The organism is Streptomyces sp. WM4235 (genome assembly GCF_001279725.1).
Classification (GTDB): domain Bacteria; phylum Actinomycetota; class Actinomycetes; order Streptomycetales; family Streptomycetaceae; genus Streptomyces.
Genome location: NZ_LGDE01000024.1, coordinates 1 through 56,802, shown reverse-complemented (window position 1 = coordinate 56,802; position 56,802 = coordinate 1). Strand labels below are relative to the sequence as shown.

The window sequence follows — 56,802 nt, the reverse complement described above, 5'->3', positions numbered from 1 at the left end:
CGGCGCCGGCCAGGGCCACGACGACGTCATCTGCATCACGCTCGGCACGGGCCTCGGCGGCGGCATCATCATCGGCAACAAGCTGCGGCGCGGACGCTTCGGCGTCGCCGCCGAGTTCGGCCACATCCGGGTCGTCCCGGACGGCCTGCTGTGCGGATGCGGCAGCCAGGGCTGCTGGGAGCAGTACGCCTCCGGGCGCGCGCTCGTCCGGTACGCCAAGCAGCGCGCCAACGCCACCCCCGAGAACGCCACGACCCTGCTCGCGCTCGGCGACGGCACCCCCGAGGGCATCGAGGGCAAGCACATCAGCGAGGCGGCCCGGGCCGGCGACCTGGTCGCCATCGACTCCTTCCGCGAGCTGGCCCGCTGGGCCGGCGCGGGGCTGGCCGACCTGGCGTCCCTGTTCGACCCGTCCGCGTTCATCGTCGGCGGCGGTGTCTCCGACGAGGGCGACCTCGTCCTGGACCCGATCCGCAAGTCCTTCAAGCGCTGGCTGATCGGCGGCGCCTGGCGCCCGCACGCGCAGGTCCTCGCCGCGCAGCTCGGCGGCAAGGCCGGCATGGTCGGCGCGGCCGACCTCGCCCGCCAGGGCTGACGCACCCGGTTCCCTCCGCTGCCCGCCGCGCCCCCTGTGGGAGCGGCGGGCAGCTGCGTATCTTGCGGGGCATGGACCTGCCGAAGTCGCATACGGAGCCCGACGGTTCAGCCGTGATCCGGGTACTCAGCTACAACATTCGCTCGCTGCGCGACGACGAGGACGCGCTCGCCCGCGTGATCCGGGCGTGCGAGCCCGACCTGGTGTGCGTCCAGGAGGCGCCGCGCTTCTTCCGGTGGCGCAAACACGCGGCGCGACTGGCGTCGAAGTGCGACCTGGTGGTGCTCGGCGGCGGTGCGACGGCGGCCGGTCCGCTGCTGCTGTGCTCGCTGCGGGCGCACGTGGAGCACACCCGGGACGTCCTGCTGCCGTTGCGGCCGGGACTGCACCGCAGGGGCTTCGCGACGGCCGTCGTCCGCTTCGGGCCCGCACCCGGGACCAGGGTCGGCGTGCTCAGCGCCCACCTGCCGCTGGACGCGGGGGAACGGGAGGAACACGCGGGGCTGCTGCTGGAGCGGCTGGCGGGCATGGACGTCCCGTACGCAATCGCCGCGGGCGACGTCAACGAGGGCCCGGAGGGCCGGGCCTTCGGCCTGCTGGCCGCGGAACTCCAGGACTGCCGGGCCGTGGCGCCGTGGGGCGGGGAACACACCTGGCTCCGGTCCGGGGAGCCGAGGCGGATCGACGCCGTCTTCGCGTCGAAGGGGGTCGAGGTGCTGGGCTGCGGGGTCCCGACGGGCCTTCCCGGGGTCACGGACGCGGACCTGCGGGCCGCCACCGACCACCTCCCGGTGCTGGCGGCGCTGCGCCTCGGCGCCGGCCCGGCACCGGGCTGAGCCGCCCGGTGCGACGCCGGCGGGTGCCTCGCACCGGGGCGGCGTCGCACCGGGGCCCGGCCGGGCCCCGAACGGATCCGGAAGGGACGCCCGGGATCCGGGAGGGAACGCCCTAGACGACCGCTCCGCGCCCCGGGTCGTCCTCGTCGTCGTCGTCGTGCGACATGCGGGCCACCAGGGTGGCGAAGCCGCCCAGGAAGCCGCCGATGCCCAGGGTGGTCAGCCACCAGGTCATCTCCCACTGGAGCAGCACCGCCACGAGCAGCAGCACCGGCCCGCCCACGACCGCCAGCCAGGCGAACTTGGAGGTGGTGTCCGCCGCCGGGAGCTCGGGCTCCGGAGGAACGAAATGGCCCTCGTCCGCCCGGTCCTCGGGCGTCACGTCCTCGTCCTTCGGCTCGACCGGCGAGTGGTCCCGGGGGCCCGCCCCGCCCACGCCCGGCGCGAAGGTCACCGAGCTGCCCAGCGGCCCGGCGGGGGCCGGCGGGTCACCGGGACCGGCGTCCTTCTCCGGGGGCTTCGCGACCGAGGGGGGCGTCGGTTGGACGTCCTCCTCGGGCAGCATCAGGTTCTCGATCGGTCGGAACGGTCTGGATCCCGGCGGGTCCGGCGGTTCCTGCCCGTACCCGGCGACGATCGCCGCCCACGCGGCCTCCTCGTCCAACGGGGGAACACCCCCGGACGACTCCTCGTGCTCAGCCACCGCTGGCCGCCCCCTCCCTGCCGACGCTCTTCGAGAGCCGTCCGACGAACGCAAAACTGTCCGCGAAGATCCGCTCCGCGTCATGGTCCAACGTCGCGACGTGGTAGCTCTGTTCCAGCAGGGTCTCGGTCACGTCCGTGGACGAGATCCGGGACAGCACCCGCGCCGAGTCCACGGGCGGGACGACGTGGTCCTGCGGGCTGTGCAGCAGCAGCACCGGCTGGGTGACCTGGGGCAGCTCGGCGTCCACCAGGCGCAGGAACGCGCGCAGCGAGTGCGCGGCCCGCGTCGGGACCCGGTCGTAGCCGACCTCCACCGATCCCGGCTTCGCGATGTCGTTGGCGACGCCCGGCGTGGAGCGGATGACGTGCTTGGCCACCGGAAGGGCGAAGGCCAGCGGGTCGTGCACCTTGTTGGCCGGGTTGACCAGGACGATGCCGCTGACCGAGTCCCCGTGCTTGGCGGCCAGGCGCAGGGTCAGCGCGCCGCCCATCGACAGTCCGAAGACGAACACCTGCTCGCACCGGTCGAGCAGCTCGCGCAGCGCGCGGTCGACCTCGGCGTACCAGTCCTGCCAGCCCGTGAGTTGCATGTCCTGCCAACGCGTCCCGTGCCCGGGCAGCAACGGCAGCGACACCGTCAGCCCCCGCTCGGCCAGGTACTCGGCCCAGGGGCGCAGCGACTGCGGGGAACCGGTGAAGCCGTGGCAGAGCAGTACGCCGACCTCTCCGCCCTCGTGGCGGAACGGCTCTGCTCCAGGGAGGACGGGCACCAGGGTCTCCTTGTTGATCGGAAGGCGAGGGGGATGAGGGGGCGATGAGGGGGTACGGGTGCGTAGCGCTGTGTGACTTCACCGTACGCGACCGGGGTGGTACCGACCAGGGTCGTAGGACCGCTCCCGGGGGAGCCAGGGGATAAGGTCTGTTCGACAGACACAGGAAGGCTTTCGAGTTGATCTACGGCGCAATGAAGTTCTCGATCGGCGGTTCCCTGAAGCTCGCCTTCAGGCCGTGGGTGGAGGGCCTCGAAAACATTCCCGCTGAGGGGCCGGCGATCCTCGCGAGCAACCACCTGTCCTTCTCGGACTCCTTCTTCCTTCCGGCCGTGCTCGACCGGAAGGTGACCTTCATCGCGAAGGCGGAGTACTTCACCTCCCCGGGCGTCAAGGGCAAGCTGACGGCCGCCTTCTTCAAGGGCGTCGGCCAGCTCCCGGTGGACCGCTCCGGAGCGCGCGGTGCCGGCGAGGCCGCCATCAAGAGCGGCATCGACGTCATCGAACGCGGAGAGCTGTTCGGTATCTACCCCGAGGGGACGCGTTCACCCGACGGTCGCCTCTACCGCGGCAAGCCCGGCGGTCTGGCCCGGGTGGCACTCGCCACCGGAGCCCCGGTCATCCCGGTCGCGATGATCGACACCGAGAAGATCCAGCCGCCCGGCAAGGTGGTGCCGAAGCTGATGCGACCCGGCATCCGGATCGGCAAGCCGCTGGACTTCAGCCGCTACCACGGCATGGACGGGGACCGGTTCATCCTGCGCTCGGTGACCGACGAGGTCATGTACGAGATCATGAAGCTCTCGGGCCAGGAGTACGTCGACATCTACGCGACGGCCGCCAAGCGGCAGATCGCGGACGCCGAGAAGGCCGCCAAGGCCGAGAAGGCGGACAAGGGCGAGCAGGGCGCGGAGTAGCGGGGCGGGCGACACCGCCCGTACGGGGTGGGGGAGATGGCGAAGCGCGAGCGCGTCGTGCGCATGTCGGTCGAGCAGCCGCTGTGGCGGGCCCTGACGGGCTACCGGCTGCTGACCATGATCTACGCGGTGCTGCTGTTCGCCTCCGCGTACAAGGAGTACGACCACCCCGGCGTCGCGGTCGGCTACCTCGCGGTCCTCGCCGTCTGGACGTTGGCCACCCACCGCCGGGTGGCCAACGCGGCGAGCTGCACCAAGCCCTTCCTCGGTGCCGACCTCGGTGTCGCCGTCGCCGGGATCCTGCTCACCCCGCTCGCCGACAACGCGGAGCGGATCGCGGGCGGCGGCCCCACGCTCCCCAGCATCTGGACGGCCGGCTCGGTCCTCGCCTTCGCCCTCAAGGGCGGCTGGCGGTGGGCCGGCTTCGCCTCCACCTTCGTGGCCGCCGCCAACATCGTGGTCCACGGCGGCGATCCCACCCGCGACACCCTCCACAACGTCCTGCTGGTCTGGGTCGCCTCCATCGCCATCGGCTACGTGGTCGAGGTCGCCCGGGCCAGTGAGGCCACGCTGGCCCGCGCCCTGGAGATCGAGGCCGCCACCCGCGAACGCGAGCGGCTGGCCCGAGACATCCACGACGGGGTCCTCCAGGTCCTCGCGATGGTCCAGCGGCGCGGCACCGAACTGGGCGGCGAGGCGGCCGACCTGGGCCGGATGGCGGGGGAGCAGGAGGTGGCGCTGCGCACCCTGGTCTCCAGCGGACTCGTGCCCACCTCCCGGATCTCCCGCGACGAGTCGCTCGGCGCGCTCGTGGACTCCTACGACGACGAGGAGCCGGCCGCCGGGAACGGCGAGCTGGACCTGCGCGGCCTCCTCGCCCCCCACGCCGGCTCGAAGGTGAGCTTCGCCGAGCCCGGCACCCCGGTGCCGCTCCCGGCGCCCGCGGCGCGGGAGCTGGCGGCGGCGGTCGGTGCCGCCCTCGACAACGTGCGCAAGCACGCGGGGGCGGGCGCCCGGGCCTGGATCCTGGTCGAGGACTGGGGCGACGAGGTCATCGTCACCGTTCGCGACGACGGCCCCGGCATCCCGGCCGGTCGGCTGGACCAGGCGGAGGGCGAGGGCAGGATGGGCGTCGCCCTGTCGATCCGGGGCCGACTGCGCGATCTCGGCGGCACCGCCGAGCTGGTGTCCGTCCCCGGACAGGGCACCGAAGTGGAACTGAAAGTACCGAGGGGGAGAACCCAGTGACCGAGCCCACCGAGTCCCATGAGCTCAGCGGCATCAAGGTGATGGTCGTCGACGACCACCCGATGTGGCGGGACGCGGTCGCCCGCGACCTGGCCGCCGCCGGCTTCGACGTCGTGGCCACCGCCGGCGACGGCCCGGAGGCGGTCCGCCGCGCCCATGCCGCCGCCCCGCACGTCCTGGTCCTCGACCTCAACCTGCCCGGCATGCCCGGCGTGCGGGTCTGCAAGGAACTGGTCGGCGCCGACCCGGCCCTGCGCGTGCTCGTGCTCTCCGCGAGCGGCGAGCACGCCGACGTCCTGGAAGCGGTGAAGTCGGGTGCGACCGGCTACCTGCTGAAGTCCGCAGGGGCCGCGGAGCTCATCGACGCCGTCCGCCGTACGGCCGCCGGCGACCCGGTGTTCACCCCCGGCCTCGCCGGTCTCGTCCTCGGCGAGTACCGCCGGCTGGCCACCGACCCGGCGCCGGCCGCCGCCAACGAGCCCAAGGCCCCGCAGCTGACCGACCGGGAGACCGAGGTGCTGCGGCTGGTGGCCAAGGGGCTCTCGTACAAGCAGATCGCGGAGCGGCTGGTCATCTCCCACCGCACGGTGCAGAACCACGTCCAGAACACCCTGGGCAAACTCCAGCTGCACAACCGGGTGGAGCTCGTCCGGTACGCCATAGAGCGCGGCCTGGACGACGCGTAGTCCCGTACACGCGGCTCCGTACACGGGGTCCCCTCGCGGGTAGTCCCCGTTCGAGTGAACGGGTGTGCGGTAACGCCCCCTGAATCCACCGGAATTGCCTCTTCCCGGCATCTTGCTGTGACCTGAGTCACCATTAGCGTGACGGTCGTGCGGGCTCATTGGGCTCAGTGGGCCCTGTTGCCGAAGGGAGATGCCATGAAGGTCGGAGTGCTGACGGGCGGCGGAGACTGCCCCGGGCTCAACGCGGTCATCCGGGCCGTCGTCCGCAAGGGCGTGCAGGAGTACCAGTACGAGTTCCTCGGCTTCAAGGACGGCTGGCGCGGCGCGGTCACCGGGGACACGGTCCCGCTCGACATCCCGGCCGTGCGCGGGATCCTGCCGCGCGGCGGGACCGTCCTCGGCTCCTCGCGCACCAACCCGTTCAAGCTGGAGAACGGGGTCCGCCGGATCAAGGAGAACCTCGCGAAGTTCGAGGTCGACGCCCTCGTCACGATCGGCGGCGAGGACACCCTCGGGGTGGCCGCCAAGCTGTACGAGGAGTACGGCATCCCCTGCGTGGGCGTGCCGAAGACCATCGACAACGACCTCTCGGCCACCGACTACACCTTCGGCTTCGACACGGCCGTCGGCATCGCCACCGAGGCCATCGACCGGCTCCACACCACGGCCGAGTCGCACATGCGGGTGCTGGTCGTCGAGGTCATGGGGCGCCACGCCGGCTGGATCGCGCTCCATTCCGGCCTGGCCGGCGGGGCCAACGTCATCCTCATTCCCGAGCAGCGCTTCGACGTGGACCAGGTCTGCGCCTGGGTCACCTCCCGCTTCAAGGCGAGCTACGCGCCGATCGTGGTCGTCGCCGAGGGCGCGATGCCCACGGACGGCGAACTGGTGCTCAAGGACGCGGCGACGGACTCCTTCGGGCACGTGCGGCTGTCGGGCGTCGGCGAGTGGCTCGCCAAGGAGATCGAGGCGCGGACCGGCAAGGAGGCCCGTACGACGGTCCTCGGGCACGTCCAGCGCGGCGGCACCCCCAGCGCCTTCGACCGCTGGCTGGCCACCCGCTTCGGGCTGCACGCCGTCGACGCGGTGCGCGACGGCGACTTCGGCAAGATGGTCGCCCTGAAGGGGACGGACATCGTCCGGGTGCCGATCCTGGAGGCCACGTCGAAGCTCAAGACGGTGGACCCGGCGCTCTACGCGGAGGTCGGCGTCTTCTTCGGCTGAGCCGGAGCGCGTGTGCGGATCATGGGTCGTATCGTGACAAAGGGCCCATGATCCGATGCGGGCGACGGCGCGGTACGGGAGCGAACGTGGAGATCCTCGCATTCGGGGTGCAGGCGGACGAGAAGCCGCTCATGGAGAAGGCGTTCGCGGGCCGGCACGAGGTGCGCTGCCTGGACGTGTTCCTGAGCGAGGACACCGCCCCCATCGCGGCCGGGTACGAGATCGTCTCGTCGAGCGTCAACGCCGACCTCGGCGGCCGGGTGCTGCGGATCCTGGCCGACGGCGGGACCCGGATGATCGCCCAACGCTCCACCGGCTTCAACAACATCGACCTCGACGCGGCCCGGGAACTCGGCCTGACCGTCAGCCGGGTCTCGTCCTACTCGCCGTTCTCGGTGGCCGAATTCGCCTGGACCCTCGCGATGGCCGTCAACCGCAGCATCGTGCGGGCCTCGAACCGCACCCGGGACTTCGACTTCCGCCTCACCGGACTGATGGGCCGTGACATGCGGGGCCGCACGGTCGGCGTCCTCGGCACCGGGAAGATCGGCGAGGCCTTCACCCGGATCGCGCGCGGCTTCGGCATGAACCTGCTGGGCTGGGACGTGACGCGGAACCCGGCCTGCGTGGAACTCGGCATGAAGTACGTGGACAAGGACACGCTGTTCGTCGAGTCGGACCTGATCAGCCTGCACCTCCCGCTGCTGGACGCCACGCGGCACATCGTCGACGGTGCGGCGCTGCGGCTGATGAAGGACGACGCGATCCTGGTCAACTCCAGCCGGGGCGCACTCGTGGACACGGACGCGCTGGTGGACGAGCTCCGGGCGGGGCGGTTCGCGGGCGTCGGCCTGGACGTGTACGAGGCGGAGGCCGGACTGTTCTTCACGGACCGCTCCCTGGAAGCCGTGGAGGACGACACCCTCGCCCGACTGATCACCTTCCCGAACGTGGTGGTGACCTCGCACCAGGCGTACTACACCCACGACGCGGTGGGCCAGATCGTCGACGCCACCCTCGCGAACGTGCGGGACTACCTGGCCGGCCGCCGCTCCGGGAACACCCTGTCGCCGTGAGCACCCCGCCACCGTCGCCGTCGCCCCGAGCCGCGCGCGACGCCGGCGGGAGCCGGGCGGGGCCCCCCGCCGACACCCGGGCCTCAGGCCGGGGCGGCCGCCCGTACGCCCGTCAGCAGGTCGCGCAGCAGTTCCGCCCCGCGCAGGGTGAGCACCGACTCCGGGTGGAACTGCACCCCCGCGAAGCCCGCCGCCGACCGCAGCGCGTGCACCTCGCCCGTCGCCGGATCCCGCGCGACCTCGACCCCGCTCAGCGCCTGCCGCTCCGCGAGCTCCGCCGTGCAGTGCGCGGTGTACGTGTTGTAGAACCCGACCACCTCGGACGCCCCGAACAGGTCGATCCGGGTCTGCGCCCCCTGCGCCGGCTCCGCCTTGCGGCCCAGCGGGAAACCAAGCTCGGCGGCCAACAGCTCGTGCCCCAGGCACACGCCCAGCAGCCCGTGCCGGTGACCCGCCAGCAGCTCCGCCGTCAGCGCGCGCAACGTCCGCATCCTCGGGTCGGACGTGTCCGCCGGGTTCCCCGGCCCCGGTCCCAGGACGACCGGCCCCACCCAGGCCAGGGCCGCCGCCCGCAGCCCGGGGTCGTCGTGGCGGCGCACGGTCACCTCCAGGCCGGTCACCCGCAGCACGTGGGCCAGCATCGCCGTGAAGGTGTCCTCGCCGTCCACCACCAGCGCGTGGCCCGGCGCCGCGGCCGGCCGCTCCTGCATCCGCAGCCAGAAGGGGGCCAGGTCCGCACGGCGCGCGGCCAGGGCCGCCTGCACCCGGGGGTCGCCCGCGAGCGGCCCCCCGGTCGACGCGGGACGGGGCGCGGGGGCCCGCACCCCCAGCGCGGCCAACACCCCGGCCGCCTTCGCGTGCGTCTCGGCCACCTCGCCCGCCGGGTCGGAGTGCCGCACCAGCGTCGCCCCGACCGGTACGCGCAGGGTCCCGTCGGGCGCGATGTCGGCCGTGCGGATCAGGATCGGCGAGTCCAGGGTCTGCGCCCCGGCCGCGTCCGTCCCCAGCAGGGCCAGCGCGCCCGCGTAGTAGCCGCGGCCGCCGCTCTCGTACCGTTCGATCACCCGGCAGGCGTTCTGCACCGGCGAGCCCGTCACCGTCGCCGCGAACATGGTCTCCCGGAGCACCTCGCGCACGTCCAGCGAGGAACGGCCGCGCAGCTCGTACTCGGTGTGCGCGAGGTGGGCCATCTCCTTCAGCCGGGGCCCGACGACCACCCCGCCCATGTCGCCGACCGTGCACATCATCTTGAGTTCCTCGTCGACGACCATCGACAGTTCCTCGGTCTCCTTGCGGTCGCCGAGGAAGGCCAGCAGCGAATCGGCCGTCGGCCCGGTGGCGGGATAGCGGTAGGTGCCGCTGATCGGGTTCATCACGACCGTCCCGCCGGACATGCGCACGTGCACCTCCGGACTGGCCCCGACCAGCGTGCGCTCCCCGGTGTGCACGACGTACGTCCAGTACGCGCCCCGCTCGCCGAGCAGCAGCCGCCGGAACAGGGCCAGGGCGTCCGCCCGCCCGAAGCCCTCGATCCGCCCCTCGTAGGTGCGCCGGATGACGAAGTTCGCGCCCTCGCCGCGCCCGATCTCGTCCTCGATGACGCGCTCCACGGTGGCCGCGTACCGCGCGTCGGGGACGTCGAAGCCGCCGTCCTCGACCCGCACCTCGTGGTCCGGCAGCGCCGCGAGCACCTCGGCCAACGGCAGCTCGTACGCCTCCTCGGCCGCCAGCACGCTCAGCGGCGTGCCGTCGTCGCGCACGTCGAATCCCCGCTCCCGGATCTGTCGGAACGGCACCAGGGCCAGCGTGGGCAGCTCCCCGACGGGCAGGTCGGCGAGGTGCTCGGCGGTGTGGACCGGGCCGATCAGCAGCTCGACGGTGTCGTGGTCGCGGCCGGGGGTGCGGCGGCGCAGCAGGGCGAACGGCGGGCAGGAGTCGTCGAGCAGTCTGCTGATGTCCATGGGCGGGCGTCCTTCTCGGAGATCTCGGAGGAGATGGGGTGAGAGGGGCCGGCCCGGGCCCGGAAACGCCGAAGGCCGCCCCTCGGGCGGCCTTCGCGTCGTTCGAGTCGTCTACGTACGCGCGAGGAGTGGGCCGCCGGAAGCGGGCCACCACCAGTTCTGGTTCGAGTGCGCGTACATGCCGCCGACGATAGCCCACGCCGGGGAGGCAGACGAAGCGTCCGCGGGGGCGGGTCGCATTCCGAGAGACATCCGTCTCAGGAAGTGGGCACCGGGCTGGACGCGACGTGCGACGCCGTAATGTGTACGAGGTGACCGTGAACGCTGAAACCCAAGCCCCCGCCACCAAGGCGACCTGGCGAGACCTTCCCGCGGCGCAGCAGCCTTCGTACCCCGATGCCGAGGCCCTGCGCGCTGTCGTCGCGGACCTCGAGTCGTATCCTCCCCTCGTGTTCGCGGGTGAGTGCGACCAGCTGCGCGCCCGTCTGGGAGCCGTCGCCAAGGGCGAGGCGTTCCTGCTGCAGGGCGGCGACTGTGCCGAGGCCTTCGACGCCGTGTCCGCCGAGCACATCCGTGCCAAGCTGAAGACGCTGCTCCAGATGAGCGCCGTCCTGACGTACGCCGCCTCCGTGCCGGTCGTCAAGGTCGGCCGCATCGCCGGCCAGTACTCCAAGCCGCGCTCCAAGGACACCGAGACCCGCGACGGCATCACCCTGCCGACCTACCGCGGCGACTCCGTCAACGGCTTCGCCTTCACCGAAGAGGACCGGATCCCGGACCCCGAGCGGCTGAAGCGCATGTACCACGCGTCGGCCTCCACGCTGAACCTGGTCCGCGCCTTCACCACCGGCGGCTACGCCGACCTGCGCCAGGTGCACGCCTGGAACCAGGACTTCGTGAAGTCCTCCCCGTCCGGGCAGCGCTACGAGCAGCTCGCGCGGGAGATCGACAACGCGCTGAACTTCATGAAGGCCTGCGGCACCGACCCGGCCGAGTTCAAGGCGGTCGAGTTCTACGCCTCCCACGAGGCGCTGCTCCTGGACTACGAGGGCGCGCTGACCCGCACCGACTCGCGGACCGGCAAGCTGTACGACACCTCGGGCCACATGGTCTGGATCGGTGAGCGCACCCGTCAGCTGGACCACGCGCACATCGAGTTCTGCTCGCGGATCGCCAACCCGATCGGCATCAAGCTCGGCCCCACGACCACCGTGGACGAGGCGCTGACCTACATCGACCGCCTGGACCCCGAGCGCGAGCCCGGCCGGCTCACCTTCGTCGTCCGCATGGGCGCCGACAAGGTCCGCGACAAGCTCCCCGAGCTGGTCGAGAAGGTCACCGCGTCCGGTGCGACCGTCGCCTGGGTCACCGACCCGATGCACGGCAACACCTTCGAGGCGGCGTCCGGCCACAAGACGCGTCGCTTCGACGACGTGCTCGACGAGGTCAAGGGCTTCTTCGAGGTCCACAAGGCGCTGGGCACCCACCCGGGCGGCATCCACGTCGAGCTCACCGGTGACGACGTCACCGAGTGCGTGGGCGGCGGCGACGAGATCTTCGTCGACGACCTGCACCAGCGCTACGAGACGGCCTGTGACCCGCGGCTCAACCGCAGCCAGTCCCTGGACCTCGCGTTCCTGGTGGCCGAGATGTACCGCGACCAGTAGGACGCGGCGCGCGATCAGTACGTGGCTTCGTACGACGGTGGGGCACGGATCGATGTGATCCGTGCCCCACCGTCGTATCCAGGTCTTTTAGGGGACCCTAAGTTTGGGTATGGTTAGGTAAGCCTCACCGAATAGGGGATGGCTCGTCGAACCATTCCTGCCAGGGAGGTGAACCGCGTGTACGTCTGCTCTTGTTTCGGGATCACCGACAAGCAGGTCAAGGACCACGCGGCTGCCGGGGCGTGCACCCCCCGCCAGATCGCCTCGGAGACCAAGGCCGGAACGGACTGCGGTTCGTGCGTGCGGACCATCCAGGGAATCCTCGGCCGCGGGGCGTGCCCCCGCCGCGAACTGCTGGAGACGGGCAACGCGGCGGCCGTGCTCGCCGCCGACCCGCAGCTCGCCGAAGCGGCCTAGCGGACCGAAGTGGCCCGGCTCGCCGAAGCGGCCCGGCGCACCGGCGCGGCTCAGCTCTCCGGCTGCTCGATCAGCTGCGCGATGTAGAGCGGCTCCCCGATGCTCTCGATCAGTTCCAGCTGGGTGTCGAGGTAGTCGATGTGGTGCTCCTCGTCCTCCAGGATCTCCTCGAAGAGGCGCGCGGAGGTGATGTCACCCTTGCCGCGCATGACCTCGATGCCGCGCTTGAGGCGGTCGATGGCCTCGACCTCGACCTGGCGGTCCGCCTGGAACATCTCCGTCAGCGTCTGGCCCACGCGGACGTGGAAGAGGCGCTGATAGTTGGGCAGACCGTCGAGCATGAGGATGCGCTCGGTGATCTTGTCCGCGTGCTTCATCTCGTCGATGGACTCGGCACGGGTGTAGTTGGCGAGCTTCGTCCAACCCTTGTTGTCCTGGATGCGGTAGTGCAGCCAGTACTGGTTGATCGCCGTGAGCTCGCCGGTCAGCTGCTCGTTGAGAAACTCAAGGACCTCGGGGTCGCCCTGCATCGCAGAGGCTCCTTCCAAGCAATGTCAGCTAAGTGACTGGGCAGGTGCGCGCATCCTTGCACCGCCACCCGGGGGCGTCCAGTAAGTGCCTCCTTAGTGGGAGTTGCCGTGACTTGCCCGAATCGGTCCAGACCTGGTCATGACCACCCCGACGAGTCTGTCACCATGGAGTCATGGGTCAGCCGGAAAGCCGGGAATCTCCGGAAGCAGAGCAGTTCGAGCTTCCTCCGGGCCAACGGTTGCAGCGCGGCTGGCCGGTCACCCACTACGGCCCGGTCCCCAAGTTCAAGCCGGACCGCTGGGAGTTCCGCGTCTTCGGCGCGACGGCCGACGGTGACAAGCACTGCTGGAACCACGAGGAGTTCGCGGCCCTGCCGTTCGAGTCGGTCGTGGCCGACCTGCACTGCGTGACGAAGTTCAGCATGCTCGGGGCCGAATGGGGCGGGGTCCGCGCCCGTACCGTCCTCGCCCTCGCCCCGCCGGCCCCCCAGGTCACGCACGTGATGGTGTGGGCCGAGTACGGCTTCAGTTCGAACATGCGATTGGCGGATTTCGCCGCGGACCGGACGGTCTTCGCCACCCATCAGGGTGGCGAACTGCTGACCGCCGAGCATGGTTTCCCCCTGCGTCTCGTGGTCCCGCACCTCTACGCCTGGAAGGGCCCCAAGTGGGTCCGCGGCATCGAGTACATGACCGCCGACCGGCGGGGTTTCTGGGAGGAGCGGGGCTACCACAACGTCGGTGACCCCTGGCGCGAGCAGCGCTACTCGTACCAGGAGGAGCCGGGGGACGGTCCGGAGCTCTGACCGCCGCGTTTCAGTGGTGGTACCGGTGGACGACCGCGTGTCCCTTGCCGCGGCCGATCATCCACTTGTTGACCGGTGTGGTGATCACGAAGGCGGCCGCGAGCGCGATGGCCAGCACGATCCAGAACAGCGGGTCCGAGAGGTGGGCGTCCATGGCGCCCGGCCACAGGGCGATCACCCCGTTGTCGATCAGCTCCATCACGGCGATCGAGAGGGTGTCGGCCGCCAGCGCCACCCGGACGGCCGTGCGGAGGTCCACGCCGGCGCCGAGGACGCCGCGCAGGGTGAGCGCGTAGCCGAAGAGGAACGCGAGGACGATCGCCAGGATCATCGTGGCCAGGTTGCCCCAGCCCAGCGCGGTACCGATGATCATGCCCAGCACCTCGCCGATGGCGCATCCGGTGAGGCAGTGCAGGGTGGCCTTCGCGGCCATGGCCCAACTGACCCGGCCGTGGGCGTCGTGGCCGTGGCCGCCGTCGGGGGTGCTGCCGTGGTGGTCGGCGCGTTGGTGTTCGGGTTGTTCGTGGTGTGCGTGCGCGTGATCCATCGAATGCCCCCTGGGAACGGCTGAGGAACGGGTCTGCGACAAGCGGAACCGTATACCCCCCAGGGGTATTCCCGGGCGTTCGCCGCCCGGTGTGTCACCTCGGGCCGCGCAGCTCCTTCAGCAGCGCCACATCCGCCGCGTGACCCTCTTTGCCGCCCGGCGTCTCGATGATCAGCGGTACCCCGTCCATCGCCGCGTGGGTGAACAGCTCGGCGAACGCCTCCCGGCCGATGTGCCCCTGGCCGATGTTCTCGTGCCGGTCCTTGTGGGCGCCGACACCCTCCTTGGAGTCGTTGGCGTGGACGAGTTTCAGCCGGCCCTCGCCCACCGTCTCCACCAGGAGATCCAGCGTCCGCTTGGTGCCGCCCGTCTCCGCCAGATCGTGCCCGGCCGCGAAGACGTGGCAGGTGTCCAGGCAGATCCCGAGCTTCGGATGGTGGTCCAGGGCGTCGAAGTACGGCCCGAAGTCCCAGGTGCGCGAGCACAGGGAGAACCCCTGACCGGCCGTGGACTCCAACAGCAGGAACGGGTCGTCGTCGTGCGTCAGTTCCTCCAGGAGCGGCAGCATGTGCTCCCTGACCTGCGCGTACGCCTCCTCGCGCGGTCGGCCCCCGGTGGCGGAGCCGGTGTGGACGACCACGCCGCGCGCACCGATCTCACGGCCCCGGCGCAGCGAGTGCCGCAGGGAGTCCACCGACTTCTCGACGGTCGCCCCGGTGTGCGAGCCGAAGTTGATCAGGTACGGCGCGTGCACGTACGCGGGGATCGACTCCCGCGCGCACTCCTCACGGAACAACTCGTCCTGCGCCGGGTTCCCGACGGGGGTCGCCCACCCGCGAGGATTGGCCACGAAGACCTGGACGGCCTCGGCACCCATCTCGTGGGCGTACGAGAGCCCGACCGAGGCGAGGCCGCCCGCGACGGGGACGTGCCCGCCCACCGGATTGCGTGTCACGCCTACAGCCCCTTGGTCTTGATCGTGATCGTGCTGCCCTCGGCGGCGTTCTGGCCGCCCGGCACGGACTGGCTCTCCACGGTGTTGCTGAACGACAGGAACGGCCGGTCCACCTTCACCTTGAAGCCCGATCCCTCCAGCGCCTTCCGGGCGGCGTCCACGTCCTGGCCGGTGACATTCGGCACCTGGACCTGGCGGGGCCCCTTGGAGAGGGTCAAGGTGACCGTGTCGCCCGCGGCGGCCTGGGTGCCGGCCCCGATCGACTGGTTGGCGACCGTACCGGCGGGCGAGGCGGAGTTGACCTGCTCGGCCGCCGTACCCACCTTCAGGCCGAGGGCCTCCAGGGCCGAACGGGCCTCGTCCGCGGACCGGCCGGTGACGCTCGGCACCCGGACCGGGCTGCCCTTGCTGACGACGAGCGCCACCGCCGTGTCGGGGGCCCGCTTCTCCCCGCCCGCCGGATCGCTGCTGATGACGGAGCCCTGGGCGACGTCCTCGCTGAACGACTGGGTGACGATCCCGGGCGCCAGCCCGACCGCCGTCAGCTCCGCCTTCGCCGCCTCCAGAGGCTTGCCCTTCAGGGCCGGCACGCTCACGACCTCGGGGCCGCGGGAGAGGGTGATCGTCACGGCGTCGTTGCCGCGGATGCGCTTGCCGCTCGGCGGGTCGGTGTTCATGACGGTGCCGCGGTCGAAGGCGTCGCTGAACTTCCGGTTCACGCCCTTCACGCCGAGCCCGGCCGCCGACAGCTGCGACCTGGCCTCCTGCTCCGACTTGCCGAGCAGGTTGGGGACCTTCGTGAACTGCCCGGAGTTGATGTACCAGACGCCGGCCCCCAGACCGAGGGCCAACAGTATTCCCGCGACGATCAGCAGCGGGCCGCGGCGCGGCGCGCGCAGGCCCCCCGCCGGCCGACGCCGGGGCGGGATCGGCGCGGGCGACTCCAGGCGAGAGGTGTGGTGCACGGACTGCTGCGCCGTGACGGGCCGCGCGATCACGCTGGTGCGGTCCTCGGAGGCGGGCCGGACCTCGGCGCGGGCCTGCGGCGGCTCGGCGTCGAGTTCCGCGTCGGTCAACCGGGCGCGGGCTTCGAGCGTCAGTCCGAGCAGGGCGGCGGCGTCGGAGGGGCGCTGTTCCGGGCTGCGGGCCGCCGCCAGCGCGACGAGCTCGTCCAGGCCGGCGGACAGCCCGGGGACGGCGGCCGACGGGGCCGGGACGTCCTCGTTGAGGTGCTGGTAGAGCACCTGGGCGGGGCTGCCGCCGTTGTGCGGCTTGGCGCCCGTGAGCATCTCGTACAGGACGACACCGCAGGCGTAGACGTCCACGCGGGTGTCGGTGATCCCGTTCTCGATCTGCTCGGGCGCGAGGTAGGAGACGGTGCCGAGGACCGAACCGGTGGTGTTCGTGACGGAGTCCACACTGCGCACCAGACCGAAGTCGGCGACCTTGACCCGGCCGTCGTCGCCGATCAGCACGTTCTCGGGCTTCATGTCCCGATGGACGAAACCGGCCCGGTGGGCGGCGCCGAGGGCGGCGAGGACCGGTTCGAGGATGTCCAGGGCCGCCCGGGGACGCAGCGCGCCCCGCTCGCGGAGCACGTCGCGCAGGGTGCAGCCGGAGACGTACTCCATGGCGAGGTACGTGTACGGGCCGTCCGTCCCCTGGTCGAAGACCGCGACCACGTTGGGGTGGGCGAGCCGCGCCACGGACTTCGCCTCACGGATGAAGCGGTCGACGAAGGCGCCGTCGGCGGCCAGGGCCGGGTGCATCACCTTCAGCGCGAGGATCCGGTCGAGACGGGTGTCGAGGGCCCGGTAGACCGTGGCCATGCCGCCGGCCGCGATTCGGGCGTCGACGCGGTAGCGGCCGTCGAGCACGCGCCCGACGAGGGGGTCATCCAGGGTCGTATCCACCCGGCGATTCTACGAGCGGCGCGGAGTGCGCCGACGCGGGCGGGGGTGGTTGCAGCGCACCTGTGACGTGCCCGGCGCCTGGCCGGCGGGGCCCTCGGGGGTGTCCGGGCGTCTCGGCCTCGCCGGCGGTACGGGCCGGGCCCGGCATTCCCAGCCCCGCCGGCGTTTGAGGCGCGAGTCCGGGCAGAGCCCCGGGAAACCCCGGCCATTTCAGCCCCGCCGGCGTTTGAGGCGCGGGGTCTGGGGCGGAGCCCCGGGAAACCCCGGCTCCGCCGGGCACCGGGCTCCGCCCGGACCCGCGCCTCAAACGCCGGCGAGGCTGAGTGTGGCCCCGCGCCTCAAACGCCGGCGAGGCTGAGTGTGGCCCCGCGCCTCAAACGCCGGCGAGGCTGAGTGTGGCCCCGCGCCTCAAACGCCGGCGAGGCTGGTATTGCCCGGGAGGCGCCGGAGGCTAGAAGGCGGGGCGTTCCGGGTCGAGGGTGGCGCGGCCCTCGGTGGGGGAGGAGGCCTCGGCGAAGCGGCGCTGGGGGATGCGTCCCGCGCGGTGGGCGAGGCGCCCCGCCGAGACGGCGTCCCGCATGGCGGCCGCCATCAGCGCGGGCGACTGGGCCCGGGTGACGGCCGACGCCAGCATGACGGCGGCGCACCCCAGCTCCATGGCCAGCGCCGCGTCCGAGGCGGTGCCGGCGCCCGCGTCCAGGATCACCGGGACCCCGGCCCGCTCCGTGATCAGTTCGAAGTTGTGCGGGTTGCGGATGCCCATGCCGGAGCCGATGGGGGAGCCCAGCGGCATGATCGCCGCGCAGCCCACGTCCTCCAGCTTCCGCGCCAGCACCGGGTCGTCGTTGGTGTACGGGAGCACGGTGAAGCCCTCGTCGACCAGGATCTCTGCGGCGTCGAGCAGTTCGACGCCGTCCGGGAGCAGGGTGCGCTCGTCGGCCACGACCTCCAGCTTGACCCAGTCCGTGCCGAGCGCCTCGCGGGCCAGCCGCGCGGTCAGCACGGCCTCGCCGGCCGTGAAACAGCCCGCGGTGTTCGGCAGGACCGCGATGCCCAGCCGGGAGAGCACGGACAGCACCGACCCCTGGACCGTCGGGTCCAGGCGGCGCATGGCCACGGTGGTCAGTTCCGTGCCGGAGGCGATCAGGGCGCGTTCCAGGACGTCCAGGCTGGGTGCGCCGCCCGTGCCCATGATCAGGCGGGAGGTGAAGGTCCGGCCGCCGAGGGAGAAGAGGTCGTCCGCCATCGCCGTCAGCCTCCCTGGACCGCGGTGAGGACCTCGACCCGGTCGCCTTCGCCCACCTCGGTGTGCGACCACCGGCCGCGCGGCACCACGGTCTCGTTGAGTGCCGCCGCGACGCCCTGGTGGGCGCGGGTCAGGGTGGCGACCACCGCGTCGAGGGTGGTTCCGGCCGCGATCTCGCGCGGCTCGCCGTTGACGGAGATGGTCATGCGAACGACTCCTGACGTGCCTGGGTGAAACGGCGCGGGGTGAAGGGGCGGGCGACCTCCGGCATGGTGCCGGTGGCCAGCAGTTCCGCCATGACGTCCCCGGTGAGCGGGGTCAGCAGCACCCCGTTGCGGTAGTGCCCGGTGGCCAGGTGCAGGCCGGGCAGTTCGGTGGGCCCGAGCAGCGGGGCGTTGTCGGGGGAGGCCGGTCGCAGGCCCGCCCGGGTCTCGGTCAGCGGGAGTTCGGTGATGCCGGGTACCAACTCGTGGGCGTCGCGCAGCAGCTCGTACACCCCGCCGGCGGTGACGGTGGTGTCCCAGCCGAGTTCCTCGCTGGTGGCTCCGACGACGAGTTCGCCGTTCTCGCGCGGCACCAGGTAGACGTGGCTGCCCCGGACGACGGCCCGTACGGTCCGGGACAGGAACGGCGCGTACGAGGACGGCACCGTCAGCCGCAGCACCTGACCCTTGACCGGCCGTACCGGGATCCGCACCTGCGGCGGCACGCCCGCCAGCCGCCCGCTCAGCGAGCCCGCGGCCAGCACCACCTGGTCGGCGCGCAGCTCCGTCCCGTCGTCGAGCACGGCCCCCGCGGCCCGGTCGTGCAGCACGGTCAACCGGTCGGCGTTGGCCCGGTGGACGCTCACCCCGGCCCGTTCGCAGGCGGCCAGCAGCGCGGCGGCGAGCCGGCGCGGGTCCACCTGGTGGTCCCCGTCGACGCGCAGGCCGCCCCGGACGCCCGGGGCCAGCATCGGTTCCAGGCGCCGGCACTCGCGGCCGGTCAACCACTGCGACTCCAGCCCGCAGCGGCGCTGGAGCGCGTGCAGTTCGCGCAGGTGGAGGCGGTCGTCGGAGTCGAGGGCCACGGCGAGGGTGCCACAGGCGCGGTAGCCGATCCCCAGCCCGCCGGCGGCCTCGGTGAGTTCGGCGGCGAACTCCGGGTAGCGGGCGGCGGAGGCGACGTTGAGCCCGAGCAGGGTCTCCTCGCCGTAGTGCAGCTCGGTGACGGCGGCGAGCATGCCGGCCGCGACCTGGGCCGCGCCCCCTCCGGGGGACGGGTCGGCGAGTGCGGTGCGCAGTCCGCGCCGGGCCGCCCGCCAGGCGACGACCAGGCCGATGACACCGCCTCCGATGACGAGGACGTCGTGACCCGCCTGTCGTGACGCGTGCGATTGTCGTGACGCGTGCGATGAACGCGATGAGTGCATGGGTGTCCAGCCCCTCCCTTCGCCGGCATGACCCGGATCAGGTTCGTACGGTCGGAGGCCGGTCAGCCTCCCTCTCAGCCCGGTGCGCCCGGACTCCCGCGATAGGTACGGTGGCCAGACTAACCCCGGGGTCGATGCCGGGTAAGGCTGCCTCCCCGCCCGCTATTCCTGACGTACCGTCAGAACATTAGGGTGGGCGACGTGAGCGAGCAGACGGAACAGACTCAGAGCGGCGTCGTCATCGTGGGCGCCGGAATGGCCGGCGTGCAGACCGCCGTGGCCCTGCGCGAACAGGGCTACACCGGCCCCGTGACCCTGCTGGGCGCCGAGCCCCACCAGCCCTACGACCGGCCCCCGCTCTCCAAGGCGGTCCTCCTGGGCAAGGCCGAGGACTCCGCGTTCGACGTGGACTTCGAGGGGCTCGACATCCGCCTTCGACTGGGCACCGAGGTCACGGGCCTGCGCGCGGGAGCGCGCGAACTCGACACGGAGGCCGGCCCGGTCCCGTACGAGGCCCTGGTCCTGGCGACCGGCGCCGAACCGCTGACCCTGCCCGGCTCCGAGGGCGTCCGCGGCGTCCACCTGCTGCGCACCCTCGACGACGCCGCGCGACTGCGCCCGGTCCTCGCCGACGCCCAGGCCGTCGTCGTGGTCGGGGCCGGCTGGATCGGCGCGGAGTTCGCCACCGCGGCCCGGGAGGCGGGCTGCGCCGTCACCGTCGTCGAGGCCGCGGACCGGGTCCTGGCGGGGGCCCTGCCCGCCGAGGTCGGCGAGGCGATGGGCCGCTGGTACGCCCAGGCGGGCGCGACCCTGCTGACCGGCGCGCGGGTGGCCTCGGTGGAGCCGGGCCGGGTCCTGCTCGCGGACGGCCGGGAGCTGCCGGCCGGCGCGGTGATCGTGGGCATCGGGGCCCGCCCCGCCACCGCGTGGCTTGCGGACTCGGGGATCGACCTGGGACCGGACGGCTCGGTCACGGCGGACGCCTGGCTGCGGACCTCGCTGGAGGACGTCTACGCGGTGGGGGACTGCGCCTCCTTCCCCTCCGCCCGGTACGGGACCAGGCTGCTGGTCCACCACTGGGACAACGCCCTCCAGGGCCCCAGGGTGGTCGCGGCCGACATCCTGAGCGGCGGGACGGACCGGGCCTACGACCCGGTGCCGTACTTCTGGTCGGAGCAGTTCGGACGCTTCGTGCAGTACGCCGGGCACCACGACGGCGCGGACGAGACGGTGTGGCGGGGCGACCCGGGCGACCCGGCGTGGTCCGTCTGCTGGCTCCGCGACGGAGCCCTGGTCGCGGTCCTCGCCGTGGGCCGGCCCCGCGACCTCGCCCAGGGCCGCCGCCTGATCGAATCCGGCACCGCCCTGGATCCGGCCAAGGTCGCCGACCCAGGCACCCCCCTGAAGTCCGCCGCGGCCTGACCCGGGCGACGATCGCGGGGCGCCGCCGCGCCGGGCGGGGCCGGGCGGCGCCTGCCCCGGCGCCCGGACGGACGGCCCGGGTACCGGCGGCCGGCCCGAGATGGCAGGCTTGTCCCCGTGACCGAGATTGACGCAAAGATCGATGCCCTTGTCCCCGCCTGGCTGTACCTCCCCGACATCGCGGAGATGCTCGACATCGAAGTGACCCGGGTCCGCCAGCTGGTCAAGGAAGGTCAGCTGCTCGCCGTGCGCCGCGGCGAGAACCGCTCCCTCCAGGTACCCGCCCCCTTCATCGACGGCGACAAGGTCGTCAAGGGCCTCGTAGGCCTGCTGACGGTGCTCCGCGACGACGGCTTCTCCGACGCGGAGATCCTGGAGTGGATGTTCACCGCCGACCCCACCCTGCCCGGCACCCCCGCGCAGGCGCTGAGCGAGAATCGCGGCACGGAGGTGAAGCGCCGCGCTCAGGCGCTCGCCCTCTGACCGGCTGATTCGCCGAACCAATCGGTGTACGGGCCGAGCGCGCGGGCCCGTACACCGCCACGACCACGGGGGGTACACCCATGCAGCAGCTGTCCGACGCCCGGCTCTACCTGTGCACGGACGCCCGCAAGCGGCAGGGTGACCTTCCCGAGTTCCTCGACGCCGTCCTGGCCGGCGGGGTGGACGTCGTCCAGCTCCGCGACAAGGGCATGGAGGCGGGGGAGGAGCTGGAACACCTCCAGGTCTTCGCCGAGGCGGCCCGCCGCCACGGAAGGCTCCTCGCGGTCAACGACCGCGCCGACGTCGCCCACGCCATCGGCTCCGACGTCCTGCACCTCGGCCAGGGGGACATCCCCGTTCCCGCCGCCCGCGCGATCCTCGGCCCCGACGTCCTGATCGGACGCTCCTGCCACTCCGAGTCCGAGGTCGACGCGGCCGTCGCCGAACCCGGCGTGGACTACTTCTGCACCGGCCCCTGCTGGCCCACCCCCACCAAGCCCGGCCGGCACGCCCCCGGCCTCGGGCTCGTCCGCCACGCCGCCTCCCTCGCGCAGGACCGGCCCTGGTTCGCCATCGGCGGCATCGACGCCGGCAACCTGGACGAGGTCCTCGACGCCGGGGCCACCCGCGTCGTGGTCGTCCGCGCGCTCACCGAGGCCTCCGACCCCGGGGCGGCCGCCGCCGAACTGGCCAAGCGGGTCCGCGCCCGTCTCGCGTAGCCGGGTGTCCAAAAACGTGTCCAATGGGCGGACAACGCTTCGGTGTCCGCCGGCGCGCGTCTAACCTGCCGGTATGGCCCTTGGCACCGCTTCCACCTGGTCGGACCGCGCACACACGGTCCGCGAGCTCATCGCGTCCGGGCGCTCGTACTCCTTCGAGTTCTGGGCGCCCAAGACCGAGAAGGGCGAACGCAACCTCTGGAACGCGCTCCGCCGCATCGAGGCGGTGGGCCCGAGCTTCGTGTCGGTCACCTACGGGGCCGGCGGCTCCACGCGCGGAGGCACCGTACGGGCCACCGAGGCCATCGCCGCGAACACCACCCTCACCCCCGTCGCGCACCTCACCGCCGTGGACCAGTCCGTCGCGGAGCTGCGTCACGTCATCGGCCAGTTCGCCGACGCCGGCATCCGCAACATGCTCGCGCTGCGCGGGGACCCGCCCGGCGACCCCATGGCCGACTGGGTCAAGCACCCCGAGGGCGTGGACTACGCGGCCGACCTGGTCCGCCTGCTCAAGGAGTCCGGCGACTTCTGCGTCGGCGTCGCCGCCTTCCCCGAGATGCACCCGCGCTCCGACGACTGGGACACGGACATCCGGCACTTCGTGGACAAGTGCCGCGCGGGCGCCGACTATGCGATCACCCAGATGTTCTTCGATCCGGAGAATTATCTGCGGCTGCGCGACAGTGTCGCCAAGGCGGGCTGTGACACCCCGATCATCCCCGAGGTCATGCCTGTTGTGGGCATCAAGCAGTTGGACCGGCTGCCCCAGCTCAGCACCGCGGTCTTCCCCTCGGCGGTAAAAGACCGCATGCTCGCCGTCAAGGACGATCCGGCCGCTGTACGCTCCATTGGCATCGAGTTCGCCACGGAGTTCTGCGCGCGGCTGCTGTCCGAGGGTGTTCCGGGGCTGCACTTCATCACGCTGAACAACTCCACGGCGACTCTCGAAATCTACGAGAACCTGGGCCTGCACCAGCGGGCCTGATCGGCCGTCCCCCGTTCCCGCGCCGGCGGCCGTACCGAGAGGGGCCACGCATGGGAATGACGGTCCTCTACACCGCGTTCGGTTTCGTCGCGCTGTGGCTGCTTGCCGAGGTCCTGATGCAGTACAAGGCCCGGCTCCGCTGGCGCCTGCTCGCCTTCGCCGGTTTCGCCGGCGTGGTCGCCGGGGTGGTGCTGCCGTCGGTGCCCGTCATCGCCGTCGGCGCGACCGCGTTCGCGATCGGCCAGATTTTGGTGACGCTCTCCTTCCGCAAGGGCTTCGTGGCCGGTTGGGCGCTGCGCCGCGGCGGGGAACCCGTACGGCAGCAGAGCGGCCGGCGCCGGGGCGGCGGTCCGCGCGCCGAACGCCCGGCGCCCACGCTGGAGGTGACGGGGCTGGAGTACGGCGAGCGGACGGCCACCGGGCGCCGCGACGGCGCGGACGCTCCCGACGACTTCGACGACCGGGAGACGAACGTCTTCACCCCGCAGCCGGTTCCCGAGGACACCGGCTCGTACGGGATACAGAGCTTCGCCCCCCAGTACGGCGACCCGTCGGGCCAGTACGCCGACCAGTCGGGCCAGGCGGCCGAAACGGCCGCGTTCGCCTCGCCGTTCGCCGCGGCCGGGCAGGACGGCCAGTACGCGCCGCAGTACGACGCGCAGCCCCAGGGCGGCTACGACTACTCCGGCGGCTACCCGGGGGGCGAGCAGCAGGTCTACGCGGCCTACTCGGACCCGTACATCGGCACCACGCCCCAGAGCAACGGCTACGCGCCCTACGCGGACAGCGGCGGGCAGCAGTACTCGATGGACACCCCGCCCGGCGGGGTCTGGGTACCGCAGCAGCGGTCCACCGACGAGTACGGCGGGCAGTCCTACCCGACGGACGAGCAGTACCAGCAGCAACAGCAGCAACAGCAGCAGTACCCGTATCAGGGCGGCCCCGGCGAGTACGAGCAGTACCGCTACTGACCCGCCGGCGCCCGGGGTCACCCCCTAGCGGGAGCCGCGGAAGTCCGCGCCCTCCACGATGAGCCCCGCCACCAGGGCGCCGGTCATGCCCGCGTGCGGGAGTCCGCCGCCGGGGTGGGCCCAGCCGCCGGCGAGGTACAACCCCGGCAGACCCGTGGTGTTCGAGGGGTGGAGCAGCCGTCCGCCGGCCCCCGCGAGGGCGGGCGGCGGCACGGCCCCGTCCAGGGCGCCCGTCGCCGCCGCGATGTCGGCCGGGGTGCGCAGTTCGTGCCACAGCAGCCGCTCCCGCAGACCCGGCACGGCCGGGGCCGCCGCGGCGATCAGCTCCTCCGCGGTGGGCGTCGTGCCGGGCTCCACGACCGCCTGGACGGTGACGGCCTCGTGCGCGGAGTCGGGCCGGACGGCGGGATCGTCGGGCCGCAGCACGGTCAGGTCCGTTCCGACCAGGGTGCGGTGGACGGCCTCCGCCGGCCGGGGCCCGCCGAGGGCCAGGAAGAGCGTGTACCGGCCGGGGAGCCCCATGGGCGGGGCGGGGACCGGACCGGGCGCCGGCGGGATCCCGAGCGCCCTGGGATCGACCCCGCAGACCACGGCGTCGGCCTCCACGGTGTCCGCCTCCCCCGTGCCCGTGTCGGCCAGCGAGAGACCGGCGGCCCGGCCGTCCCGCTCCACGACCCCCCGCACGTCGGCGTCGAAGACGAAGGCCACCTTCCGTTCCAGGCAGCGCTCGTACACGGCCGTGGCCAGCTCCCGGACACCACCGCGCACGTACCAGCTCCCGAAGGTCTGCTCCATGTACGGGAGCACCGCCGCCGAGGCCGGCGCGTCCGCGGGGCGCAGACCGTACGAGCGCACCCGCGCGGTCAGCAGTTCCCCGAGCGGCCCGCCCAGTTCCCGTTCGGCCACCTCGGCGAGGGTCGGCGGGCGTCGCCGCAGCAGGCCGCTCTTGCGCAACGCCGGGTAGGGGTCGGCGCCCAGCGCCTGCCAGTCGGGGCGCAGCGGCTCCTCCAGCAGGGGGCGGCGGGTGGCGTTCCAGGCGTCGCGGGCGCGCCCGAGCACCCCGTTCCAGCGGTCCCCGGAGCCCGTGCCGAAGGCCTCGTCGAGCACGGCGGCGGCGCCGCCGCGCGAGGCGTTGGGGAGGGTGACCGAGGTGCCGTCCGGCAGCAGGTGGCGAACGGCGGGGTCCACCTGGACGAGCTCGACGCACTCCTCCAGCGGCTTCCTGCCCGTCTTCACGAACAGGTCGCGATAGACGGCGGGCAGGTGCAACAGCCCCGGTCCGGTGTCGAAGGAGAATCCGTCCCGTTCGTACCGGCCGACCGAGCCGCCGTAGGTGGAGCCACGCTCGTACACCGTCACCCGGTGGCCCGCCACTGCCAGCCGGGCCGCCGTCGCCATCGCGCCCATCCCGGCGCCGATCACCGCAATTCGTGCCATGCGGCTGAGCCTATCGAGCGAACCGGGGGCCGGGTCGGCGAGGTCGTACGAGGTCAGGGCGGGCGGCGGGGCCCGGCCGGCGCCGGCGCGCGACGGTCAGGGCGGTGGCGCGCCGGAGGTCTGACGCAACTCGGCGGCCATCCGCTTCTCCTCGCGGCGTTGGGCCCGCCGCCTTCGGTAGCGGCGGATCCGGCTCCAGAGGAAGAAGAGCATCGCCAGGCCGGCCGCCAGCAGCACGGCCGCGATGATCGCGGCGGCCTGGGGGTTGAACATGGCGAAGGTGACGATGCCCGCCACGCCGAGGTCCTCGGCGGTGCTGAGGGCGATGTTGGTGAACGGTTCCGGTGAGGTGTTGACCGCCATCCGGGTGCCGGCCTTGACGAAGTGGCTGGCCAGCGCGGTGGAACCGCCGACGGCCCCGGCGGCCAGGTCGGGGAGCGAACCGCTCTGCCCGGCCAGCAGGGCCCCGACCACCGCACCCGCCACCGGGCGGATCACGGTGTGCAGGGTGTCCCACAGCGAGTCCACGTAGGGGATCTTGTCGGCCACCGCCTCGCAGAGGAACAGCACGCCGGCGACGATCAGGACGTCGGGGCGCTGCAACGACTCCGGGACCTCGTCCGTGAGCCCGGTCGCGCCGAAGATGCCGAGCAGGAGGACCACGGCGTAGGCGTTGATCCCGCTGGCCCAGCCGCTGGTGAAGACCAGGGGCAGCACAGTCATTCGGTCATCATGCCGCAGGACGGGTGATCCGTCCGGCGGAACGGCGAGGGGACGGCCGCCCGTCGGCGTCCGTCCCCTCGCTCATGTCCTGTGGGGCTACTGCCCCTGTTCGTCACGGCGGCGCTGCCACCGTTCCTCGATGCGGGTCATCATCGACCGACGCTGTCGGTTCCGGCCACGGGCCGAACCGCCTGCACTGTCGGAGACGGGCTGCTCGCCAGGCTTGGGTGCCTTGCGCCAACCGGTGACCACGAGAACCGTACAGCCCAGCATGACGAGGAAGCCCACCACGCTGATCCAGAGCACGTTCGGCACGATCACACCGGTCATGAGGAGCGCGATACCCACCACAATGCCTGCGACTGCCTGGTAAACCCGTCGCCGGGTGTACGTGCGCAGTCCGCTTCCCTCAAGCGCTGTCGCGAACTTGGGATCTTCGGCGTACAGCGCTCGCTCCATCTGCTCGAGCATTCGCTGCTCGTGCTCCGAGAGCGGCACGGGAGTCCTCCTCATCCGTCGGTCGCGAAGGGTAGCGACCAGGGGTCCCCTTCAGGATAGGCGGGGAATCGCCCCCGTGATACCCGCCCTCTACGCCACGTTCGAAAAATGCCCTGCGTACAAACCGTACCGTCGCCTGTGCGGTCACTGAGGCGCTTATTCCCCAATGGTCCGTCCGCCATGCCGACCGGTGTCCTCGATCATACGGGGCCGGCGGCCGGTTCACAGGGTGTCCGTGGATCCGTGTGCGCGGACGCGCCGCAGATCAGGCGGTCTTCTCGCCCAGAATGTGCAACTGCGTGGCCACCGCGTGGAAGGCGGGCAGCTCGGCGGCGGCCTCCTCCAGACGCAGCAGCGCCTCCACCGCGCCGGGCTCGGTGTCGACCAGGACACCCGGGACGAGGTCCGCGAAGATCCGTACACCGTGCACCGCGCCGACCTCCAGGCCGGCTCCACCCACCAGCTCGGTGAGCTGCTCGGCGGTGAAGCGGCGCGGGACCGGGTCGCCGGATCCCCAACGACCCGCCGGGTCGGTGAGGGCGGTACGAGCCTCGGTGAAGTGCCCCGCCAGCGCGCGGGCCAGCACGGCTCCGCCGAGTCCGGCGCCGAGCAGGCTCAGGATCCCGCCCGGTCGCAGGGCCGCGACGGCATTGGCCACGCCCTCGGCAGGGTCGTCCACGTACTCCAGCACGCCGTGGCAGAGCACCACGTCGTAGGCGTCCCGATCGACGACGTCCAGCAGGCCCTGGGCGTCGCCCTGGACCCCGCGCACCAGGTCGGCGACACCGGCTTCGGAGACCCGGCGTTCCAGTCCGAACAGTGCGTTCGGGCTGGGGTCGACCACCGTCACCCGGTGGCCCAGTCGGGCCACCGGGACGGCGAACTTGCCGGTGCCGCCACCGGTGTCCAGCACCTCCAGCACGTCCCGCCCGGTCGCCTTCACCCGGCGGTCGAGGGCCTCCTTGAGGACCTCCCACACCACGGCGGTGCGGAGGGAGGCACGGGGGCGGGAAGTGTCCGACACGACTGATGGCTCCTCGACGCGGTAAGGGTGAGCGGGCGTGCCCACCCTATTGCCTCAGGCCGCCGACCAGCTCATCCCGCGTGCGGACGCTCCGGCCGCGGCTGCGGCAGGGTCGTGGGCAGGCCCTGTGCGGCGGCCGGGGTCACCGGTCGCAGGGACAGCATCCGCTCGACCAGGCGCAGGAACATCCCGGCCTCGCGGACGAGGTCGTCGGCCTCCCGGCCCGTCGCGGCGTCCGGTATGCCGGCCTCGGCCCGGGCCCGACGGTCGGCGCCCGAGGCGAACAGGGCGCTCCACTCCGTCAGCTCCGGCGCTATCTCCGGCAGCACCTCCCACGCGCTGCGGATCCGGGGCCGCCGGCGCGGGTTGACCGGTTCGGGCCGTACGCGCGCGGCCAGCACGGCCGCTGCCGCGCGCAGCGCCGCGAGGTGTGCGGTGGCGTAGCGCTCGTTGGGCCGGGACAGTGCGACCGCCTCGGTCAGGCCGCGGTGGGCCTTGGCGAGCAGATCGAGGGCGGCCGGCGGTGCCGACGCTTTCCTCGGGACGGGGTGGACAGGGGACGGGGACGGTGTGGCCATGACGAACCTCCTGTCGATGCGTGCTGCTTCTGATGCCGGGTACTGCTCGGGTACTGCCTTTTCGGGTACTGCCTTTCGGGTACTGGCTGTTCGGGTACCGCCGTTCGGGTGGTGCTGTGTTGCCCGCCGCGTTGTCGCGCTGCGTGAGTCCATCGTGACCCCCGCCACTGACAATCCCGGTGACCTGCACTTTTACCCCCGGCTGGGGATCTTCACCCCCCTTGCCGCAACCGGATCCCGCGGAACCTGCTAGTTTTTGAACTGACCAGTCAGTTCAAAAGGAGGGGGAGGCGGCGTGGAGAGCCCACACGGAGCGGCCGTCACGGCCGAGGACTTCGGACTCAAGGGCCCGCGAGGCTGGGTCTTCCGGGGAGTGGGGATCGACGCCGCGCCCGGCTCGCTCATCGCGCTGGAAGGTCCTTCCGGAAGCGGCCGGACCTGCCTGCTCCTCGCCCTCACCGGCCGGATGAAGCCTTCCGAGGGCCGGGCCGAGATTGGCGGGCACTCGCTGCCGAAGAAGATGACCGCGGTGCGGCGGATCGCCGCCCTCGGGCACGTCCCCGGGGTCAACGACCTCGACGAGGCGCTCACCGTCGCCGAGCAACTGCGCGAGGGGGCCATGCTCCAGCGCCGTTACGAGGGTCCCGTGCGGGCCCTGTTCCGACCGCGCGGAGAGCGCCGTGCCGCCACCGCGACCCGGATCGAGGAGGCCCTCGCGGCCGCGGGTCTCGACCTGGCGACCCTGCCCAAGGGACCGCGTACCTCCGTCCGCGACCTGGAGCGGCTGGAGGCCGTCCGGCTGTCCGTCGCCATCGCCCTGCTGGGCGGGCCCCGACTGCTGGCCCTCGACGACACCGACCTCAAGCTCTCCACCGCCGAGCGCGCCGAACTGTGGGCGCTGCTCCGCTCGATCGCCGACCGGGGGACCACCGTCCTCGCGGTGTGCGACGAGGCGCCGGAGGGGGTCCTGGTGCTGCGCACGGTCGCGACCGCGGTCGAACCCACCGCCGTGCCGAGCACCGAGGCCAAGGCCTCACCCGCCCCGGCCGTCCGGTCGGGCGGCGGCGCGGAACACGCGATCACCTGGGGAGCCAAGCCCGAGAGCAAGCCGGAGCCGACGGACGAGCCCGAGCCGGAAGCCGAACCCGAGCCCGGGGCCGAGCCGGAAGCCGAGGCCGAGCCCGACACCGGCGAGGACGGCGACACGGCCACCACCGACAAGGACACGGCCGCCACCGGCAACGAGCCGGCCACCACCACCGACGACGACACGAAGGGGACGGACGATGCGCTCGCCGAAGCTCGCCGCGCTTGAGCTGAAGCGGTTCGGGCGGGGGAAGCTGCCCCGGGCCGCTCTCGTCGCGCTGCTCCTCCTGCCGCTGCTCTACGGAGCCCTGTACCTCTGGTCCTTCTGGAACCCCTACGGGAACCTCGGCAAGGTTCCCGTGGCCCTCGTCAACTCCGACCGCGGCGCCACCGTGGACGGCAAGCACCTCGCCGCGGGTGACGAGATCACCAAGAAGCTGCGCGACAGCAAGACCTTCGACTGGCGCGAGGTCGACGCCGACGAGGCGGCCGAGGGTCTGGAGGAGGGGAAGTACTACCTGTCCCTGACCATGCCCGCCGACTTCAGCGCGAAGATCGCCTCCAGCTCCGGCGCCGACCCCACCACCGGGGCGCTCCAGGTCCGGACGAACGACGCGAACAACTACATCGTCGGCTCGATCTCCAAGACCGTCTTCTCCGAGGTCCGTTCCGCGGCGTCCACCAACGCCTCCCGCGGATTCCTCGACAAGATCTTCGTCAACTTCTCCGACCTGCACGACAAGACCGCCGAGGCCGCCGACGGCGCCGACAAGCTCAAGGACGGCGCCGGCAAGGCCAAGCAGGGCGCCAAGGACCTCGCCGACGGCCTCGACACGGCCAAGGAGAAGACGGGCGAGCTCAACGGCGGGCTGAAGAAGCTGAACACGGCCGCCGGGCAGCTGGAGACCGGTTCGAAGGACCTCGCGGCCGGCACCCAGACCCTCGCCGACAAGGTCAACGGGGCCGCCGCCAAGGCGAAGCCCTTCGTCAGCGACCCGAAGTCCCTGGCCGCCACCGCCGAACTCGTCGCGGACACCGCCCAGGTGGTCAACAAGCACCTGGACTCCTTCGCCAAGAACGCCCCGGCCGCCGCCGCCGTCACCCAGCGGGCCGCGACGGGAGCGGACAAGTACTACACCGCCCACTGCGTCACCCCGGGCGCCGAGCCGCACCTGGCCTCCTGCCCCGACCTGAAGCGGATCAAGGACGACACCGCCGAGGGCGCCCTGCTGGCCGGTGACGTCAACGACGTCGTCAAGGCCTCCGGCACCGACATGGGCAAGCTCCGCCGTCAGCTCGGCGACCTGGAGAACAAGGCCCGCGAACTCGCCGACAAGGCACCCGGCCTGTCCTCCGACCTCAACACGGCCGTCGCCAAGGTCAACGCCCTGAACACCGGCGCCCAGAAGGTCGCCTCCGGCATGACGCAGCTGCACACCGGCCTCGGCACCGCCTTCACCGGCTCCGGCGCCCTCACCGAGGGCGTCGGCAAGCTCGGGGACGGCGCGCACACCCTCGACAGCGGCATGTACAAGCTGGTCGACGGCAGCGGCGAACTCGCCGGCGGCCTGCACGACGGCGCCGGCAAGATCCCGGACTACGACCAGCAGGCCCGCGACGCCCGCACCCAGGTCATGGCCGACCCCGTCCGGCTCGCCAACCAGTCCCTCCACAAGGCGCCCAACTACGGCACCGGCTTCGCCCCGTACTTCATCCCGCTCTCCCTGTGGGTCGGCGCGATGGTCGCCTACATGCTGATCGCCCCGCTGAACCGACGGGCACTGGCCGCCGGCGCCTCGCCCTGGCGGGTCGCCCTGGCGGGTTGGCTGCCCGTGGCCGGCATCGGCTTCGCGCAGGTCGCCCTGTTGATGTCGGTGCTCCACTGGGCCCCGGGCCTCGGCCTGGAGATGGCCCGGCCCGCGCTCACCATCGCCTTCCTGATGCTGGTCACCGGCTGCTTCGCGGCGATCGTCCAGTGGCTCAACGCCAAGTTCGGGGCGGCCGGACGCATCCTGGTCCTCGCCGTCCTGATGCTCCAGTTGACCTCGGCGGGCGGCACGTACCCCGTTCAGACCAGCCCCGCCTTCTTCAACTGGATCCACCCGTACCTGCCCATGTCGTACGTCGTCGAGAGCCTGCGCCGCCTCATCACCGGCGGCGACCTCGCCCCGGTGTGGCAGGGATCCCTGGTCCTGCTGGCCTTCACGGTCGCAGCCCTGGGCCTGACCGCGCTGGCCGCCCGCGGCAAGCAGGTGTGGACGATGAGTCGACTGCACCCGGAACTGAGCCTGTAGAGAGCTGTTGACCTGTGAGAATCAGCGCCATGGAAAGCAGCAGCACCGGTACCGCCGCCGGCGGCGGTCGACGTCAGGCCACCCGGCAGAAGCTCTACGAAGCGGCCGTCACCCTCATCGCCGAGCAGGGCTTCTCCGCGACCACGGTCGACGAGATCGCCGAACGGGCGGGCGTGGCCAAGGGCACCGTCTACTACAACTTCGCGAGCAAGAACGACCTCTTCGAGGAGCTGCTGCGGCACGGGGTGGGGCTGTTGACCGTCTCGCTGCGGACGGCGGCGGAGGAGACGGAGGCGCGCGGCGGCACCCGGATCGAGGCGCTCGACGCGATGATCCGCGCGGGCCTGGTCTTCATCGACCGGTACCCGGCCTTCACCCAGCTGTACGTCGCCGAACTCTGGCGGACCAACCGCACGTGGCAGTCCACGCTGATGGTGGTCCGCCGCGAGGCGGTGGCGGTGGTGGAGGACGTCCTGCGGGAAGGGGTCGAGCGGGGCGAGCTCAGCGCCGAGATCGACGTGCCGCTGACGGCGGCCGCGATGGTGGGCATGGTGCTGGTGGCCGCGCTGGACTGGCAGTCCTTCCAGAGCGAGCGGTCCCTGGACGACGTCCACTCGGCGCTGTCGCTGCTGCTGCGCGGCCGGGTGAGCGGCAGCCGCTGACCCCCGGTCGGCGGTGCCGCCGGGGGACGGTCCCGGCATAGAACTGAGTATCCGTACCCAGCCCTCCGGATGAGTACGAGTACGGACCGGGCCCTCGTCCCTCGCCGGGATCCGGGGGACCCGGCGCGACACGAACGCCGGTGCGGCGGGGCTCGGGGGGAACGAGCCCGGCCGCACCGGCGTTTTCGCGTACTTCCGTCCGGGGCCGACCCCGAGGGGCCGGCGGCCCCGGCTCAGCCCCGGTCGCGCAGCGGGAGCCGGATCCGACCGGACAGCGCCGCGCCCCGGGCGGTCACGCCCGACCAGCGGGTCGAAGCGGCCCAGGAGAGCCGAACCAGGGAACGGGGCAGCAACAGGGCCCGTACCCGGGTGCCCCGCGACACGGTCGCGAGCAGCGCGGCACTCGCCAGCAGGACGTCGTCCGCCAGACCCTCGTACGAGGTGTCCGCGCCCGGCGGGGCGTACAGCGCCCGTTCCACCGCGCCCGCGACCCGGTGCACGGCCTGCGCCGCCTCGTCCTCCAGCCGGCCCAGGACGACCACCCGCCCCGCCGCCCGGCGGGGGGACAGGGCCTCGTCCGGCGGGATGTTCACGTCCCAGGCCGCGTCGCCCAACTCGCGCCAGGCGAGCAGCACGTCGCCGGCCGCCAGCCGCCGCGTCCGGATCCTGCGCCGCCACAGCAGCGGCAGCAGCGGCAGACCCAGGACGAGGACCCCTGCGGCCGTCCAGCCCAGGACCGACAGCGGCGTCACCCCACCGTCGGAGTTCCCGCCCTGCGAGAGCACGGGCCCGCCGCACTCGCCGAGCTTCTTCAGCTCCGGCGGGCAGTCCTCCGCCTTCGACGGGGCCGCCGAAGGCGCCGACGCGCCCGGCGAGGGCAGCGCCGCCGGGGCGGACGGCTGCGCGGTCGGCTGCGCGGCCCGGCTGTAGTCCGGTACCGAGATGCCGGACCGGGGGGTCGGCTCGAACCGGGTCCAGCCCACGCCCTCGAAGTACAGCTCGGGCCACGCGTGCGCGTCCCGCAGCGACACGTTCACGCTGCCGTCGGCCTGCTTGGAGCCCGGGGTGAAGCCGACCGCGACCCGCGCCGGGATGTTCAGCGAGCGGGCCATCGCCGCCATCGAGAACGAGAAGTGGACGCAGAAGCCCTCCTTGTCGTTCAGGAACCGGGCGATGGCCTGCGAACCCGAACCGGAGCTCACCGTGGTGTCGTAGCGGAACCCGCCGCTCACCGCGAAGAAGTCCTGGAGCCGGACCGCCCGCGCGTAGTCGTCCGTCGCGCCCCGGGTGACCTTCCGGGCCGTCTCGGCGACGACCGGCGGCAGGTTGGGCGGCAGCTTCGTGTACTCGGACCGGACCGCGGGGTCCGGTTCGGGGGCGTCGCGCAACTGCGAGGCCGTCGGCTGGAGCAGCAGGCTGCGCACCGTGTACTGGGCGCCCTGCACGTTCTGGAAGCGGTCCTTGCCCAACTGGTCCCCGACCAGGGTCCGGCCGGCCGGCTCGAACCGCCACTTCCCGCCGATGTCCACCTGCGTCGCCGGGTACGGCATCGGCAGGTAGCGCTGCGCGTACGTCTGGGCCGCCGACACGGTCGTCCGCACCTCGGCCGCGTTCTGGCGCACCTCACCGCCGAGACCCTGCGGGTTCGGCAACCTCTCCGGCACATCCGTCAGGGGACGCCCGGAGGCCTCCCACTTGACCCCGTTGAACTCGTCGAGCGCGAGGATGCGCAGGTACTGCTCGGACTGCTGGGGACTGTCCGTGCGGTACCGCAGCACCACCCGGTTGTCCTGCGCGTTCAGGCTGCCCTGGAGCGACACCAGCGGGTTCACCGCCGAGATCGTCCCGCCGCCCGCGCCGTTGCCCGCGCCGCCGTCGTCCCCGGAGCCCAGCATGCCGCCGCCGAGCGACGGCAGCACCGCCGGCACGGCCAGCGCCAGACCGAGCGTGACCACACCGATCCGTCGGCCGGTGCGCACCGGGGCCACGGCGCGGGTGCCGTCCTTGCCGCCCCCGTATCCGGAAGCGGCCGAGACGCGCCCGCCCGGCGCCGCGCCGAAGACCCGGCCCCACTGCGCGAGCCGGTCCCGCCCCTCGGTCAACAGCAGCATCAGGAAGCCGCAGCCCGCCAACAGGAAGGAGAACCAGGCGCCGCCCTGACCGGCCGACAGCCCGGCGGCCACCGAGTACAGCGCCAACAGCGGCAGCCCGGCCGCCGCGGCCGTCCGCATCGTGACGGCCAGCATGTCCACCAGCAGACCGATCAGCAGCACCCCGGAGAGCAGCAGCAGCCGGATGCCGTCCGTCAGCGGCGCCGGTATGGCGAACTCGCCGACATCGCGCACCCCCTGCCGGAACAGCGACCCGAAGTCCGTGAGCAGGTAGCCCGACAGCCCGCCGGAGGGCGACTCGGCCTTCCCCGCGAAGAGGAAGGCGAGCAGCAGCAGTGTCACCAGGAGCTGCGCCGCCACCGTCAGTGACCGCGCCAGCGGGATCCGCCGGGCCCCGGCCCCCACGGCGCTCTGCACGCCGAGCAGTACCGCCGCCTGCACCAGCCAGCCGGAGGACTCCACCAGCGGGGCCAGCGACCAGGAGGTCAGCAGTGTGGCCAGCATCGCGAAGAGCGTCAGTCGTGCGCGCCCGCTCATCCCCAACCTCCGGAAGTCGCCGTGCCGAGCGGAGCGTTCCCGGCCTGCCGCCACAGATCGCCGAAGGCCACCCCGGGCGGGGCGGCCAGTGTCGTCCAGCCCGCGTCGCGCAGCCGGCCCAGCCGTGTCTCGACCCGCGAGGGCCCGCCCGCCCAGGCCGCGGAGTCCAGCACGAACGCCACCGCGCCCCCGCTGCGCTGCCGCATCCTGCTCGCCATCTCGGTCTGTACGTCGTCCAGGTCGCCGAGGAAGGCGATGAGGAGCCCGTCGGAGCCCGCCCCGCCGAAGCCCCCGCCCGCTCCGCCGCCGCGGAGCGCGTCGTGGGCCTTGGACAGCCCGCTCTCGTCGGAGTGCCCGATGACCGCGAGGGTGTCCAGCATCAGCCCGGCCGCCTCGGCGGGATCGTGCCCGCCGGAGGAGAAGCCGCCGGCGGCGTCGCCGGGGACCGAGGTGCCGTTGTCGGTCAGCAGCCGCACCGAGAACCCCTGCTCCAGCAGGTGCACCAGGGTGGAGGCGGCCCCCGACACGGCCCACTCGAAGGCGGAGTCCGGGCCGGCGCCCTGGTAGGCGTCCGCCCGGGTGTCGAGCAGGACCGTGGCCTTGATGCGCTGGGGCTGCTCCTCGCGGCGCACCATCAGCTCGCCGTAGCGGGCGGTGGAGCGCCAGTGCACCCGACGCAGGTCGTCGCCGCGCCGGTACTCGCGCGGGATCACGTCGTCGTCCCCGGCCAGGGCCAGGGAGCGGCGGCTGCCGTCGCCGTGGCCGTTGGCCTCGCCGGTCAGGCGGACCGCGGGCAGGGCCTCGGTGCGCGGGATGACGGTGAGGGTGTCGTACGTGCTGAAGGAACGGGTCAACTCGACCATCCCGAAGGGGTCGGTCAGCCGGAGCTGGAGCGGGCCCAGCGGGTAGCGGCCGCGCAGGTCGGAGCGGACCCGGTAGGACACCTCGCGGCGCCCCCCGGGTTCGACCCGGTCCAGGACGAAGCGGGGCCGGGGCCCCAGCACGTACGGCACCCGGTCCTGGAGCATCAGCAGCCCGGTGGGCATCCTGGAGGTGTTGTCCATGCGCAGCTGCACCCTGGCCTCACCGCCCGCGGGCACCCGGCCCGGGGTCAGCCGGCGGCTGCCGGAGACCCGGTGGCGGGTGCGGTGCAGGGCGACGACACAGATCAGGGGGAGCAGGGCCAGCAGCAGGCCGACCCGGAGCAGCTCGCCCTGTCCGAGTACGTACGCGCACGCGGCGGCCGCGATCCCGGCGGCCAGGAACGAGCGGCCGCGCGTGGTCAGTCCCGACAGCGAGGCGCGCAGACCGGTCCCGCCCCGCCCCGCGCCACCGGCGCCGCTCGGGGCACCGGCGCTCATCAGAAGCCCCGGATGCCCGCGCCGGGCGGCATCTCGCCGCGTGCGTGCGCGGCCGGCACGGGGGTGCGCTGGAGGATGTCGGCGACGACCTGCTCGGCGGTCCGCCGGTTCAGCTGGGCCTGCGCGGTCGGCAGCAGCCGGTGCGCGAGGACCGGGGCGGCCAGCGCCTGGACGTCGTCGGGCAGGACGTAGTCCCGGCCGGCCAGCGCGGCGGACGCCTTCACGGCGCGCAGCAGGTGCAGGGTGGCGCGGGGCGAGGCGCCCAGGCGCAGGTCCGGGTGGCTGCGGGTGGCGGAGACCAGGTCGACCACGTAGCGGCGCACGGGCTCGGCCACGTACACCTCGCGGACGGCCTCTATCAGCTTGACGATGTCGTGGGCGTGCGCGACGGCCTGCAGGTCGTCCAGCGGGGAGAGCCCGCCGTGCACGTCCAGCATCTGGAGCTCGGCCTCCGGGCTGGGGTAGCCGACCGAGACGCGGGCCATGAAGCGGTCGCGCTGGGCCTCGGGGAGCGGGTAGGTGCCCTCCATCTCCACCGGGTTCTGGGTGGCGACCACCATGAAGGGGGTCGGCAGCGTGTAGGTCGTGCCGTCGATGGTGACCTGGCGCTCCTCCATCGACTCCAGCAGCGCGGACTGGGTCTTGGGGGAGGCGCGGTTGATCTCGTCGCCGATGACGATCTGGGCGAAGATCGCGCCGGGCTTGAACTCGAACTCGCGGCGCTGCTGGTCGTAGATGCTGACGCCGGTGATGTCGGACGGCAGCAGGTCCGGCGTGAACTGGATGCGCTGCACCGAGCAGTCGATGGACTTGGCGAGCGTCTTGGCCAGCATGGTCTTGCCGACGCCGGGCACGTCCTCGATCAGCAGGTGCCCCTCCGCGAGCAGGACCGTCAGCGCGAGACGGACGACCTCCGGCTTGCCCTCGATCACGCTCTCGACCGAGTGGCGGACCCGCTCCGCAGTGCTGGTCAGATCCGCGAGGCTCGCTCGGTCGTCATACGTGGTCACCTTGTTCTCCTCGGCCCTTGTTCCGGGCCGATCACGCTCTTGACGCATGAACCGGCCCACCCCGACACCTCTGCATCGCGAGAGTGCGGACGCCGGCCCGGGAACACTCCCGGGTGGCGTCACCCCGCATTCTTGACGGCGTTACGGCCTTGTGTCACTCAAGAGGCGGGATCGATCTCCCGCAGGAGCCCGGTGTGCACGTCGAAGACGAAGCCTCGCACATCGTCGCGGAAGGGCAGGAAGGGGTTCGTCCGAACCCGCTGCATGGACTGGCGCACGTCCTGGTCCACGTCCCGGAAGGCCTCGACGGCCCAGGCGGGGCGCTGGCCGACCTCGTCCTCCAGCTCGTGCCGGAAGTCCTCGGTCAGACTTTCGAGACCGCAGCCGGTGTGGTGGATGAGTATGACCGCGCGGGTGCCCAGCGCCCGCTGGCTGATGGTGAGCGAACGGATCGTGTCGTCGGTGACCACACCGCCCGCGTTGCGGATCGTGTGGCAGTCGCCCAGCTTCAGACCGAGGGCGGCGTGCAGGTCGAGGCGGGCGTCCATGCAGGCCACGACGGCGACCTGGAGCACCGGGCGGGCGTCCATACCGGGATCGCCGAACGCGGAGGCGTAGCGACGGTTCGCCTCGACCAGCCGGTCGGTGACGGACCCACCGGCGGACGCCTGGGCTGCGGATTCTGCGGGCAGGGATGCGGAAGTCGTCATGCCTAAGACGTTAATGGGCACCGCTGGGGGAGGCATGGAGTGAGGAGGGACAAAGAAGGTCAACCGGCCTTGTTGTGAGCTAACCCACAAGGGTGGGCAGGATGCGGCTGTTCGGGTGATTCGCGGCATTAGCGGGTTCCGTGCGAGCGGAGCGGACGGCGCGCCGGGCGGTTCGTTGACCGCGGGGACCGTTGCACTAAAGTGACGCGAACCGGCCGGAGCCCGGCCCTCACCGGCCGCCCGGCCCCCTGGTAAAACTCCGCGTGCGCGGCGCGGCGTACGCCTGCCGCGCCGTTATCTGAGAGGGCGCTTTGACTAGCGAGTCCCGACACGTCCCGGTGATGCTCCAGCGGTGCCTGGACCTGTTGGCCCCGGCGCTGGAGAGGCCGGGGGCCGTCGTAGTCGACTGCACCCTCGGTCTCGGCGGCCACAGCGAGGCCCTGCTGACCCGGTTCCCCGAGGCCCACCTGATCGGCCTCGACCGCGACAAGGAGGCCCTGCGGCTCTCCGGGGAGCGCCTCGCGCCCTTCGGCGACCGGGCCACCCTCGTCCACGCGATCTACGCCGACCTGGCCGAGGTGCTCGACGGACTGCGCATCCCCGCGGTCCAGGGCATCCTCTTCGACCTGGGCGTCTCCTCGATGCAGCTGGACGAGGCCGACCGAGGGTTCGCGTACGCCCAGGACGCCCCGCTCGACATGCGCATGGACCAGACGACCGGCATCAGCGCCGCCGAGGTCCTCAACACCTACGCCCCCGGCGAGCTGGTCCGCATCCTGCGCCAGTACGGCGAGGAGAAGCAGGCCAAACGCATCGTCTCCGCCGTGGTCCGGGAGCGGGAGAAGGAACCCTTCACCAACAGCGCCCGGCTGGTCGAACTGATCCGCGACTCGCTGCCCCAGGCGGCGAAGCGCACCGGCGGCAACCCGGCCAAGCGCACCTTCCAGGCGCTGCGCATCGAGGTCAACGGCGAGCTGTCCGGCCTGGAGCGGGCCATCCCCGCGGCCGTGGACCGGATCGCGGTCGGCGGCCGGATCGCGGTGCTGTCGTACCACTCGCTGGAGGACCGGCTGGTCAAGCAGGTCTTCGCGGCGGGCGCCGCCTCCACCGCGCCCCCCGGACTGCCGGTGGTGCCGGAGAAGTACCAGCCCAAGCTCAAACTCCTCACGCGCGGCGCCGAGCTCCCCACGGAGGAGGAGATCGCCGAGAACCGGCGGGCGGCTCCCGCCCGGTGCCGCGGAGTCGAACGGATCCGCGAGGCGCGACTGTGATCAAGCGCGGAGGACGGCTGCGGCCCGGCGTCGCCGCCGGCGCCGGAGCGGGGAGCGGAGCGGGTCAGGCGGCCCGGATGCCGTTCGTGCTGTTGGTCGTCGCCCTGCTGGGCGGCGGCCTGATCAGCCTGCTGTTGCTGAACTCCGCGCTGAACCAGGGCTCCTTCCAGCTCACGCAGCTGAAGAAGGAGACCCTCGTGCTGACCGACGAGGAGCAGGCACTCCAGCGGGACGTGGACGGCTACTCGGCCCCCGACGCGCTCCAGCGACGGGCGCACGAACTGGGCCTGGTGCCGGGCGGCAGCCCCGTCTTCATCGGCCCGGACGGGAAGGTCGCGGGCACCGCCTCGCAGGCGCAGGCGCCGCCCCCGCCGTCCCCCGCGCCGGTCGCGCAGCCCGCGGTGTCCGCAGCGCCCTCCGGCGCCCCGTCCGCCGCGACGAGCGGGCCGCCCGCGCCGAACCCGTCCGCGGCGAGCGGGACCCCCCAGCCCAGCCAGACCCCTGGAAGGTGACGTCGTGACGCGGACCCCCGCGGGGCTTCCCCCCAGCCCGCCCCCGCCTCGTACGCCGGGCGGCGCCCCGGCCGGAGCCGCCGTCCGAGCCGTGCCGGCGGTGGCCGCGTGAGCCCCCAGGAGCCGCCCCGGCGGCGGGTGCCGGGCCCCGGCCGGCCCCGGCCCACCGGCGGTGACCGGGCCAGGGCCACGGCGCGTCCCGCGTCCCGCCCCGCCACTCGCAGGCCGGTCCCGGCCCGCACGGCCCACACCATCAGGCTCGGGAACCCCAAACCCCGCCTGCGCCTCGTCGGCGTCGGACTGACCCTGGTCATGATCGCCTTCGTGGTGCGGCTGCTCCAGGTACAGGCCGTCGACGCCTCCGCCTACTCCGCCAAGGCCTCCGAGAACCGCTTCACCAGCTACACCCTTGCCGCCGAACGCGGGGAGATCACCGACCGCAAGGGCGTGGCACTGGCCACGAGCGTCGACGCGTACGACATCACCGCCGACCCGAAGATGTTCACCGCGCAGGAGAGCAAGGCCCCGGACGCCCCCGCGCAGGCCGCGGCCCTCCTCGCGCCGATCCTCGGCAAGGACGCCAAGGAGATCGCCAAGCTCCTGGAGACGAAGAACTCCCGCTACGTCATCCTCGCCCGCCGCCAGACCCCCCAGGTCTGGAACCAGATCAAGGACCTCAAGAAGGTCTTCGCGGACAAGGCGGCCGCCGACAAGCGCAACAACGGCCCCGGCGCCAACGTCATCGCGGGCGTGTTCAAGGAGGACAGCAGCAAGCGCGTGTACCCGAACGGCGACCTCGCCGCCGGGATACTGGGTTACGTCAACGCCGAGGGCAAGGGCGGCGGCGGCCTGGAGTCCTCCCTCGACAAGAAGCTCTCCGGCAAGGACGGCAGCCTCACCTACGCCCAGTCCGGCGGCCGGCGCGTCCCCACCGCCGAGTCCAGCGAGAAGGCCGCGGTGCCCGGCGAGGACATCGAGCTGACCATCGACCGCGACATCCAGTGGGCCGCGCAGAGCGCCATCGCCGAACAGGTCGAGAAGTCCGGCGCCGACCGCGGCTACGTCGTCGTGCAGGACACCCGCACCGGCGAGGTGCTGGCCATGGCCAACGCCCCCGGCTTCGACCCCAACGACCTGTCGAAGGCCCGCTCCACCGCCATGGGCAACGCCGCCCTCCAGGACGTGTACGAGCCCGGCTCCACCGCCAAGGTGATGTCGATGGCCGCCGTCCTGGAGGAGAAGAAGGCCACCCCGGCGACCCCCGTCGAGGTCCCCAACCGCCTCCACCGCGGCGACCGCCTCTTCAAGGACGACGTGGACCACCCCACCTGGTACCTGACCCTCAACGGGGTGCTCGCCAAGTCCTCGAACATCGGCACCATCCTGGCCACCGGCCGGCTCGGCGCCACCCAGCCCGAGGCCAACAAGGTCCTGTACGGGTACCTGACCAAGTTCGGCATCGGGCAGCCCACCGGCCTGGACTACCCCGGCGAAACCCGCGGCATCCTCGCCAGGCCCGAGGCCTGGTCCACGTCCCAGCAGTACACGATCCCCTTCGGCCAGGGCCTGTCCCTCAACGCCGTCCAGGCGGCCTCCGTGTACTCCACCATCGCCAACGGCGGCGTCCGGATCGAGCCGACCCTGGTCCGCGGCAGCAGGGGACCCGACGGCCGCTTCACCCCGGCCCCCGCCCCCGAGCAGACCAAGGTGATCAGCCAGGGCACCGCCAAGACCCTCGCCGCCATGCTCGAATCCGTGGTCGACGACCAGGACGGCACCGGCACCAAGGCGCGCATCCCCGGCTACCGCGTCGGCGGCAAGACCGGCACCTCCAACCGCGTCGACCCGGCCACCGGCCGCTACAAGGGCTACACCGCCTCGTTCGCCGGCTTCGCGCCCGCCGACAGCCCGCGCGTCACCGTGTACTGCGCCATCCAGAACCCCACCAAGGGCAGCTACTTCGGCGGCCAGATCTGCGGACCCATCTACAAGAAGGTCATGGAGTTCGCCCTCAAGACCCTCCGGATCGCCCCCACCGGCACCGCCCCCGCCGGACTGCCGGTCACCTTCGAACCGGGCCCGCAGCCCGCACCGCAGCCCAGTACCCGGCCAGGCCCGCAGCCCGGCCAGTGAACCCGCCGCCCAGCCAGAAAAGCGTGAGGCACCATCAGTGACAACGATCACCCCCAAACCCGGGAACCAGTCGGCCACCGGCCCCGCGGCCGGGACCTCGCTTCGCGACGGGGCCACCGCGCCCGGTACGCTCACCGCCGTGTCCCACGCTGATCAGCCCAGAACCACCCGGAAAGACGCCCCGGCAGCGCCGCCGGGAGCGCCCCGCCCCGTGTCCGTGCGCCCCACCCCGCTGCCCGAGCTCGCGGCCCTGGTGGACCTCGAAGCCGCCGGCGAGCCGACGGGTCCGCGGATCACCGGCATCACGCACGACTCCCGTGCGGTGCGCCCCGGCGACCTCTACGCGGCCCTCCCCGGCGCCAAGGCGCACGGCGCGGACTTCGCGGCCCAGGCGGCCGCCCTCGGCGCCGCCGCCGTGCTGACCGATCCCGCCGGCGCCGAACGCGCCGCGGCGACCGGACTGCCGGTGCTCGCCGTCGCCGACCCGCGCGCCCGCATGGGAGAGCTCGCCGCCGCGATCTACGGCCGGCCGGGCGAGGCCCTCCTCCAGCTCGGCATCACCGGCACCTCCGGCAAGACCACCACCGCGTACCTGGTCGAGGGCGGCCTGCGCGCCGCCGGCCGGGCCACCGGCCTCGTCGGCACCGTCGAGATGCGCATCGGCGACGAACGCATCAAGTCCGAGCGCACCACCCCCGAGGCCACCGACCTCCAGGCCCTGTTCGCCGTCATGCGCGAACGCGGGGTCGAGGCCGTGGCCATGGAGGTCTCCAGCCACGCACTCGTGCTCGGCCGGGTCGACGGCTGCGTCTTCGACGTCGCCGTCTTCAACAACCTGAGCCCGGAACACATGGAGTTCCACTCCGACATGGAGGACTACTTCCAGGCCAAGGCGCAGCTCTTCACCGAGCGCCGAGCCCGCCTCGGAGTGGTGAACGCCGACGACGAGTACGGCCGCCGCCTCGCCAAGGAGGCGACGATCCCGATCGTCACCTTCTCGGCCACGGGCGACCCGGCCGCCGACTGGCGCGCCGAGGACGTGGTCCTGGGGGCCGCCGACTCCACGCTGACCCTCGTCGGCCCGGACGGACAGCGCGTACGCGCCACCGCACCGCTGCCCGGCCCGTTCAACGTCGCCAACACCGTCGCCGCGATCGTCACCCTCGCCGCCGCCGGCATCGACCCGCAGACCGCCGCCGACGGCGTCGCCGCGGTCCCCGGGGTGCCCGGCCGGCTGGAACGCGTCGACGCGGGACAACCGTTCCTCGCCGTCGTCGACTACGCCCACAAGACCGACGCCGTCGAATCGGTGCTGCGCGCCCTGCGCGAGGTCACCGAGGGCCGGCTGCACATCGTGCTCGGCTGCGGCGGTGACCGCGACACCACCAAGCGGGCCCCGATGGGCGCCGCGGCCGCGCGGTTCGCCGACGTCGCCGTGCTCACCTCCGACAACCCGCGCTCCGAGGACCCCCTCGCCATCCTGGCCGCGATGTTCGAGGGCGCCGTGTCCGTGCCCCCCGCCGAACGCGGCGCCGTCCTCGTCGACGCCGACCGGGCCGCGGCCATCGCCGCGGCCGTCGCGAGCGCCCGGCCCGGTGACACGGTGCTGGTCGCGGGCAAGGGCCACGAACAGGGCCAGGACACCGCGGGCGTCGTACGCCCCTTCGACGACCGCGAGGTCCTGCGCGCGGCCATCGAGGCGCGCACCGAGGCCCCGCACCACGCAACCACGCAGGCCGAGGTGAACCAGTGATCGCCCTTTCCCTCGCCGAGATCGCCGACATCACCGGCGGGCGGCCCCACGACATACCGGATCCGGCGGTGCGGATCAGCGGGGCCGTGGTCATCGACTCCCGTCAGGTGGAGGCCGGCAGCCTGTTCGCCGCCTTCCAGGGCGAGCACGTCGACGGCCACGACTACGCGGAGCGCGCGGTCGCGGCCGGCGCCACCGCCGTCCTCGCCGCCCGCCCCGTCGGCGTACCCGCGATCGTCGTCCCCGACGTGGAGAAGGCGCTCGGCGCCCTCGCCCGCGCCGTCGTCGAACGCCTCGGCACCGACGTGGTGGCCCTGACCGGCTCGGCCGGCAAGACCTCCACCAAGGACCTCATCGCCCAGGTGCTGCAACAGCACGCACCCACCGTGTGGACGCCCGGCTCCCTCAACAACGAGATCGGCCTGCCGCTCACCGCCCTCAAGGCCACCGAGGACACCCGGCACCTGGTGCTGGAGATGGGTGCCCGCGGGATCGGCCACATCGCCTACCTCACCGGCCTGACCCCGCCGCGCATCGGCCTGGTCCTCAACGTCGGCACCGCCCACATCGGGGAGTTCGGCGGCCGCGAGCAGATCGCCCAGGCCAAGGGCGAACTGGTCGAGGCCCTGCCGTCCGAGGCCGACGGGGGCGTCGCCGTCCTGAACGCCGACGACCCGCTCGTGCGCGCCATGTCCGCCCGCACGAAGGCCCGTACGGTCCTCTTCGGCGAGGCCGAGGACGCCGACGTCCGGGCCACGGACGTACGGATGACGGCCGGGGGAACGCCCGCCTTCACACTCCACACACCCTCCGGGTGCGGCGATGTGACCTTGCGGCTGTACGGTGAGCACCACGTGTCGAACGCGCTCGCCGCGGCCGCCGTCGCCCATGTACTGGGCATGTCCACTCCGGAGATCGCCACCGCGCTCTCCGGGGCGGGCACGTTGTCCCGGTGGCGGATGGAGGTCACCGAGCGAGCGGACGGCGTGACGATCGTCAACGACGCCTACAACGCGAACCCCGAGTCCATGCGGGCCGCTCTGCGCGCGCTTGCCGCGATGGGCGGCTCCGCGAGGGCCGACGGGGGACGCACGTGGGCGGTGCTCGGTCCCATGGCCGAGTTGGGTGACGCATCGCTGGCCGAGCACGACGCGGTGGGACGGCTCGCCGTCCGGCTCAACGTGAGCAGGCTCGTCGCAGTCGGGGGCAGGGAAGCGTCCTGGCTGCAACTGGGCGCATATAACGAGGGTTCGTGGGGTGAGGAGTCGGTGCTCGTGTCCGACGCGCAGGCGGCGGTCGACCTGTTGCGCAGTGAACTGCGCCCGGGTGACGTCGTGCTGGTGAAGGCTTCCAGGTCGATCGGCCTGGAGCGGGTCGCGCTTGCGTTGCTGGAGCGCGAGGGCGAGGTCGCCGACCGATGAGGCAGATTCTCTTCGCCGGTGTGATCGGTCTGTTCCTGACCCTCATCGGCACCCCTCTCCTGATCAAGCTGCTGGCCCGCAAGGGCTACGGCCAGTTCATCCGCGACGACGGCCCCCGCGGCCACGCCGGGAAGAAGGGCACACCCACCATGGGTGGCATCTCCTTCATCCTGGCGACGCTCATCGCGTACGCCCTGACGAAGGTCATCACCGGGGAAGAGGTGAGCTTCTCCGGACTGCTCGTCCTCTTCCTGATGGCCGGCATGGGACTGGTCGGCTATCTCGACGACTACATCAAGATCGTCAAGAGGCGCTCGCTCGGTCTGCGGGCCAAGGCCAAGATGTCCGGCCAGCTGATCGTCGGCATCGCCTTCGCGGTGCTCGCCCTCCAGTTCAAGGACTCGAAGGGGCTGACCCCGGCCTCGACCAAGCTGTCGTTCGTCACGGACTTCGGCTGGGCGCTCGGGCCGGTGCTGTTCGTCGTCTGGGCCCTGTTCATGATCCTGGCGATGTCCAACGGCGTGAACCTGACCGACGGCCTGGACGGACTGGCCACCGGCGCCGCCGTGATGGTCTTCGGCGCCTACACCTTCATCGGCGTCTGGCAGTACCAGGAGTCCTGCGCCAACGCGCAGACCCTGACCAACCCGGCCGCCTGCTTCGAGGTGCGCGACCCGCTGGACCTCGCGGTCGTCGCCTCCGCCCTCATGGGAGCCTGCTTCGGCTTCCTGTGGTGGAACACCTCGCCCGCCAAGATCTTCATGGGTGACACCGGTTCGCTGGCGCTCGGCGGCGCGCTCGCCGGCCTCGCCATCTGCTCCCGCACGGAGTTCCTGATGGCCCTCCTCGGCGGCCTCTTCGTGCTCATCACGATGTCGGTCGTCATCCAGGTCGGCTCCTTCAAGCTGACCGGCAAGCGCGTCTTCCGGATGGCGCCACTCCAGCACCACTTCGAACTCAAGGGGTGGTCCGAGGTCCTCGTGGTGGTCCGCTTCTGGATCATCCAGGGCATGTGCGTGATCGTGGGTCTCGGTCTCTTCTACGCGGGATGGGCAGCCGACAAGTGACCTCCTGGCACGGCAAGAACATCACCGTCGCCGGCCTCGGCGTGAGCGGCATCAGTGCCGCCCGCGCCCTGGCCGGCCTCGGCGCTTCGGTGACCGTCGTCGACGGCGGCGACAGCGAGGGCCACCGGGCCCGGGCGGCGGAGCTGGAGGCGGCAGGCATCTCCGTGCGCCTCGCGGACGCCACGACCCTGCCCGAGGGCACCGATCTGGTCGTCACCTCGCCCGGCTGGAAGCCCGACAGCCCGTTGTTCGCCGCGGCCGCCGAGGTCGGTGTCGAGGTCGTCGGGGACGTGGAGATCGCCTGGCTCCTGCGGGGCCCCGACGCGGCCCCCTGGCTCGCGATCACCGGCACCAACGGCAAGACGACGACCACCCAGATGCTCGCGTCGATCCTGCGGGCCGCGGGTCTCAAGACCGCGGCCGTCGGCAACATCGGCACCCCGATCATCGACGTGGTGACCGGCGGCGAGGCGTACGACGTCCTCGCCGTCGAGCTCTCCAGCTACCAGCTCCACTGGGCGCCCTCCGTGCGCGCCCACTCGGCGGCCGTCCTCAACCTGGCCCCCGACCACCTCGACTGGCACGGCTCGATGGAGGCGTACGCCGCCGACAAGGGCCGCATCTACGAGGGCAACACGGTGGCCTGCGTCTACAACGTCGCCGACCGGGCCACCGAGGACCTCGTCGTGGAAGCCGACGTCGAGGAGGGCTGCCGGGCGATCGGCTTCACCCTCGGCGCCCCCGGCCCCTCCATGCTGGGCGTGGTCGACGGGATCCTGGTGGACCGGGCCTTCGTGGAGAACCGGCAGAAGAACGCCCAGGAACTCGCGCAGGTCGAGGACGTCAACCCGCCCGCCCCGCACAACATCGCCAACGCGCTCGCCGCGGCGGCCCTGGCCCGCGCCTTCGGCGTCGAACCGCGCGCGGTCCGCGACGGCCTGCGGGACTTCCGGCCGGACGCCCACCGGGTCGCGCACGTGGACGAGGTGGACGGGGTCACGTACATCGACGACTCCAAGGCCACCAACACCCACGCGGCGGAGGCCTCCCTGGCGGCCTTCGAGCCGGTCGTGTGGATCGCCGGCGGCCTCGCCAAGGGCGCGACCTTCGACGAGCTCGTGCGGAAGTCGGCCGCGCGTCTGCGGGCCGTGGTCCTGATGGGTGCCGACCGGGCCCTGATCGCGGACGCGCTGGCGCGACACGCCCCGCAGGTACCCGTCGTGGACCTCGACCGGACCGACACTGGGGCGATGCTCGCGGCGGTCCGGGAAGCGGCCCGTCTCGCCGAGCGCGGCGACACGGTCCTGCTGGCACCTGCCTGTGCCTCGATGGACATGTTCGCGAACTACAACGAGCGTGGGGACGCATTCGCCGACGCGGTGCGCGAACTGGCCGCCGAGAGCGCCTAGGTCGAACCAGGGCAGGTGTCCTTCCCGACCGGCTGCTCGCCTCGCACGAGTGGAGGGGAAGATCACAGATGCCGGCCAAGCAAGTACTGCCGGGGCGGCGGCCGTCCGCGGCGAAGGCCGTCAAGGCCGTCAAGGCGCAGGGGCGCAAGCGCCCGGTGATCGGTGGGAAGCGGCCCGGCGGGCGCGGGCCGCTCGCCGGGCTCCGGCGTACGCAACAGCAGTTGCGCAAAGCCTGGGACCGTCCGCTCACGGCGTATTACCTGATCTTCGGCAGCTCGCTGTTGATCACCGTGCTCGGCCTCGTGATGGTCTACTCGGCCTCCATGATCAAGGCGCTCCAGCTCGGCCTGGGAGACGCGTACTTCTTCAAGAAGCAGTTCCTCGCGGCCGTCATCGGCGCCGTCCTGCTGCTGGCCGCCTCCCGCATGCCCGTCAAGCTCCACCGGGCCCTGTCCTACCCGGTGCTGGCCGGGACCCTCTTCCTGATGGTCCTGGTACAGCTCCCCGGGATAGGAGTGTCGATCAACGGCAACCGGAACTGGCTCTCCCTGGGCGGCCCGTTCATGCTCCAGCCCAGCGAGTTCGGCAAACTGGCGCTGATCCTGTGGGGGGCCGACCTGCTGGCCCGCAAGGGCGACAAGGGGCTGCTGAGCCAGTGGAAGCACCTGCTGGTGCCGCTGGTCCCGGTCGCCTTCCTGCTGCTCGGACTCATCATGCTCGGCGGCGACATGGGCACCGCGATGATTCTCGGGGCCATCCTCTTCGGCCTGCTCTGGCTGGCGGGCGCGCCCACCCGGATGTTCGTGGGCGTTCTCGCGTTCGCGGGTGTGATCATCGCACTGCTGATCAGGACGAGTCCGCACCGGATGGACCGGCTCGCCTGCCTCGGTGCGACAGAACCGGGCAAGAACGACCTTTGCTGGCAGGCCGTCCACGGAACCTACGCCCTCGCGTCCGGGGGATGGTTCGGTTCCGGGCTGGGTGCCAGTGTGGAAAAATGGGGCCAACTGCCGGAAGCCCACACCGACTTCATCTTCGCCATCACCGGCGAGGAACTGGGTCTGGCGGGGACGCTGTCGGTGCTCGCCCTGTTCGCGGCTCTAGGCTATGCGGGTATCCGCGTGGCCGGACGCACGGAGGACCCCTTCGTACGGTATGCCGCGGGAGGCGTGACCACATGGATCACGGCGCAGGCCGTGATCAATATCGGTGCGGTGCTCGGCCTGTTGCCGATCGCCGGGGTCCCGCTCCCGCTGTTCTCCTACGGAGGGTCGGCCCTGCTGCCGACCATGTTCGCGGTCGGACTGCTCATCGCCTTCGCGCGTGAGGAGCCGGCGGCGCGCGCGGCACTCGCGATGCGGCAGCCGAAGACCGGCCGGCCGCGGATCGGGCTGAGATGGAAGTCGATGAGACGGCGCGTCAAGAAGCGTCCGTCCGGAGAGCGGTGAATTTCGGTGCATGTCGTACTCGCCGGTGGGGGGACCGCCGGCCACATCGAGCCGGCGCTCGCCCTCGCGGACGCCCTGCGCAGGCAGGACCCTTCAGTGGGCATCACCGCCCTCGGCACGGAGCGCGGACTGGAAACCCGCCTGGTGCCGGAACGCGGCTACGAGCTGGGCCTGATCCCCGCCGTACCGTTGCCCCGCAAGCCCACCCCTGAGCTGATCACCGTCCCGGGACGGCTGCGCGGCACCATCAAGGCGGCCGAGGAGATCCTCACGCGCACCAAGGCCGACTGCGTGGTCGGCTTCGGCGGCTACGTGGCGCTGCCCGGCTACCTGGCCGCCAAGCGGCTCGGGGTGCCGATCATCGTCCACGAGGCCAACGCCCGGCCCGGACTGGCCAACAAGATCGGCTCCCGGTACGCGCACGCCGTCGCCGTGTCCACCCCGGACAGCAAGCTGCGGGGGGCCCGCTACGTGGGCATCCCGCTGCGACGGTCCATCTCGACCCTGGACCGGGCCGCCGTGCGCCCCGAGGCGCGCGCCGCGTTCGGCCTGGACCCCAACCTGCCGACGCTGCTGGTCTCCGGCGGCTCGCAGGGCGCACGGCGCCTCAACGAGGTGATCCAGCAGGTCGCTCCGACCCTCCAGCGCTCCGGGATCCAGATCCTGCACGCCGTCGGGCCGAAGAACGAACTGCCGCGTGTCGACAACATGCCCGGGATGCCGCCTTATGTGCCGGTACCGTACGTGGACCGGATGGATCTCGCGTACGCCGCCGCCGACATGATGCTGTGCCGCGCGGGTGCGATGACCGTCGCCGAACTCTCCGCCGTCGGGCTGCCCGCCGCCTACGTACCGTTGCCGATCGGCAACGGTGAACAGCGGCTCAACGCCCAGCCGGTGGTCAAGGCCGGCGGCGGCCTGCTCGTGGACGACGCGGAGCTGACGCCCGAATGGGTGCTCAGTCAGGTCCTCCCGGTGCTCGCCGACCCGCACCGCCTCTACGAGATGTCCCGCGCCGCCGCCGAGTTCGGCCGCCGGGACGCCGACGACCTGCTCGTCGGCCTGGTCTACGAGGCCATCGCCGCACGCAGAGCCCGCTGAGGCGGGAGCACTGACCCAGGAGGCACAGGAGTGGCCGGAGCGACGACCGCACAGCGCGGGACACCCGGTTCCGACGGGGACGCCCGCAAGGGCAGGAACCCCGGCCCTCCCAAGCCGGGCAGGCGTCCCAAGCCGTCGAAGGGATCCGGCCCGCGGGGGCCCGGCGTCAAACGGCGCCGGGTCCTCGTACTGGCCTCCCTGGCCGGCGCGGTGCTCCTCGCCGCCGGCGGCACCTGGGTGCTCTACGGGTCCTCCTGGCTCCGCGTCGAGAAGGTCACCTCCACCGGCACCGAGGTGCTCACGTCACGGCAGGTGGTGTCGGCCGCGGCCGTCCCGGTCGGCGCGCCGCTGGTGAGCATCGACACGGACGAGATCGCGAGCCGGCTGCGCGAGCGGCTGCCCCGCATCGATTCGGTCGATGTGGCGCGGTCGTGGCCGCGTGGAATCAGCCTGAAAGTGACGGAACGCAAACCCGTGCTGCTCATCAAGAAGGGCACGGACTTCGTCGAAGTGGACTCTTCGGGTGTGCGATTCGACACGGTTGCGAAAGCACCCGGAGGCGTTCCCGTCCTCGAATTGGCAGCGGAACGGTCACCCAGCGCCCGTCGTTTCGACGAGCAGCGGCTGCTGCGCGAGGCGGTGGACATCGCGGGCGGCCTCCCCGAGGCCGTCGCGAAGGAGACGTTGCAGGTCAGGGTGGAGTCGTACGACTCGGTCGTGCTGGCGCTCACCAAGGGGCGAACCGTGGTGTGGGGAAGCGGCGAACTGGGTGAAGCGAAAGGGCGGGCGCTGACCGCCCTGCTGAAGGCCTCGCCCAAGGCTGACCACTTCGACGTGAGTGTCCCCACCGCCCCGGCGGTGTCCGGGAGTTGACGTCGAGTCGAACAGCGACGCACCCTGGTTGGCCAGCGATACGGGTGATCACATAGGGTGAAAAGAAAAACGGGAGGTTCGGCGTGTTCGTTGAACACGCGCTACTTGTCGACTTAGTGTCCTGTTCGGAGAGTCCAAGGAACAGACACACTCATAACCCTAAACTTCAGGGTTAGGGTTCGGGTCGGCGTGTACGAACCGGCCCAATTTCGGCATCAGTCGTCGCAACGCAGGCCCGCGAGGCGGCGACACGTAACTCGAGGCGAGAGGCCTTCGACGTGGCAGCACCGCAGAACTACCTCGCAGTCATCAAGGTCATCGGTGTCGGCGGCGGTGGTGTCAATGCCATCAACCGAATGATCGAGGTCGGTCTCAAGGGCGTCGAGTTCATCGCCATCAACACGGACGCCCAAGCGCTGTTGATGAGCGACGCCGACGTCAAGCTCGACGTCGGCCGTGAACTCACCCGGGGCCTCGGCGCCGGCGCCAACCCGGCCGTCGGCCGGAAGGCGGCAGAGGACCACCGCGAGGAGATCGAGGAGGTCCTCAAGGGGGCCGACATGGTCTTCGTCACCGCCGGTGAAGGCGGCGGAACCGGCACGGGCGGCGCACCTGTCGTCGCCAACATCGCGCGCTCCCTGGGAGCCCTGACGATCGGTGTGGTCACCCGACCGTTCACCTTCGAGGGCCGGCGCCGCGCGAACCAGGCGGAGGACGGCATCGCCGAGCTCCGCGAAGAGGTCGACACCCTCATCGTCATCCCCAACGACCGCCTGCTGTCCATCTCGGACCGCCAGGTCAGCGTGCTCGACGCCTTCAAGTCGGCCGACCAGGTCCTGCTGTCCGGCGTCCAGGGCATCACCGATCTCATCACCACCCCCGGCCTGATCAACCTCGACTTCGCGGACGTCAAGTCCGTGATGTCCGAGGCCGGCTCCGCCCTCATGGGCATCGGCTCGGCCCGCGGCGACGACCGCGCCGTGGCCGCGGCCGAGATGGCGATCTCCTCGCCCCTGCTGGAGGCGTCCATCGACGGCGCCCGCGGCGTGCTGCTCTCCATCTCCGGTGGCTCGGACCTCGGTCTCTTCGAGATCAACGAGGCCGCGCAGCTGGTGAGCGAGGCCGCGCACCCCGAGGCGAACATCATCTTCGGCGCCGTCATCGACGACGCGCTCGGTGACGAGGTGCGGGTCACCGTCATCGCCGCCGGGTTCGACGGAGGACAGCCCCCGGCCCGCCGGGACAACGTCATCGGCGCGGCCTCCACCAAGCGCGAGGAGCCGGCCCCGGCACCGGTCCGCGCCGCCGAGCCGGTCCGCCCGGCCTTCGGCGGGCTCGGCTCGGTCACCCCGCGTGAGGAGCCCCAGGCTCCGGTCGAGCCGGAGCCGGCGAACGAGTTCCCGCCGCCGGCCCACGTCCCGACGGCCCGTCCGTACCAGGACAGCCCGGCGGAAGAGCTGGATGTCCCGGACTTCTTGAAGTGATCCTGGGACAGCACGACGAGAACGGCGCGCACTTCGCCTTCACCGACAGGTGGGGCGGGGTGAGCGCCGTTCCGTACGAGGAGCTCAATCTCGGCGGCGCGGTCGGAGACGACCCGGCCGCCGTTCGCGCGAACCGGGCGACCGCGGCGAAGTCCCTCGGCCTCGCTCCCGACCTGGTGATCTGGATGAACCAGGTGCACGGTCGGGACGTCGCGGTGGTGGACGGCCCGTGGGACGCCGACCGGGAGGCGATCCCCTCGGTGGACGCGGTGGTGACCGCCCGTCGCGGACTGGCCCTGGCGGTGCTCACGGCCGACTGCGTGCCGGTCCTGCTGGCCGACCCGGTCGCCGGGATCGCGGGAGCGGCCCACGCGGGGCGGCCCGGGCTGGTCGCCGGGGTGGTGCCCGCCGCAGTCGAGGCGATGATCGCCCTCGGGGCCGACCCCGGACGGCTGGTCGCCCGTACGGGACCGGCGGTCTGCGGCCACTGCTACGAAGTGCCCGCCGAGATGCGGGACGCGGTCGCGGAAGTGGTGCCGGCGGCATGGGCCGAGACGAGCTGGGGGACACCGGCCGTGGACGTGGTCGCCGGCGTGCACGCACAGTTGGCGCGGGCGGGGGTGGCGAACGCCGACCGCTCCCCGGTCTGCACACTGGAGTCACGGGACCACTTCTCGTACCGCCGTGACCGGGTGACCGGGCGGCTTGCCGGATATGTCTGGTTGGACTGAGGGATGACGGATCGTAAGGCCGAGCTCGCGGCGAACCTCGCGCGGGTCGAGGAGCGCATCGCGGCGGCGTGCGCGGCGGCGGGGCGGGAACGGGAGGAGGTGACCCTCATCGTGGTCACCAAGACCTACCCGGCGAGCGACGTACGACTGCTGGCGGACCTGGGTGTCCGTCATGTTGCGGAAAATCGTGACCAGGACGCCGCCCCCAAGGCCGCGGCCTGCGCGGACCTGGCGCTCGACTGGCACTTCGTGGGCCAGTTGCAGACGAACAAAGTCCGTTCCGTGGCGGGATACGCGCGAGTGGTGCAGTCGGTCGACCGGCCGAAACTGGTCACCGCGCTCTCGGAGGCCGCCACGGCCGCCGGACGGGAACTCGGCTGCCTCGTGCAGATCGCCCTCGACGCCGAGTCGGGGGAGCGGGGGGCCCGGGGCGGGGCGGCGCCGGACCTCCTCCCGGAGTTGGCGGACCTCGTGGCGGCGGCGCCGGGACTGCGGATCGACGGCCTCATGACCGTGGCCCCGCTGGCGGGGCCGTACGCGGGTCGCGAACAGGCCGCCTTCGCGCGGCTGATGGAATTGTCATCCAGCCTGCGCGCCGACCATCCTGCTGCCACGATGGTGTCGGCGGGAATGAGCGCCGACCTGGAACAGGCGGTGCTGGCGGGTGCGACACATGTACGCGTCGGCACTGCGGTACTCGGCGCGAGACCCCGGCTCGGGTAACGTCGCGAAGAAAGTCGGACCACAGCAGAAAATATGGTCATTTCCGCAGATGAGCGGACAGACCACGTGGATCGCGGGCAGTTGGTGACTTTGGTGACACAGCGACTTTGGTGGCACGGCGACACCTGCGACAGGGCGATCCACCACAGAGCGGAGGACTCGGAGAATGGCCGGCGCGATGCGCAAGATGGCGGTCTACCTCGGCCTCGTGGAGGACGACCGGTACGACAACCCGGGGTACGACCCCGATGACGAGTTCGAACCCGAGCCGGAGCCGGAGCGGGATCGCCGGCGTCAGCAGCCCGCGCACCAACCGCCCGTAACGGACGAACCGGTACGAGCAGTACAGCCCCCGGCACAGCGGGAACCCATCCCGATGCCGGTGGAAAACGGACGTCCGGCGCGAATTGCCCCCGTGGCGTCCATCACACCTGACCGCACCAACCTGGAGAAGAACGCACCCGTGATCATGCCCAAGGTCGTCTCCGAGCGGGAGCCGTACCGCATCACGACGCTGCACCCCCGGACCTACAACGAGGCCCGTACCATCGGGGAACACTTCCGTGAGGGCACTCCGGTGATCATGAACCTCACGGAGATGGACGACACCGACGCGAAGCGTCTGGTCGACTTCGCGGCCGGCCTCGTCTTCGGTCTGCACGGCAGCATTGAACGCGTGACGCAGAAGGTGTTCCTGCTGTCTCCTGCTAACGTCGATGTCACGGCGGAGGACAAGGCCCGCATCGCGGAGGGCGGGTTCTTCAACCAAAGCTAGACCGATCCGTCAGACACGGGGCCGGGAACAGAGCGGGAGCAGGGGAGAGGGAAGCGCGGGATGGGCATCGCAATGGAAGTGGTCTACATCGCGCTGTCGTGTTTTCTGGGCATCCTGATCTTCCGACTGGTCATGGACTATGTGTTCCAGTTCGCACGTTCATGGACACCCGGCAAGGCGATGGTGGTCGTTCTGGAGGCCACCTACACCGCCACCGACCCACCACTCAAGCTTCTTCGGCGTTTCATTCCGCCGTTGCGTCTCGGGGGCGTGGCACTCGACCTGTCCTTCTTCGTTCTGATGATCATCGTTTACATCCTGATCACTTTCGCGCGCGCTGGTGCGAGCGGCCAGTGAACGATGTGCTTCCCCGCGAACCCGGGGACAGTCCCGATACGGTCTTGCCGACTGCCGACGACTACGTAGAGGTGAAGAAGACATGCCGCTGACTCCCGAGGACGTGCGGAACAAGCAGTTCACGACCGTCCGCCTGCGAGAAGGCTATGACGAGGACGAGGTCGACGCCTTCCTCGACGAGGTCGAGTCCGAACTGACGCGCCTGCTGCGCGAGAACGAGGACCTGCGCGCCAAGCTGGCCGCCGCCACACGCGCCGCCGCGCAGAACCAGCAGCAACAGGGCATGCGCAAGCCCGAACCCCAGGACCAGCGTGGCCCCGGTGGGCCCGGCGCACCCGTGCCCGCGGCCATATCCGGCCCGCCGCAGCAGCAGCAGCCGCAGATGGGCCCGCCCCAGCTGCCCGGCGGTCAGCCGCAGCTGCCCCCCGGCCCCGGTGGACAGGGCCAGCAGGGTCCCGGCCCGATGGGCGGCCCCATGCAGCAGCACAACATGGGTGGCCAGCAGCAGATGGGCCAGCCGCAGCAGATGCAGCAGCCCCAGCAGATGCAGCAGATGCAGCAGCAGTCCATGGGCGGCCAGAACCCGCTCGGCCAGCCGATGGGCCAGCAGATGCAGCCGATGGGGCAGCAGATGCAGCCCATGGGCCAGCAGATGCACCAGCAGCACCAGCAGCTCCCGCAGCAGGGCCCCGGTGGCGACAGCGCCGCCCGCGTCCTGTCGCTCGCGCAGCAGACCGCCGACCAGGCCATCGCGGAGGCCCGTTCCGAGGCCAACAAGATCGTCGGCGAGGCCCGTTCGCGCGCCGAGGGTCTGGAGCGGGACGCCCGTGCCAAGGCCGACGCGCTGGAGCGGGACGCGCAGGAGAAGCACCGCGTCGCGATGGGCTCCTTGGAGTCCGCCCGCGCCACGCTGGAGCGCAAGGTCGAGGACCTGCGAGGCTTCGAGCGTGAGTACCGTACGCGCCTGAAGTCCTACCTGGAGTCCCAGCTGCGTCAGCTGGAGACCCAGGCCGACGACTCGCTGGCCCCGCCGCGCAACCCGGCCGGTCCCGCGCTGCCGCCGTCGCCGTCCATGGCTCCGGCCGGTGCGATGGGGCAGTCGATGGGTGGCCCGTCCCCCATGGGCGGTCCCTCCCCGATGGGTGGCCCGTCCCCGATGAGCGGCCCGTCCTACGGTGGCCAGCAGCAGATGTCCCCGGCGATGACCCAGCCGATGGCTCCGGTGCGGCCTGCTGCTCCGCAGCCGATGCAGGCGCCGTCGCCGATGCGTGGCTTCCTGATCGACGAGGACGACAACTAGGCGCCGCCGCCGCGTCTGTCGGCAGTCTCTCGGGCCGGGCCCGGTTCCCCTCAGGGGGTACCGGGCCCGGCCCGTTTGCGTTTCCGTGTCCGGGCCGGTGCCGGTGCTCTGGGGCGGGGCGGGGGCGCTGCGCGGGGCCGGGTCCCTGGGCTCCGCCCAGACCCGCGCCTCAAACGCCGGCGGGGCTGGAGAGTGCCGGCGGAGCCGGGGGTGTTCGGCGGGGCGGGACCCCCGGGGCTCCGCCCCGGACCCCGCGCCTCAAACGCCGGCGGGGCTGGAGGTGTCCCGGCGGGGCTGGAGAGTGCCGGCGGGGCTGGAGG

At 72.1% G+C, this 56,802-nt stretch carries 53 protein-coding genes and 1 riboswitch (1 of these 54 only partly in view); of the genes, 34 read left to right on the top strand and 19 right to left on the bottom strand.

The genetic code is table 11. From position 1 onward, the window contains the following. Positions 1-595 carry the 3' portion of an ROK family glucokinase gene (locus ADK55_RS04055; RefSeq protein ID WP_053676048.1) on the top strand. Its footprint begins 347 nt before the window's first position, so 595 of the gene's 942 nt are visible here — the last part of the coding sequence; its start codon lies beyond the left edge, outside the window; the stop codon is at positions 593-595. A gap of 71 nt (positions 596-666) precedes the next feature. Continuing rightward, entirely contained in the window at positions 667-1,431 is a 765-nt protein-coding gene (locus ADK55_RS04050; RefSeq protein ID WP_053676047.1) for an endonuclease/exonuclease/phosphatase family protein, read from the top strand. Between the two features lie 112 nt (positions 1,432-1,543). Here ADK55_RS04050 and ADK55_RS04045 read toward each other — a convergent pair whose 3' ends face one another. Both ADK55_RS04045 and ADK55_RS04040 read right to left on the bottom strand, forming a co-directional pair. Then, a complete protein-coding gene (locus tag ADK55_RS04045; protein ID WP_053676046.1) occupies positions 1,544-2,134 on the bottom strand; it encodes a hypothetical protein in 591 nt (196 codons plus the stop codon). Beyond that, complete coding sequence (locus ADK55_RS04040) at positions 2,127-2,906, bottom strand: alpha/beta hydrolase (RefSeq protein ID WP_053676045.1); 780 nt, start codon at positions 2,904-2,906, stop codon at positions 2,127-2,129. Before ADK55_RS04040 ends, ADK55_RS04045 begins: the two co-directional genes overlap by 8 nt. A 194-nt stretch (positions 2,907-3,100) precedes the next feature. On the opposite strand from ADK55_RS04040, the gene ADK55_RS04035 reads away from it, so the two are divergent. From ADK55_RS04035 to ADK55_RS04015, 5 genes are all read left to right on the top strand, one after another. Then, positions 3,101-3,823 carry a lysophospholipid acyltransferase family protein gene (locus ADK55_RS04035; RefSeq protein ID WP_053676044.1) on the top strand — a complete coding sequence of 241 codons (723 nt, stop codon included), beginning with the start codon at positions 3,101-3,103 and terminating at the stop codon, positions 3,821-3,823. 36 nt (positions 3,824-3,859) lie between these two features. Next, positions 3,860-5,071, top strand: a complete 1,212-nt coding sequence (macS, locus tag ADK55_RS04030; protein ID WP_199826438.1) for a MacS family sensor histidine kinase — start codon at positions 3,860-3,862, stop codon at positions 5,069-5,071. Positions 5,072-5,112: 41 nt separating this feature from the next. Continuing rightward, positions 5,113-5,757 (top strand): response regulator, encoded by a 645-nt coding sequence (locus ADK55_RS04025; RefSeq protein WP_053676133.1) that lies wholly within the window; start codon positions 5,113-5,115, stop codon positions 5,755-5,757. A 195-nt stretch (positions 5,758-5,952) separates the two neighbouring features. Beyond that, positions 5,953-6,981, top strand: coding sequence for a 6-phosphofructokinase (locus ADK55_RS04020; RefSeq protein WP_053676042.1), 1,029 nt, complete (start codon positions 5,953-5,955; stop codon positions 6,979-6,981). Between the two features lie 86 nt (positions 6,982-7,067). After that, positions 7,068-8,057, top strand: a complete 990-nt coding sequence (locus tag ADK55_RS04015) for a 2-hydroxyacid dehydrogenase (protein WP_053676041.1) — start codon at positions 7,068-7,070, stop codon at positions 8,055-8,057. 83 nt (positions 8,058-8,140) lie between these two features. Here ADK55_RS04015 and ADK55_RS04010 read toward each other — a convergent pair whose 3' ends face one another. Then, the gene (locus ADK55_RS04010; RefSeq protein ID WP_053676040.1) at positions 8,141-10,018 is read right to left on the bottom strand and encodes an anthranilate synthase family protein; all 1,878 of its coding nucleotides are present in this window, start codon (positions 10,016-10,018) and stop codon (positions 8,141-8,143) included. A 311-nt stretch (positions 10,019-10,329) separates the two neighbouring features. Between ADK55_RS04010 and ADK55_RS04005 the strand changes: the two genes are divergently transcribed. Both ADK55_RS04005 and ADK55_RS04000 read left to right on the top strand, forming a co-directional pair. After that, a complete protein-coding gene (locus tag ADK55_RS04005; protein WP_053676132.1) occupies positions 10,330-11,685 on the top strand; it encodes a class II 3-deoxy-7-phosphoheptulonate synthase in 1,356 nt (451 codons plus the stop codon). 177 nt (positions 11,686-11,862) lie between these two features. Next, positions 11,863-12,102 carry a (2Fe-2S)-binding protein gene (locus tag ADK55_RS04000; protein WP_323181917.1) on the top strand — a complete coding sequence of 80 codons (240 nt, stop codon included), beginning with the start codon at positions 11,863-11,865 and terminating at the stop codon, positions 12,100-12,102. Between the two features lie 50 nt (positions 12,103-12,152). Here the strand turns inward: ADK55_RS04000 and bfr are convergent, their stop codons facing one another. Continuing rightward, the gene (gene bfr, locus ADK55_RS03995; RefSeq protein WP_053676038.1) at positions 12,153-12,632 is read right to left on the bottom strand and encodes a bacterioferritin; all 480 of its coding nucleotides are present in this window, start codon (positions 12,630-12,632) and stop codon (positions 12,153-12,155) included. Between the two features lie 173 nt (positions 12,633-12,805). Between bfr and ADK55_RS03990 the strand changes: the two genes are divergently transcribed. After that, positions 12,806-13,438 carry a sulfite oxidase-like oxidoreductase gene (locus tag ADK55_RS03990; protein ID WP_053676037.1) on the top strand — a complete coding sequence of 211 codons (633 nt, stop codon included), beginning with the start codon at positions 12,806-12,808 and terminating at the stop codon, positions 13,436-13,438. A 10-nt stretch (positions 13,439-13,448) separates the two neighbouring features. Here ADK55_RS03990 and ADK55_RS03985 read toward each other — a convergent pair whose 3' ends face one another. The 6 genes from ADK55_RS03985 to thiO form a co-directional block, all read right to left on the bottom strand. Beyond that, positions 13,449-13,985: a DUF4396 domain-containing protein gene (locus ADK55_RS03985; protein ID WP_053676036.1), complete on the bottom strand. Its 537-nt coding sequence runs from the start codon at positions 13,983-13,985 to the stop codon at positions 13,449-13,451. 94 nt (positions 13,986-14,079) lie between these two features. Next, a complete protein-coding gene (locus ADK55_RS03980) occupies positions 14,080-14,940 on the bottom strand; it encodes a deoxyribonuclease IV (RefSeq protein WP_053676035.1) in 861 nt (286 codons plus the stop codon). A gap of 2 nt (positions 14,941-14,942) precedes the next feature. Then, the gene (gene pknB, locus ADK55_RS03975) at positions 14,943-16,853 is read right to left on the bottom strand and encodes a Stk1 family PASTA domain-containing Ser/Thr kinase (protein ID WP_078998453.1); all 1,911 of its coding nucleotides are present in this window, start codon (positions 16,851-16,853) and stop codon (positions 14,943-14,945) included. 451 nt (positions 16,854-17,304) lie between these two features. After that, positions 17,305-18,099, bottom strand: coding sequence for a thiazole synthase (locus ADK55_RS03970; RefSeq protein ID WP_053676033.1), 795 nt, complete (start codon positions 18,097-18,099; stop codon positions 17,305-17,307). Positions 18,100-18,104: 5 nt separating this feature from the next. Then, positions 18,105-18,305 carry a sulfur carrier protein ThiS gene (gene thiS / locus ADK55_RS03965; RefSeq protein WP_053676032.1) on the bottom strand — a complete coding sequence of 67 codons (201 nt, stop codon included), beginning with the start codon at positions 18,303-18,305 and terminating at the stop codon, positions 18,105-18,107. Further along, on the bottom strand, positions 18,302-19,510 hold the full coding sequence (gene thiO / locus ADK55_RS03960) for a glycine oxidase ThiO (RefSeq protein WP_053676031.1): 1,209 nt from the start codon (positions 19,508-19,510) through the stop codon (positions 18,302-18,304). The genes thiS and thiO overlap by 4 nt, the downstream gene beginning before the upstream one ends. Next, a riboswitch (TPP riboswitch) is annotated at positions 19,508-19,620 on the bottom strand. Its footprint overlaps the gene before it by 3 nt. A 91-nt stretch (positions 19,621-19,711) precedes the next feature. Here thiO and ADK55_RS03955 point away from each other — a divergent pair. The 5 genes from ADK55_RS03955 to ADK55_RS03935 all read left to right on the top strand — a co-directional run bounded on the left by ADK55_RS03955 (position 19,712) and on the right by ADK55_RS03935 (position 24,093). Continuing rightward, positions 19,712-20,932, top strand: coding sequence for an NAD(P)/FAD-dependent oxidoreductase (locus ADK55_RS03955; protein WP_053676131.1), 1,221 nt, complete (start codon positions 19,712-19,714; stop codon positions 20,930-20,932). Between the two features lie 117 nt (positions 20,933-21,049). After that, entirely contained in the window at positions 21,050-21,415 is a 366-nt protein-coding gene (locus ADK55_RS03950; RefSeq protein ID WP_053676030.1) for an Rv2175c family DNA-binding protein, read from the top strand. Between the two features lie 80 nt (positions 21,416-21,495). Then, positions 21,496-22,134 carry a thiamine phosphate synthase gene (gene thiE, locus ADK55_RS03945; RefSeq protein WP_053676029.1) on the top strand — a complete coding sequence of 213 codons (639 nt, stop codon included), beginning with the start codon at positions 21,496-21,498 and terminating at the stop codon, positions 22,132-22,134. A 73-nt stretch (positions 22,135-22,207) separates the two neighbouring features. Further along, on the top strand, positions 22,208-23,122 hold the full coding sequence (metF, locus tag ADK55_RS03940) for a methylenetetrahydrofolate reductase [NAD(P)H] (RefSeq protein WP_053676028.1): 915 nt from the start codon (positions 22,208-22,210) through the stop codon (positions 23,120-23,122). A gap of 50 nt (positions 23,123-23,172) precedes the next feature. Continuing rightward, positions 23,173-24,093 (top strand): hypothetical protein, encoded by a 921-nt coding sequence (locus ADK55_RS03935; RefSeq protein ID WP_053676027.1) that lies wholly within the window; start codon positions 23,173-23,175, stop codon positions 24,091-24,093. Between the two features lie 24 nt (positions 24,094-24,117). On the opposite strand, the gene ADK55_RS03930 is transcribed toward ADK55_RS03935, so the two are convergent. From ADK55_RS03930 to ADK55_RS03910, 5 genes are all read right to left on the bottom strand, one after another. Continuing rightward, positions 24,118-25,530 carry a phytoene desaturase family protein gene (locus tag ADK55_RS03930; RefSeq protein WP_078998451.1) on the bottom strand — a complete coding sequence of 471 codons (1,413 nt, stop codon included), beginning with the start codon at positions 25,528-25,530 and terminating at the stop codon, positions 24,118-24,120. A gap of 96 nt (positions 25,531-25,626) precedes the next feature. Then, positions 25,627-26,253: a DUF4126 domain-containing protein gene (locus tag ADK55_RS03925; RefSeq protein ID WP_053676025.1), complete on the bottom strand. Its 627-nt coding sequence runs from the start codon at positions 26,251-26,253 to the stop codon at positions 25,627-25,629. 96 nt (positions 26,254-26,349) lie between these two features. Further along, positions 26,350-26,751, bottom strand: coding sequence for a DUF3040 domain-containing protein (locus ADK55_RS03920; protein ID WP_053676024.1), 402 nt, complete (start codon positions 26,749-26,751; stop codon positions 26,350-26,352). 265 nt (positions 26,752-27,016) lie between these two features. After that, positions 27,017-27,775 (bottom strand): class I SAM-dependent methyltransferase, encoded by a 759-nt coding sequence (locus tag ADK55_RS03915; RefSeq protein WP_053676023.1) that lies wholly within the window; start codon positions 27,773-27,775, stop codon positions 27,017-27,019. 71 nt (positions 27,776-27,846) lie between these two features. After that, positions 27,847-28,353, bottom strand: a complete 507-nt coding sequence (locus tag ADK55_RS03910) for an SAV_6107 family HEPN domain-containing protein (protein WP_053676022.1) — start codon at positions 28,351-28,353, stop codon at positions 27,847-27,849. 295 nt (positions 28,354-28,648) lie between these two features. Here ADK55_RS03910 and ADK55_RS03905 point away from each other — a divergent pair, with 295 nt between their 5' ends. From ADK55_RS03905 to ADK55_RS03895, 3 genes are read left to right on the top strand one after another with little or no spacing between them, the layout of a single operon-like run. Beyond that, the gene (locus ADK55_RS03905) at positions 28,649-29,668 is read left to right on the top strand and encodes an ATP-binding cassette domain-containing protein (protein WP_053676021.1); all 1,020 of its coding nucleotides are present in this window, start codon (positions 28,649-28,651) and stop codon (positions 29,666-29,668) included. Then, entirely contained in the window at positions 29,640-31,733 is a 2,094-nt protein-coding gene (locus ADK55_RS03900; RefSeq protein ID WP_053676020.1) for a YhgE/Pip family protein, read from the top strand. The genes ADK55_RS03905 and ADK55_RS03900 overlap by 29 nt, the downstream gene beginning before the upstream one ends. A 29-nt stretch (positions 31,734-31,762) precedes the next feature. Beyond that, positions 31,763-32,395 carry a TetR/AcrR family transcriptional regulator gene (locus ADK55_RS03895; protein ID WP_053676019.1) on the top strand — a complete coding sequence of 211 codons (633 nt, stop codon included), beginning with the start codon at positions 31,763-31,765 and terminating at the stop codon, positions 32,393-32,395. Positions 32,396-32,628: 233 nt separating this feature from the next. On the opposite strand, the gene ADK55_RS03890 is transcribed toward ADK55_RS03895, so the two are convergent. The 4 genes from ADK55_RS03890 to ADK55_RS03875 all read right to left on the bottom strand — a co-directional run bounded on the left by ADK55_RS03890 (position 32,629) and on the right by ADK55_RS03875 (position 38,160). After that, positions 32,629-35,043 (bottom strand): transglutaminaseTgpA domain-containing protein, encoded by a 2,415-nt coding sequence (locus ADK55_RS03890; RefSeq protein ID WP_053676018.1) that lies wholly within the window; start codon positions 35,041-35,043, stop codon positions 32,629-32,631. Next, on the bottom strand, positions 35,040-36,404 hold the full coding sequence (locus ADK55_RS03885) for a DUF58 domain-containing protein (protein WP_053676017.1): 1,365 nt from the start codon (positions 36,402-36,404) through the stop codon (positions 35,040-35,042). The genes ADK55_RS03890 and ADK55_RS03885 overlap by 4 nt, the downstream gene beginning before the upstream one ends. Then, positions 36,404-37,414, bottom strand: a complete 1,011-nt coding sequence (locus tag ADK55_RS03880) for an AAA family ATPase (RefSeq protein WP_053676016.1) — start codon at positions 37,412-37,414, stop codon at positions 36,404-36,406. The genes ADK55_RS03885 and ADK55_RS03880 overlap by 1 nt, the downstream gene beginning before the upstream one ends. 158 nt (positions 37,415-37,572) lie before the next feature. After that, on the bottom strand, positions 37,573-38,160 hold the full coding sequence (locus ADK55_RS03875; RefSeq protein ID WP_078998449.1) for a beta-class carbonic anhydrase: 588 nt from the start codon (positions 38,158-38,160) through the stop codon (positions 37,573-37,575). 305 nt (positions 38,161-38,465) lie between these two features. Here ADK55_RS03875 and rsmH point away from each other — a divergent pair, with 305 nt between their 5' ends. The 16 genes from rsmH (at position 38,466) to ADK55_RS03795 (ending at position 56,482) form a co-directional block, all read left to right on the top strand. Continuing rightward, positions 38,466-39,395, top strand: coding sequence for a 16S rRNA (cytosine(1402)-N(4))-methyltransferase RsmH (gene rsmH / locus ADK55_RS03870; RefSeq protein ID WP_053676014.1), 930 nt, complete (start codon positions 38,466-38,468; stop codon positions 39,393-39,395). Between the two features lie 77 nt (positions 39,396-39,472). Beyond that, entirely contained in the window at positions 39,473-39,907 is a 435-nt protein-coding gene (locus ADK55_RS03865; protein ID WP_053676130.1) for a hypothetical protein, read from the top strand. A 108-nt stretch (positions 39,908-40,015) separates the two neighbouring features. Next, positions 40,016-42,040: a peptidoglycan D,D-transpeptidase FtsI family protein gene (locus ADK55_RS03860; RefSeq protein ID WP_159041275.1), complete on the top strand. Its 2,025-nt coding sequence runs from the start codon at positions 40,016-40,018 to the stop codon at positions 42,038-42,040. Positions 42,041-42,077: 37 nt separating this feature from the next. Then, on the top strand, positions 42,078-43,793 hold the full coding sequence (locus ADK55_RS03855; RefSeq protein WP_053676012.1) for a UDP-N-acetylmuramoyl-L-alanyl-D-glutamate--2,6-diaminopimelate ligase: 1,716 nt from the start codon (positions 42,078-42,080) through the stop codon (positions 43,791-43,793). Beyond that, positions 43,790-45,214, top strand: a complete 1,425-nt coding sequence (locus tag ADK55_RS03850) for a UDP-N-acetylmuramoyl-tripeptide--D-alanyl-D-alanine ligase (RefSeq protein ID WP_053676011.1) — start codon at positions 43,790-43,792, stop codon at positions 45,212-45,214. The genes ADK55_RS03855 and ADK55_RS03850 overlap by 4 nt, the downstream gene beginning before the upstream one ends. Further along, complete coding sequence (gene mraY / locus ADK55_RS03845; protein ID WP_053676010.1) at positions 45,211-46,281, top strand: phospho-N-acetylmuramoyl-pentapeptide-transferase; 1,071 nt, start codon at positions 45,211-45,213, stop codon at positions 46,279-46,281. Before ADK55_RS03850 ends, mraY begins: the two co-directional genes overlap by 4 nt. Further along, positions 46,263-47,690 carry a UDP-N-acetylmuramoyl-L-alanine--D-glutamate ligase gene (gene murD / locus ADK55_RS03840; RefSeq protein ID WP_053676009.1) on the top strand — a complete coding sequence of 476 codons (1,428 nt, stop codon included), beginning with the start codon at positions 46,263-46,265 and terminating at the stop codon, positions 47,688-47,690. The genes mraY and murD overlap by 19 nt, the downstream gene beginning before the upstream one ends. 68 nt (positions 47,691-47,758) lie before the next feature. Beyond that, positions 47,759-49,138: a putative lipid II flippase FtsW gene (gene ftsW, locus ADK55_RS03835; protein WP_053676008.1), complete on the top strand. Its 1,380-nt coding sequence runs from the start codon at positions 47,759-47,761 to the stop codon at positions 49,136-49,138. A gap of 6 nt (positions 49,139-49,144) precedes the next feature. Beyond that, positions 49,145-50,239, top strand: coding sequence for an undecaprenyldiphospho-muramoylpentapeptide beta-N-acetylglucosaminyltransferase (gene murG, locus ADK55_RS03830; RefSeq protein ID WP_053676007.1), 1,095 nt, complete (start codon positions 49,145-49,147; stop codon positions 50,237-50,239). 30 nt (positions 50,240-50,269) lie between these two features. Next, entirely contained in the window at positions 50,270-51,112 is an 843-nt protein-coding gene (locus tag ADK55_RS03825) for a cell division protein FtsQ/DivIB (protein WP_053676006.1), read from the top strand. Between the two features lie 278 nt (positions 51,113-51,390). After that, the gene (gene ftsZ / locus ADK55_RS03820; RefSeq protein WP_053676005.1) at positions 51,391-52,596 is read left to right on the top strand and encodes a cell division protein FtsZ; all 1,206 of its coding nucleotides are present in this window, start codon (positions 51,391-51,393) and stop codon (positions 52,594-52,596) included. Beyond that, on the top strand, positions 52,593-53,327 hold the full coding sequence (gene pgeF, locus ADK55_RS03815; RefSeq protein ID WP_078998446.1) for a peptidoglycan editing factor PgeF: 735 nt from the start codon (positions 52,593-52,595) through the stop codon (positions 53,325-53,327). Before ftsZ ends, pgeF begins: the two co-directional genes overlap by 4 nt. 3 nt (positions 53,328-53,330) lie before the next feature. Then, positions 53,331-54,050 (top strand): YggS family pyridoxal phosphate-dependent enzyme, encoded by a 720-nt coding sequence (locus ADK55_RS03810; RefSeq protein WP_053676004.1) that lies wholly within the window; start codon positions 53,331-53,333, stop codon positions 54,048-54,050. Between the two features lie 166 nt (positions 54,051-54,216). Continuing rightward, a complete protein-coding gene (locus ADK55_RS03805; RefSeq protein WP_053676003.1) occupies positions 54,217-54,825 on the top strand; it encodes a cell division protein SepF in 609 nt (202 codons plus the stop codon). Between the two features lie 60 nt (positions 54,826-54,885). Further along, entirely contained in the window at positions 54,886-55,182 is a 297-nt protein-coding gene (locus ADK55_RS03800) for a YggT family protein (RefSeq protein WP_053676002.1), read from the top strand. A gap of 82 nt (positions 55,183-55,264) precedes the next feature. Next, a complete protein-coding gene (locus ADK55_RS03795; protein WP_053676001.1) occupies positions 55,265-56,482 on the top strand; it encodes a DivIVA domain-containing protein in 1,218 nt (405 codons plus the stop codon). The last annotated feature ends 320 nt before the right edge of the window (positions 56,483-56,802 follow it).

Bases quoted from the DNA above. Each gene is read 5' to 3' on its own strand.
- ADK55_RS04035 (WP_053676044.1), top strand. From the start codon at position 3,101: ATGAAGTTCTCGATCGGCGGTTCCCTGAAGCTCGCCTTCAGGCCGTGG.
- ADK55_RS04020 (WP_053676042.1), top strand. From the start codon at position 5,953: ATGAAGGTCGGAGTGCTGACGGGCGGCGGAGACTGCCCCGGGCTCAAC.
- ADK55_RS03885 (WP_053676017.1), bottom strand. From the start codon at position 36,404: ATGAGCGCCGGTGCCCCGAGCGGCGCCGGTGGCGCGGGGCGGGGCGGG.
- thiS (WP_053676032.1), bottom strand. From the start codon at position 18,305: ATGACCATCTCCGTCAACGGCGAGCCGCGCGAGATCGCGGCCGGAACC.
- ADK55_RS03895 (WP_053676019.1), top strand. From the start codon at position 31,763: ATGGAAAGCAGCAGCACCGGTACCGCCGCCGGCGGCGGTCGACGTCAG.
- metF (WP_053676028.1), top strand. From the start codon at position 22,208: ATGGCCCTTGGCACCGCTTCCACCTGGTCGGACCGCGCACACACGGTC.
- macS (WP_199826438.1), top strand. From the start codon at position 3,860: ATGGCGAAGCGCGAGCGCGTCGTGCGCATGTCGGTCGAGCAGCCGCTG.
- ADK55_RS04025 (WP_053676133.1), top strand. From the start codon at position 5,113: ATGGTCGTCGACGACCACCCGATGTGGCGGGACGCGGTCGCCCGCGAC.
- ADK55_RS03875 (WP_078998449.1), bottom strand. From the start codon at position 38,160: ATGCCTCCCCCAGCGGTGCCCATTAACGTCTTAGGCATGACGACTTCC.
- thiE (WP_053676029.1), top strand. From the start codon at position 21,496: ATGCAGCAGCTGTCCGACGCCCGGCTCTACCTGTGCACGGACGCCCGC.
- ADK55_RS04050 (WP_053676047.1), top strand. From the start codon at position 667: ATGGACCTGCCGAAGTCGCATACGGAGCCCGACGGTTCAGCCGTGATC.
- bfr (WP_053676038.1), bottom strand. From the start codon at position 12,632: ATGCAGGGCGACCCCGAGGTCCTTGAGTTTCTCAACGAGCAGCTGACC.
- ADK55_RS03925 (WP_053676025.1), bottom strand. From the start codon at position 26,253: ATGACTGTGCTGCCCCTGGTCTTCACCAGCGGCTGGGCCAGCGGGATC.
- ftsW (WP_053676008.1), top strand. From the start codon at position 47,759: ATGCCGGCCAAGCAAGTACTGCCGGGGCGGCGGCCGTCCGCGGCGAAG.
- ADK55_RS03900 (WP_053676020.1), top strand. From the start codon at position 29,640: ATGCGCTCGCCGAAGCTCGCCGCGCTTGAGCTGAAGCGGTTCGGGCGG.
- ADK55_RS03805 (WP_053676003.1), top strand. From the start codon at position 54,217: ATGGCCGGCGCGATGCGCAAGATGGCGGTCTACCTCGGCCTCGTGGAG.
- ADK55_RS03910 (WP_053676022.1), bottom strand. From the start codon at position 28,353: ATGGCCACACCGTCCCCGTCCCCTGTCCACCCCGTCCCGAGGAAAGCG.
- ADK55_RS03810 (WP_053676004.1), top strand. From the start codon at position 53,331: ATGACGGATCGTAAGGCCGAGCTCGCGGCGAACCTCGCGCGGGTCGAG.
- ADK55_RS03800 (WP_053676002.1), top strand. From the start codon at position 54,886: ATGGGCATCGCAATGGAAGTGGTCTACATCGCGCTGTCGTGTTTTCTG.
- thiO (WP_053676031.1), bottom strand. From the start codon at position 19,510: ATGCACTCATCGCGTTCATCGCACGCGTCACGACAATCGCACGCGTCA.
- ADK55_RS03990 (WP_053676037.1), top strand. From the start codon at position 12,806: ATGGGTCAGCCGGAAAGCCGGGAATCTCCGGAAGCAGAGCAGTTCGAG.
- ADK55_RS03890 (WP_053676018.1), bottom strand. From the start codon at position 35,043: ATGAGCGGGCGCGCACGACTGACGCTCTTCGCGATGCTGGCCACACTG.
- rsmH (WP_053676014.1), top strand. From the start codon at position 38,466: ATGCTCCAGCGGTGCCTGGACCTGTTGGCCCCGGCGCTGGAGAGGCCG.
- ADK55_RS03930 (WP_078998451.1), bottom strand. From the start codon at position 25,530: ATGGCACGAATTGCGGTGATCGGCGCCGGGATGGGCGCGATGGCGACG.
- mraY (WP_053676010.1), top strand. From the start codon at position 45,211: ATGAGGCAGATTCTCTTCGCCGGTGTGATCGGTCTGTTCCTGACCCTC.
- ADK55_RS03935 (WP_053676027.1), top strand. From the start codon at position 23,173: ATGGGAATGACGGTCCTCTACACCGCGTTCGGTTTCGTCGCGCTGTGG.
- ADK55_RS04010 (WP_053676040.1), bottom strand. From the start codon at position 10,018: ATGGACATCAGCAGACTGCTCGACGACTCCTGCCCGCCGTTCGCCCTG.
- ADK55_RS03795 (WP_053676001.1), top strand. From the start codon at position 55,265: ATGCCGCTGACTCCCGAGGACGTGCGGAACAAGCAGTTCACGACCGTC.
- murD (WP_053676009.1), top strand. From the start codon at position 46,263: ATGGGCAGCCGACAAGTGACCTCCTGGCACGGCAAGAACATCACCGTC.
- ADK55_RS03865 (WP_053676130.1), top strand. From the start codon at position 39,473: ATGCCGTTCGTGCTGTTGGTCGTCGCCCTGCTGGGCGGCGGCCTGATC.
- ADK55_RS03970 (WP_053676033.1), bottom strand. From the start codon at position 18,099: ATGGCGGACGACCTCTTCTCCCTCGGCGGCCGGACCTTCACCTCCCGC.
- ADK55_RS03985 (WP_053676036.1), bottom strand. From the start codon at position 13,985: ATGGATCACGCGCACGCACACCACGAACAACCCGAACACCAACGCGCC.